Annotated in this window: 52 protein-coding genes and 1 pseudogene; 29 read left to right on the plus strand and 24 right to left on the minus strand. The window is 67.7% G+C overall.

The window, feature by feature from the left end; all coding sequences use genetic code 11:
* The 5 genes from LTI14_RS11515 to LTI14_RS11535 all read left to right on the plus strand — a co-directional run.
* On the plus strand, window positions 1-365 hold a 365-nt coding region (locus tag LTI14_RS11515), incomplete at its 5' end, for an ATP-binding protein (protein WP_342357760.1).
* The gene (locus LTI14_RS11520; protein ID WP_241476609.1) at window positions 362-1,009 is read left to right on the plus strand and encodes a response regulator; all 648 of its coding nucleotides are present in this window, start codon (window positions 362-364) and stop codon (window positions 1,007-1,009) included. The genes LTI14_RS11515 and LTI14_RS11520, both read left to right, overlap by 4 nt.
* Window positions 1,010-1,132: 123 nt before the next feature.
* Window positions 1,133-1,804: a BON domain-containing protein gene (locus LTI14_RS11525; protein ID WP_241471088.1), complete on the plus strand. Its 672-nt coding sequence runs from the start codon at window positions 1,133-1,135 to the stop codon at window positions 1,802-1,804.
* A 113-nt stretch (window positions 1,805-1,917) separates the two neighbouring features.
* Window positions 1,918-2,337: an Hsp20/alpha crystallin family protein gene (locus LTI14_RS11530; protein WP_241476611.1), complete on the plus strand. Its 420-nt coding sequence runs from the start codon at window positions 1,918-1,920 to the stop codon at window positions 2,335-2,337.
* Window positions 2,338-2,376: 39 nt separating this feature from the next.
* Window positions 2,377-2,595: a hypothetical protein gene (locus tag LTI14_RS11535; RefSeq protein ID WP_241476613.1), complete on the plus strand. Its 219-nt coding sequence runs from the start codon at window positions 2,377-2,379 to the stop codon at window positions 2,593-2,595.
* 55 nt (window positions 2,596-2,650) lie between these two features.
* On the opposite strand, the gene LTI14_RS11540 is transcribed toward LTI14_RS11535, so the two are convergent.
* Window positions 2,651-3,154, minus strand: coding sequence for a DUF2505 domain-containing protein (locus LTI14_RS11540; protein ID WP_241471090.1), 504 nt, complete (start codon window positions 3,152-3,154; stop codon window positions 2,651-2,653).
* 89 nt (window positions 3,155-3,243) lie between these two features.
* Here LTI14_RS11540 and LTI14_RS11545 point away from each other — a divergent pair, with 89 nt between their 5' ends.
* On the plus strand, window positions 3,244-4,389 hold the full coding sequence (locus tag LTI14_RS11545) for a calcium/sodium antiporter (RefSeq protein ID WP_255728162.1): 1,146 nt from the start codon (window positions 3,244-3,246) through the stop codon (window positions 4,387-4,389).
* Between the two features lie 115 nt (window positions 4,390-4,504).
* Window positions 4,505-8,134 (plus strand): transcription-repair coupling factor, encoded by a 3,630-nt coding sequence (mfd, locus tag LTI14_RS11550; protein ID WP_241476615.1) that lies wholly within the window; start codon window positions 4,505-4,507, stop codon window positions 8,132-8,134.
* On the opposite strand, the gene LTI14_RS11555 is transcribed toward mfd, so the two are convergent.
* From LTI14_RS11555 to LTI14_RS11575, 5 genes are all read right to left on the minus strand, one after another.
* The gene (locus LTI14_RS11555) at window positions 8,101-9,228 is read right to left on the minus strand and encodes an acyltransferase family protein (RefSeq protein WP_241466138.1); all 1,128 of its coding nucleotides are present in this window, start codon (window positions 9,226-9,228) and stop codon (window positions 8,101-8,103) included. The two genes, mfd and LTI14_RS11555, sit on opposite strands and share 34 nt — an antisense overlap.
* 23 nt (window positions 9,229-9,251) lie before the next feature.
* Window positions 9,252-9,572, minus strand: coding sequence for a hypothetical protein (locus LTI14_RS11560; RefSeq protein ID WP_241466139.1), 321 nt, complete (start codon window positions 9,570-9,572; stop codon window positions 9,252-9,254).
* Between the two features lie 42 nt (window positions 9,573-9,614).
* Window positions 9,615-10,319: a deoxyribose-phosphate aldolase gene (deoC, locus tag LTI14_RS11565; protein ID WP_241466141.1), complete on the minus strand. Its 705-nt coding sequence runs from the start codon at window positions 10,317-10,319 to the stop codon at window positions 9,615-9,617.
* 56 nt (window positions 10,320-10,375) lie between these two features.
* Entirely contained in the window at window positions 10,376-12,232 is a 1,857-nt protein-coding gene (locus LTI14_RS11570) for a phospho-sugar mutase (protein WP_241476617.1), read from the minus strand.
* Between the two features lie 100 nt (window positions 12,233-12,332).
* Window positions 12,333-13,160: a purine-nucleoside phosphorylase gene (locus LTI14_RS11575; protein ID WP_446740399.1), complete on the minus strand. Its 828-nt coding sequence runs from the start codon at window positions 13,158-13,160 to the stop codon at window positions 12,333-12,335.
* A 274-nt stretch (window positions 13,161-13,434) separates the two neighbouring features.
* On the opposite strand from LTI14_RS11575, the gene LTI14_RS11580 reads away from it, so the two are divergent.
* The 5 genes from LTI14_RS11580 to LTI14_RS11600 are packed head-to-tail and all read left to right on the plus strand — an operon-like array spanning window position 13,435 to window position 19,646.
* Window positions 13,435-14,889, plus strand: a complete 1,455-nt coding sequence (locus tag LTI14_RS11580; protein ID WP_241476665.1) for an NAD(P)H-quinone dehydrogenase — start codon at window positions 13,435-13,437, stop codon at window positions 14,887-14,889.
* Between the two features lie 5 nt (window positions 14,890-14,894).
* Window positions 14,895-16,607: a DUF885 domain-containing protein gene (locus tag LTI14_RS11585; RefSeq protein ID WP_241476618.1), complete on the plus strand. Its 1,713-nt coding sequence runs from the start codon at window positions 14,895-14,897 to the stop codon at window positions 16,605-16,607.
* Entirely contained in the window at window positions 16,604-17,260 is a 657-nt protein-coding gene (locus LTI14_RS11590; RefSeq protein WP_241466146.1) for a GNAT family N-acetyltransferase, read from the plus strand. Before LTI14_RS11585 ends, LTI14_RS11590 begins: the two co-directional genes overlap by 4 nt.
* 47 nt (window positions 17,261-17,307) lie before the next feature.
* Window positions 17,308-18,360 carry a hypothetical protein gene (locus LTI14_RS11595; RefSeq protein ID WP_241471145.1) on the plus strand — a complete coding sequence of 351 codons (1,053 nt, stop codon included), beginning with the start codon at window positions 17,308-17,310 and terminating at the stop codon, window positions 18,358-18,360.
* An 11-nt stretch (window positions 18,361-18,371) separates the two neighbouring features.
* Window positions 18,372-19,646 (plus strand): phosphotransferase, encoded by a 1,275-nt coding sequence (locus tag LTI14_RS11600; protein WP_241476620.1) that lies wholly within the window; start codon window positions 18,372-18,374, stop codon window positions 19,644-19,646.
* 10 nt (window positions 19,647-19,656) lie between these two features.
* Here the strand turns inward: LTI14_RS11600 and LTI14_RS11605 are convergent, their stop codons facing one another.
* Both LTI14_RS11605 and LTI14_RS11610 read right to left on the minus strand, forming a co-directional pair.
* Entirely contained in the window at window positions 19,657-20,115 is a 459-nt protein-coding gene (locus LTI14_RS11605) for a GyrI-like domain-containing protein (protein ID WP_241466152.1), read from the minus strand.
* Window positions 20,116-20,190: 75 nt separating this feature from the next.
* Complete coding sequence (locus LTI14_RS11610) at window positions 20,191-21,930, minus strand: hypothetical protein (RefSeq protein WP_241476622.1); 1,740 nt, start codon at window positions 21,928-21,930, stop codon at window positions 20,191-20,193.
* A 46-nt stretch (window positions 21,931-21,976) separates the two neighbouring features.
* On the opposite strand from LTI14_RS11610, the gene LTI14_RS11615 reads away from it, so the two are divergent.
* The 3 genes from LTI14_RS11615 to LTI14_RS11625 all read left to right on the plus strand — a co-directional run bounded on the left by LTI14_RS11615 (window position 21,977) and on the right by LTI14_RS11625 (window position 25,651).
* Entirely contained in the window at window positions 21,977-22,939 is a 963-nt protein-coding gene (locus LTI14_RS11615) for a glycine betaine ABC transporter substrate-binding protein (protein ID WP_241466156.1), read from the plus strand.
* Between the two features lie 115 nt (window positions 22,940-23,054).
* Window positions 23,055-24,293: a pyridoxal phosphate-dependent aminotransferase gene (locus LTI14_RS11620; protein WP_241466158.1), complete on the plus strand. Its 1,239-nt coding sequence runs from the start codon at window positions 23,055-23,057 to the stop codon at window positions 24,291-24,293.
* Between the two features lie 119 nt (window positions 24,294-24,412).
* Window positions 24,413-25,651: a pyridoxal phosphate-dependent aminotransferase gene (locus LTI14_RS11625; protein ID WP_241476666.1), complete on the plus strand. Its 1,239-nt coding sequence runs from the start codon at window positions 24,413-24,415 to the stop codon at window positions 25,649-25,651.
* 121 nt (window positions 25,652-25,772) lie between these two features.
* Here LTI14_RS11625 and LTI14_RS11630 read toward each other — a convergent pair whose 3' ends face one another.
* Both LTI14_RS11630 and xseA read right to left on the minus strand, forming a co-directional pair.
* The gene (locus LTI14_RS11630; RefSeq protein WP_241466160.1) at window positions 25,773-26,048 is read right to left on the minus strand and encodes an exodeoxyribonuclease VII small subunit; all 276 of its coding nucleotides are present in this window, start codon (window positions 26,046-26,048) and stop codon (window positions 25,773-25,775) included.
* Window positions 26,045-27,346 carry an exodeoxyribonuclease VII large subunit gene (gene xseA, locus LTI14_RS11635; protein ID WP_241476623.1) on the minus strand — a complete coding sequence of 434 codons (1,302 nt, stop codon included), beginning with the start codon at window positions 27,344-27,346 and terminating at the stop codon, window positions 26,045-26,047. The genes LTI14_RS11630 and xseA overlap by 4 nt, the downstream gene beginning before the upstream one ends.
* Window positions 27,347-27,441: 95 nt before the next feature.
* Here xseA and LTI14_RS11640 point away from each other — a divergent pair, with 95 nt between their 5' ends.
* The 5 genes from LTI14_RS11640 (at window position 27,442) to LTI14_RS11660 (ending at window position 33,537) form a co-directional block, all read left to right on the plus strand.
* A complete protein-coding gene (locus tag LTI14_RS11640; RefSeq protein WP_241476624.1) occupies window positions 27,442-28,374 on the plus strand; it encodes a hypothetical protein in 933 nt (310 codons plus the stop codon).
* A gap of 107 nt (window positions 28,375-28,481) precedes the next feature.
* A complete protein-coding gene (locus LTI14_RS11645) occupies window positions 28,482-29,606 on the plus strand; it encodes a 4-hydroxy-3-methylbut-2-enyl diphosphate reductase (protein ID WP_241466166.1) in 1,125 nt (374 codons plus the stop codon).
* 96 nt (window positions 29,607-29,702) lie between these two features.
* Entirely contained in the window at window positions 29,703-30,467 is a 765-nt protein-coding gene (locus LTI14_RS11650) for a sulfite exporter TauE/SafE family protein (protein ID WP_241466167.1), read from the plus strand.
* A gap of 28 nt (window positions 30,468-30,495) precedes the next feature.
* Complete coding sequence (locus tag LTI14_RS11655) at window positions 30,496-31,683, plus strand: MFS transporter (protein ID WP_241466169.1); 1,188 nt, start codon at window positions 30,496-30,498, stop codon at window positions 31,681-31,683.
* Between the two features lie 192 nt (window positions 31,684-31,875).
* The gene (locus LTI14_RS11660) at window positions 31,876-33,537 is read left to right on the plus strand and encodes an SLC13 family permease (protein WP_241466171.1); all 1,662 of its coding nucleotides are present in this window, start codon (window positions 31,876-31,878) and stop codon (window positions 33,535-33,537) included.
* Window positions 33,538-33,663: 126 nt separating this feature from the next.
* Here LTI14_RS11660 and rmuC read toward each other — a convergent pair whose 3' ends face one another.
* Window positions 33,664-34,881 carry a DNA recombination protein RmuC gene (rmuC, locus tag LTI14_RS11665; protein WP_241476625.1) on the minus strand — a complete coding sequence of 406 codons (1,218 nt, stop codon included), beginning with the start codon at window positions 34,879-34,881 and terminating at the stop codon, window positions 33,664-33,666.
* A 115-nt stretch (window positions 34,882-34,996) separates the two neighbouring features.
* Between rmuC and LTI14_RS11670 the strand changes: the two genes are divergently transcribed.
* On the plus strand, window positions 34,997-35,758 hold the full coding sequence (locus tag LTI14_RS11670; RefSeq protein ID WP_241466180.1) for a histidine phosphatase family protein: 762 nt from the start codon (window positions 34,997-34,999) through the stop codon (window positions 35,756-35,758).
* A 127-nt stretch (window positions 35,759-35,885) separates the two neighbouring features.
* Here LTI14_RS11670 and LTI14_RS11675 read toward each other — a convergent pair whose 3' ends face one another.
* From LTI14_RS11675 to betT, 3 genes are read right to left on the minus strand one after another with little or no spacing between them, the layout of a single operon-like run.
* Window positions 35,886-37,442, minus strand: a complete 1,557-nt coding sequence (locus LTI14_RS11675; protein ID WP_241466182.1) for a GMC family oxidoreductase — start codon at window positions 37,440-37,442, stop codon at window positions 35,886-35,888.
* 9 nt (window positions 37,443-37,451) lie between these two features.
* Window positions 37,452-38,945 carry an aldehyde dehydrogenase family protein gene (locus LTI14_RS11680; protein WP_241476627.1) on the minus strand — a complete coding sequence of 498 codons (1,494 nt, stop codon included), beginning with the start codon at window positions 38,943-38,945 and terminating at the stop codon, window positions 37,452-37,454.
* 9 nt (window positions 38,946-38,954) lie between these two features.
* Window positions 38,955-41,099, minus strand: a complete 2,145-nt coding sequence (betT, locus tag LTI14_RS11685) for a choline BCCT transporter BetT (RefSeq protein WP_241466186.1) — start codon at window positions 41,097-41,099, stop codon at window positions 38,955-38,957.
* Between the two features lie 255 nt (window positions 41,100-41,354).
* Here betT and ychF point away from each other — a divergent pair, with 255 nt between their 5' ends.
* Entirely contained in the window at window positions 41,355-42,440 is a 1,086-nt protein-coding gene (gene ychF, locus LTI14_RS11690; RefSeq protein ID WP_241466188.1) for a redox-regulated ATPase YchF, read from the plus strand.
* A gap of 298 nt (window positions 42,441-42,738) precedes the next feature.
* Here ychF and LTI14_RS11695 read toward each other — a convergent pair whose 3' ends face one another.
* The gene (locus LTI14_RS11695; protein WP_241476628.1) at window positions 42,739-43,971 is read right to left on the minus strand and encodes a saccharopine dehydrogenase family protein; all 1,233 of its coding nucleotides are present in this window, start codon (window positions 43,969-43,971) and stop codon (window positions 42,739-42,741) included.
* Between the two features lie 268 nt (window positions 43,972-44,239).
* Between LTI14_RS11695 and LTI14_RS11700 the strand changes: the two genes are divergently transcribed.
* Window positions 44,240-44,893: an SDR family NAD(P)-dependent oxidoreductase gene (locus tag LTI14_RS11700; RefSeq protein ID WP_241476629.1), complete on the plus strand. Its 654-nt coding sequence runs from the start codon at window positions 44,240-44,242 to the stop codon at window positions 44,891-44,893.
* 137 nt (window positions 44,894-45,030) lie between these two features.
* On the opposite strand, the gene LTI14_RS11705 is transcribed toward LTI14_RS11700, so the two are convergent.
* Genes LTI14_RS11705 through LTI14_RS11715 form a run of 3 tightly spaced genes read right to left on the minus strand, consistent with a single transcriptional unit; the run spans window position 45,031 to window position 47,069 of the window.
* On the minus strand, window positions 45,031-45,798 hold the full coding sequence (locus LTI14_RS11705; RefSeq protein ID WP_241466202.1) for an SCO1664 family protein: 768 nt from the start codon (window positions 45,796-45,798) through the stop codon (window positions 45,031-45,033).
* Window positions 45,798-46,352 carry a DUF3090 domain-containing protein gene (locus tag LTI14_RS11710; RefSeq protein ID WP_241466204.1) on the minus strand — a complete coding sequence of 185 codons (555 nt, stop codon included), beginning with the start codon at window positions 46,350-46,352 and terminating at the stop codon, window positions 45,798-45,800. Before LTI14_RS11710 ends, LTI14_RS11705 begins: the two co-directional genes overlap by 1 nt.
* 24 nt (window positions 46,353-46,376) lie before the next feature.
* The gene (locus LTI14_RS11715; RefSeq protein WP_241466206.1) at window positions 46,377-47,069 is read right to left on the minus strand and encodes a histidine phosphatase family protein; all 693 of its coding nucleotides are present in this window, start codon (window positions 47,067-47,069) and stop codon (window positions 46,377-46,379) included.
* Between the two features lie 239 nt (window positions 47,070-47,308).
* Here LTI14_RS11715 and LTI14_RS11720 point away from each other — a divergent pair, with 239 nt between their 5' ends.
* The 6 genes and pseudogenes from LTI14_RS11720 to LTI14_RS11745 all read left to right on the plus strand — a co-directional run bounded on the left by LTI14_RS11720 (window position 47,309) and on the right by LTI14_RS11745 (window position 51,206).
* Entirely contained in the window at window positions 47,309-47,848 is a 540-nt protein-coding gene (locus LTI14_RS11720; RefSeq protein WP_241466208.1) for a hypothetical protein, read from the plus strand.
* Window positions 47,845-48,513, plus strand: a complete 669-nt coding sequence (locus LTI14_RS11725) for a GNAT family N-acetyltransferase (RefSeq protein WP_241471106.1) — start codon at window positions 47,845-47,847, stop codon at window positions 48,511-48,513. Before LTI14_RS11720 ends, LTI14_RS11725 begins: the two co-directional genes overlap by 4 nt.
* A gap of 107 nt (window positions 48,514-48,620) precedes the next feature.
* Window positions 48,621-49,103 (plus strand): annotated as a pseudogene (locus LTI14_RS11730) (TetR family transcriptional regulator); the annotation flags it as partial.
* A 4-nt stretch (window positions 49,104-49,107) separates the two neighbouring features.
* Entirely contained in the window at window positions 49,108-49,308 is a 201-nt protein-coding gene (locus LTI14_RS11735) for a DUF3817 domain-containing protein (protein WP_241466214.1), read from the plus strand.
* 428 nt (window positions 49,309-49,736) lie between these two features.
* Complete coding sequence (heR, locus tag LTI14_RS11740) at window positions 49,737-50,510, plus strand: heliorhodopsin HeR (RefSeq protein ID WP_241476633.1); 774 nt, start codon at window positions 49,737-49,739, stop codon at window positions 50,508-50,510.
* Between the two features lie 96 nt (window positions 50,511-50,606).
* A complete protein-coding gene (locus tag LTI14_RS11745) occupies window positions 50,607-51,206 on the plus strand; it encodes a hypothetical protein (RefSeq protein WP_241471109.1) in 600 nt (199 codons plus the stop codon).
* Window positions 51,207-51,252: 46 nt separating this feature from the next.
* Here LTI14_RS11745 and LTI14_RS11750 read toward each other — a convergent pair whose 3' ends face one another.
* From LTI14_RS11750 to LTI14_RS11775, 6 genes are all read right to left on the minus strand, one after another.
* Entirely contained in the window at window positions 51,253-52,029 is a 777-nt protein-coding gene (locus LTI14_RS11750) for an alpha/beta fold hydrolase (RefSeq protein WP_241466220.1), read from the minus strand.
* A gap of 3 nt (window positions 52,030-52,032) precedes the next feature.
* A complete protein-coding gene (locus LTI14_RS11755) occupies window positions 52,033-52,536 on the minus strand; it encodes an SRPBCC family protein (protein WP_241471111.1) in 504 nt (167 codons plus the stop codon).
* A 31-nt stretch (window positions 52,537-52,567) separates the two neighbouring features.
* On the minus strand, window positions 52,568-53,674 hold the full coding sequence (locus LTI14_RS11760) for a N(5)-(carboxyethyl)ornithine synthase (protein WP_370642762.1): 1,107 nt from the start codon (window positions 53,672-53,674) through the stop codon (window positions 52,568-52,570).
* 190 nt (window positions 53,675-53,864) lie between these two features.
* Window positions 53,865-54,305, minus strand: a complete 441-nt coding sequence (gene arfB, locus LTI14_RS11765; RefSeq protein WP_241466226.1) for an alternative ribosome rescue aminoacyl-tRNA hydrolase ArfB — start codon at window positions 54,303-54,305, stop codon at window positions 53,865-53,867.
* A 48-nt stretch (window positions 54,306-54,353) separates the two neighbouring features.
* A complete protein-coding gene (locus LTI14_RS13280) occupies window positions 54,354-55,442 on the minus strand; it encodes a glycosyltransferase (RefSeq protein ID WP_241476635.1) in 1,089 nt (362 codons plus the stop codon).
* 129 nt (window positions 55,443-55,571) lie between these two features.
* Entirely contained in the window at window positions 55,572-56,330 is a 759-nt protein-coding gene (locus LTI14_RS11775) for a YqjF family protein (RefSeq protein ID WP_241476636.1), read from the minus strand.
* Window positions 56,331-56,464: the final 134 nt, after the last annotated feature.

The following is a 56,464-nucleotide window of genomic DNA, read 5'->3' on the forward strand; positions in this document are numbered from 1 at the left end:
CCGAGCTCTCGGCCGGGCTTGGCATGGCTCCGAAGGTGACCTTCACGGGTCAGATCGATGCGTTCATCAAGGGTGAGCTCGCAGATGATGTCGTCGCGGTCCTGCGTGAGACGGTCACCAACGTGACCCGCCATGCCAAGGCGACTGCGGTCTCGATCGAGGTCCAGGCAGACTCCGCCGGAGTCACAGTCACGGTCGGTGACGACGGGGTCGGCCTGGCTGCCGGTGACAAGACCGCGAGCGGCACGGCGAACCTGCGGGCCAGGGCGCGTGCTCGGGGTGGTGCCTTTGGGCTGACCCCGGGGGAGAACGGCGGGGTGCGGGCGCGCTGGCACGTCCCGGTCCATGGTCAGGACGTCCCATGATCAGGGTCTTCCTCGTTGATGATCATGAGATCGTCCGACGCGGCATTGCGCGGCTCGTCGACGTCGAACCAGAGCTGGAGGTCGTGGGCGAGTCCGCGACGGTGCGCGGGACGCTCGACCGGATTCAGGTCACGCATCCCGATGTGGTCGTGCTGGATCTGCACCTGCCCGACGGGACCGGGATCGATCTGTGTCGCAGCATCCGTTCCGCGCACCCGGCGATCCGCTGCCTGATCCTGACCGCCGATGATGACGAGAGCGCCCGCGTCGCCGCGGTCATCGCCGGCGCCTCGGGACATGTGCTCAAGAGCATCCGCGCAGGACGTCTGGTCGAGGCCATCCTGCGGATCGCCCGGGGTGAGAGTCTGATCCCCGAGAATCTGGCGGAGCGAGTGCACAGGGACCTCTCTGCCCAGGCGCTTCACGCCCGGCGGCCCCGCGTGAGCCTCACGCTGCGCGAGCAGCAGGTGCTGAAGCTGATCACCGAGGGACTGACGAACCGGCAGATCGGGCAGCGGCTGGGTCTCGCGGAGAAGACCGTGAAGAACTACGTCTCCGGGCTGCTGGCCAAGCTCGGCATGGAGCGCAGGACTCAGGTAGCCGCCTACGGCGCCGCCACCCAAGACAGTGATATCCACAGCTGACGCACCTGTCTGGCGCCCACCCGACGCCTCTGGTAGGACCTATGGCCCTACATGGGCCCGACCCTGATGCGAGAGGCTGGACCCAGCTCGCAGGACTGCGGGCAGGGAGAAGGGAATCCACCTGTGATCATCGCGACAAGAACCCGATCAGACAACAAGATCCACTCTCTGGTCCTCGCCGAACTCGAGTGGACGCCGGAGATCGACGCCTCAGAGGTCGAGGTCGAGGTCGAAGCCGGAGTCGTCACCTTGTCGGGTGAAGTGGGGGACTATTTCGAATACCTCGCCGCCTCGCGTGCCATGCGACGCGTGCACGGCATCGCTGGGGTTCTGAATCGGCTGACCGTGCTTCCTCGCTCGGCGAGATGGGTCACCGACACGGACATCGGCCGCGTCGCGGAACGTGTCCTGACCTGGTCCGCGAACATCCCAGGGACGGTGCGGTCGCGGGTCGAGGGCGGGTGCGTGACGCTCACCGGGCAGGTCGACTGGCACTTTCAGCGGGAAGCGGCCGAGCGGGCGGTGGAGAACATCCGGGGAGTGCACACGGTGCGCAACGAGGTCACGCTGATCCCCCGCCCCGTCTCCGAGGAAGCCGCCGAACGGATCAGGAGTGCCCTGTTCCGCGATCCCCAGGTCGACGCCGGCCGCATCAGCGTCTCAGTCGTGGGCAACACTGCGGTCCTCACTGGATACGTGAAGTCGCTGATGGAGAAGACCCAGGCAGGTGAGGCTGCCTGGTCCTCACCTGACGTCACCACGCTCGACAATCGCCTCGACGTGCGCCCCTACTGAGGCGCACGCACTGATCGAAGCACACTTCCGGTCCCGTGATGCGCTGGGCCCAGCTCGACGTTGCTTCGAAGTCCACCCGACCTGAATCACCAGTCCCACGAGAGGAAGGGACCATGACAGATCATGTTTCTCGCTTCGATTCGCTGGCAGGGTTGGTGAGTCTTCGCCACAACTTGTTCGACGAAGGGATGCGCGGAACGCCGAGCACCGACGTCTACACCAGGGATGAGAAGGAACTGGTCGTGGAGGCGCATCTGTCGAATTTCGCGGACACCGACATCACCGTCAGCGTCGACGATCGAACGCTCGTGATCCAGGCGGAGCGGCGCGAACGCGAGGAGGACAAGGGCAAGCGGTACCTGCTCCGCGAGAGCACCAGCAGCTTTCGGCGCAGCGTCGATCTACCGGAGCAGGCGAAGGACCGGCAGATCAGGGCGGTCTTCGACCACGGGGTTCTGACGGTGTCCGTTCCGCTGGAGGAATCGACCACGCTCAAGTGGATACCGATCGACAACGGACACTCGAACAACTGACTCCGGCAAGACCGGAGTCTGCAAAGACAAGGGGGCGTGATGTTCGACTGGCTCTATTTCTGGAACCTCATCTGGTCCTTCTTCACGCTGCTCTCGCTCGTCTTCGTTCCAGTCTTCATCGTGATGATCTACTTCGTCACGCGGACACCCAGGGCTCGGGCACCTAGGGCTCGTCCTGGGGCCTCGTCGAGGTTTGCCCGCTCGGACGGTGCGGTGCCCGGGCCCGTGGGTGAGAGTGACACGAAGAAGGCCGCGTGAGCTCCGGATCGTCCCCCAGGGCCACCCGGCCCTCGCCGAATGGTGCGCACGGGTGTCATCCGCGGCTGGAGATCCAGGCGCTGACCTCGCGGGCCTGCAGATCCACGAACTTGCGCATATAGGGCTCGGCGGCCGCCTTGATCTTCTTGCCGATGATCGGAATGTTGACGTTGACGTCGCCCCGGACCGTGGAGAGCGTCTCGGTGGCCCCGCGCACGTGCAGGTTCTGCGCGGACTGCGCCGAGACCGGAGCCGAGGCGATCTTCACCGCGGTGTCCGCGCGGCGTGACCCGGCCCCGTCGGGTGCGCCCCAGGAATGGGTGACGTGCACGGTGACCTCACCCTTGATGACCTTCTTGGCGATCTCCGGGAGCTTGTCCGCGGGCATGGACTGCTCGGTGACGATCTCGAAGGGACCGTCCAGCGGGCCGAGGACCTCGAAGCTCAGCAGCTTCGCGCCGACCTTCTTGGACAGGTGCTCATTGAATTCTCGGTCCGCGTAGGCCTCGATGATGTCCTGCGCGCTGTGCGGAATCATGAGCTCTGTTTCAAGTGCCACTGATGGTCTCCTCGTTGATGTCTTGGTGAAGGCATTCTGCGACGGCGGTCACGGAACCTACCCATTGTAAAGTTGTCCCAGTGACCATCATGACTCTTCTCCTGCTTCTCGGCGGTTTCGTCCTGCTCGTCGGCGGCGGCGAGGCACTGGTCCGAGGCGCCGCCTCCCTGGGTCGCACGGTGGGCCTGTCCTCGCTGATCATCGGACTCACCGTGGTGTCCTTCGCGACCTCAGCCCCGGAGCTGGCCGTCAGCACCGGCGCCGCGCTGAGCGGCTCACCCGGCCTGGCGGTGGGCAATGTGGTGGGCAGCAACATCGCCAACATCCTCTTCGTCATGGGCCTCACCGCGATCTTCGGCGCGCTGTTCGTGAAGATCCAGCTGATCAAGGCCGACATCCCGATCATGATCGGACTCTCGGTGCTCGCCCTGCTGATGGCGCTTGACGGCGGCTACAGCCTCCTCGACGGCATCGTGCTGCTGGGTCTGCTGCTGGCCTACCTGGTGGTCACCCTCGTGATGGCCCGTCGGCAGACGCGCCGGGAAGCCCGTGAGGAGGCGGAACGGCTCGATGTGGACACGGTTCTCGCCGGCGGCTCGGTGCGACTGACCAAGGGTCTGCGCACCTCGAAGCTGCGAGCCGTGCTGATCGACGTGCTCCTGGTGCTCGGCGGGGTGGCGCTGCTGGTCGTCGGTGCTCAGATGCTGGTCACCGCGTCCACCACCATTGCGATGGTGCTCGGGGTCAGTGATCTGATCATCGGTCTGACCATCGTGGCCATCGGCACCTCGCTGCCGGAACTCGCCACCAGCATCATCGCCGCCCTGCGCGGCGAGCGGGACATGGCGGTGGGCAACCTGGTGGGCAGCAACATCTTCAACATCGGCGCGGTCCTCGGGATCACCGCGATCATCGCCCCGGACGGCGTCGAGGTCGCCTCGGCCGCCGTCAACTTCGACCTGCCGGTGATGATCGCGGTCGCCCTGGTCCTGCTCCCGCTGGCGTTCACCGCCCAAGCAATCGGACGCTGGGAGGGACTGGTGCTGGTGGCGCTCTACAGCGCCTATGTCGTCTATCTGGTGCTCTACGCGGCTGGACATTCAGCGCTGCAGCCCTTCAGCTCGGCGATGCTCTGGTTCGTGCTGCCGATCACCGCGCTCTGGATCGCGGCTCTGGTCGGATACGAGGTCGGGGTGCTGCGCACCCGCCGGGCGGCCCGGGCCGGGGCGTCATAGCCGGATCAGCGAGTATCCTGTGTGAGGCCCGAAACTCACGATTCTCCCACCGCGCCGAAACACCACCGCGGATCTCCGGCATCGATCTGTATGCGAAACGAGGCGTCACTCTCCCATGGCTCTGTCAGGTCTGCGCACAGCGCTCACGGCGAACCCCTCCTATCGGCGCGTCGCCTCGGCCGCCGCCCATCCCGCGGGGGAACGCACCGACGAGCTGCAGATCTCCTCGACCACCGGACTTCGACCTGCGCTGATCGCAGAGATCGCGACCCAGCTGCGCGGCACGAGCCCCACCGGCACGCTGCTGGCCGTGACCGCCACCGACCGCGAGGCCGACGAGCTGGCCACCTCGCTCGCCGCATACGCCCCGGAGGCCGCGGTGGCGCACTTCCCCTCCTGGGAGACCCTGCCGCATGAGCGGCTCTCTCCACGCTCGGACACTGTGGGACGTCGGCTCGGGGTGCTGCGCCGACTCGCCCACCCGGACGAGGCCGGAGGCGTGCTCGACGTCGTCGTCGCTCCGGTCCGGGCCGTGGTGCAGCCGCTGGTCGCCGGGCTGGGGGATCTCGCACCGGTGCGGCTGAAGGTCGGCGAGTTCGCCGACTTCGACCAGACCGTCGCGCAGCTCGCCGATGCCGCCTATTCCCGGGTGGACATGGTCACCCGGCGCGGCGAGTTCGCCGTGCGCGGCGGCATCCTCGACATCTTCCCGCCCACCGAGCCGCACCCGGTGCGCATCGAGTTCTTCGGCGACGAGGTCGAGCAGATGCGCTGGTTCGCCGTGTCCGATCAGCGTTCGCTCGACACCGAGTCCACCGAACACCCGGAGGTGCTCGACGCCGCGCCCTGCCGCGAGCTGCTGATCACCGACGCCGTGATGGCCCGCGCCAAGGAGCTGATCATTCAGATGCCGCACGCGGCGGATCTGCTCACCAAGCTCGCCGAAGGCATCGCCGCCGAGGGCATGGAGTCCCTGGCCCCGGTCCTGGTGCCCGAGATGGTGCCCTTCGTGGACCAGCTGCCCGCCGGCTCGCTCACCGTGGTGATCGAGCCGGAGAAGACCCGTGGGCGCGCCCACGACCTGGCCGCCACCAACGAGGAGTTCCTCGCTGCCGCCTGGTCCGCCGCCCCAGACGGCGCGGCCGCACCGCTGGACATCAGCGGAGCGCAGATCGGCAGCGAACAGCAGGGCCTGTCCGCAGGCGGCTTCGCCAGCCTCGCCGAGACCCGCGAAGCCTCCATCGCCCACGGCGCCGGCTGGTGGTCGATGACCTCCCTGGGCCTCGATGAGGAGCTGGAGCAGGACGCCGACATCGTCTCGATCGCCTCCCGTGAGCCGATCGGCTACCGCGGCAGCGTCGAAGACGTGATGACCTTCCTCGCCGAGCGCGCCAAGGCGAACTGGTCCGTGGTGGTCACCACCGCCGCCTCCGGCTCCGCCCAGCGGGTCCATGAGCTGCTCACCGAACACGACGTTCCCTGCGTCCGGGTGGACACCCTCGAGGAGACCCCTGCCCCGGGCACGATCACGATCTCCACCGCCAACGTCTCTGAGGGCTTCGCAGTGGACCCGCTGCAGCTGGCGCTGCTGACCGAGTCCGAGATGCTCGGCCGCGCCATCCGGCAGGACTCCGGCTCCGCACGGAAGGTGCCGGCCCGGCGTCGTCGCCATGTGGTGGACCCGCTGGCGCTGAAGCCGGGGGACTATGTGGTCCACGAGCAGCACGGCATCGGCCAGTTCGTGGAGCTGATCCAGCGCAAGGTCGGCTCCCCGCAGGCCATCAAGGCCGGCACCGCGGGCATCCGGGAGTACCTGGTCCTGGAGTACGCCGCCTCCAAGCGCGGCGGCGCGAAGGACCGGCTGATGGTTCCCACCGACCAGCTGGATCAGGTCTCCCAGTACGTGGGCGGCGAGGCGCCGTCGCTGTCGAAGATGGGCGGCAGTGACTGGTCCCAGACCAAGCGCAAGGCCAAGAAGGCGGTGAAGGAGATCGCCGGGGAGCTGATCAGGCTCTATGCGGCACGCATGGCTTCGCGCGGGTTCTCCTTCGGCCCCGACACTCCGTGGCAGGGGGAGCTCGAGGACGCCTTCCCCTACGCCGAGACCCCGGACCAGCTCACCGCCACCGATGAGGTCAAGGCGGACATGCAGCGCGAGATCCCGATGGACCGGCTGATCTCCGGAGACGTCGGCTACGGCAAGACCGAGATCGCCATCCGCGCCGCCTTCAAGGCCGTGCAGGACGGCAAGCAGGTCGCCGTGCTGGTGCCCACCACGCTGCTGGTCTCCCAGCACTATGAGACCTTCACCGAGCGCTACGCCGGGTTCCCGGTGCGGGTGGCGCCGCTCTCACGGTTCCAGACCGCCAAGGAGTCCAAGGAGACGATGGCCGGTCTGCGCGAGGGCAGTGTGGACATCGTCATCGGGACCCACCGGCTGCTGTCCAAGGAGGTCGACTTCCACGACCTGGGCCTGGTGATCATCGATGAGGAGCAGCGCTTCGGCGTCGAGCACAAGGAACAGCTCAAGAAGATGCGCACCAATGTGGACGTGCTCGCCATGTCCGCCACCCCTATCCCGCGCACCCTGGAGATGTCCATGGCCGGGATCCGGGAGACCTCCACGCTGGCCACACCGCCGGAGGAGCGGCACCCGGTGCTCACCTACGTGGGCCCCTACACCGATAAGCAGGTCTCCGCCGCGATCCGCCGCGAGCTGATGCGCGAGGGACAGGTGTTCTTCGTGCACAACCGGGTCTCCTCGATCGACGCGACCGCCGCCCGGATCCGGGAGCTGGTCCCCGAGGCGCGGGTGGAGGTCGCCCACGGGCAGATGAGCGAGACCCGGCTCGAGCAGATCATCCAGGACTTCTGGGAGAAGCGCTTCGACGTGCTGGTCTCCACCACGATCATCGAGACCGGGCTGGACATCTCCAACGCCAACACCCTGATCGTGGATCGGGCCTCGACCTACGGGCTCTCCCAGCTGCATCAGCTGCGCGGACGCGTGGGACGTTCCCGGGAGCGCGCCTACGCCTACTTCCTCTACCCGGCCGAGAAGCCGCTGGGCGAGGTCGCCCTGGAGCGGCTGCGCGCGGTGGCGGCGAACAACGAGCTCGGCGCCGGCCTGCAGCTGGCCATGAAGGATCTGGAGATCCGCGGCGCCGGCAACATGCTCGGCGGGGAGCAGTCCGGGCACATCGCAGGGGTCGGCTTCGACCTGTACCTGCGCCTGGTCGGCGAGGCTGTGGCCGATTACCGCGGGGACACCGAGGAGACCTTCACCGAGGTCAAGATCGAGCTGCCGATCAACGCCCACCTCCCGCATGACTACGTCCCGGGGGAGCGGCTGCGCCTGGAGGGCTACCGCAAGCTCGCCGCCGCGGACACCCAGGAGAAGATCGCCGAGGTCATCACCGAATGGCAGGACCGCTACGGGGACCTGCCCGACCCGGTGACCAACATCGTGGAGGTGGCCCGGTTCCGCAACCGCGCCCGGGCAGCGGGGATCCACGACGTCGGCACCCAGGGTCAGTTCATCAGGTTCGGCCCGGTGACCGAGCTGGCGGAGTCCAAGGCGATGCGCCTGGAACGGATGTACCCGGGCAGCCAGCACAAGGTCACCATGAAGCAGGTGCTGATCCCGAAGCCGAAGACCCGCGGCGTCACCGGGGTGGAGCTCACCGATTCAGAGCTGCTGGCCTGGCTCAATCAGGTGTTCGAGGCGATCTTCCCGCCGGTCTGATCCGCCGCCGGTCGGCGCAGCGCGGAACGGGGCAGCCCGTTCAGCGGCAGCGACAGCGGGCTGCGGTTCACGAGCATGCCCAGGCCCCAGCACAGCAGCAGGGCCGCCAGGGTGCGCAGCGGCGGGTTCTCCAGCGCGAAGAGGCGCAGCAACAGGTACAGGATGATCGCGTGGGCGAAGACCACGAAGGTCGCGGTCTGCACCAGTTCCGAGATGACGACGCCGAGGATCCGCCCGCGCCGCGGCTGGGTCAGCACGGTCGAATCGTCACCGTCCGCAGAGCTCGTGCTGGTCCGTTGCGGGCGCGGCCCGCCGAGCAGCGCGTTGACGGCGCTGGAGAAGACCAGCACCAGGCCGATGCTGATCAGCACCGAGACGGCCGGCGAGAGCAGGAACGTCCCGAAGCCTGAGTACTTGATGTTCATCGTCCGGACGCCAGCGGCCACGGCGCCGAAGCCGACACTCAAGCAGAGCAGCCCGAGCCACGGCCTGGCCGGCAGGCTCAGTCCGCGCGGGGAGCGCATGAAGCGGCCGAACCAGTGCCCGGCCAGCATGAACGCCATGCAGGCCGGTGCCAGACCGATCCCCAAGGGGGTATAGCCCATGACAGATCCTGGGATCTGCGCCACCGCGAGGCCGCCGACCGCCACCGCGACGCCGACCCACCAGGGCTGGCTGAGCACCGCGCGCAGCAGCAGCGCGGCGAAGAAGAGCACGGAGATGAACCAGAAGACCAGGAAGGGCATGTTCGTCATGGCGCCGCCGAAGAGCGCCTGGGGAACGGTCATCGGGTCGAACGGCCACGGGGTGGGGACCATCGCCAGCACCGCGACGCTGAGCAGCACGAACCAGACCAGATAGGGCAGGGCCAGGCTGCGGCTGCGCGCGAGGAACTCCTCACGCACGGTCCGCGAGGTGGAGAAGAAGAACCCGGCCAGGAAGAAGAACAGCGGCATCCGCCAGATCTGCAGGTACTCCGCCCCCGGCATCCCGGCCCAGGCGTGGCCGAGGACCACGGCGGCCACCGAGATGACCCGCAGCAGGTCGATGCCGAGATTCCGGGCGCGCACAGGTCGCGGCGCCGGAGCGGTCATGTCAGCTGAAGGTCGAAGCGAGGTCAGCGGACGTGTGGCTCCGCCGCCGACTCTCGCGAAGAGCTGGCGCGGGAGGCCATGGCGTCGAGCGGCTCACCGTGCTCACCGTGGAGGTCCTGCTGCTCCAGGGAGTCCGAGCGGCCGATGACCTCCTTGGCGACGAGGAACGAGCCGCAGTACAGGACGATGAAGATCATCCCGGGCAGCCAGACCTGATCCAGATCCCAGAAGTACAACGCGACGATCGAGCCGACGAGCATGAAGAAGACGAAGAGGAACGCGACGAAGTTCCCTACAAAATTGCCCTGGCCCGAATAGGCCTTGACCTTACCGTTGCTGATCATGTGCTCCCCTTAGGATGCGGTGCGGTCTGCTGGACGCCCATCTCAGTAGCTCCCGGCAGCACCCGATGTGCTGGAATCTCTAGGCTCCACGATATCAAGAGAGGAGCTCGCTCCGATGCGTGTGGCGCCGGCGGACACCATCGCGACGGCGTCGTCATAGCTGCGCACTCCGCCGGAGGCCTTGATGCCCAGCCGGCCACCGACCAGGGAGTGCATCAGGGTGATGTCGGCGAGGGTGGCTCCGCCGCCGGCGAACCCGGTGGAGGTCTTCACGAAGTCAGCCCCGGCCGCTTCCGCGGCTCGGCATACCAGCTCCTTCGCTGACTCGCCGAGCAGCACCGTTTCCAGGATCACCTTGAGGATCGCGCCGCCTGCGTGGGCGGCGTCGGCCAGCGCACGGATCTGCGCCTCGACGTAGCTGTGGTCACCGGCATTCGCGGCGGCGATGTCCACCACCATGTCCACCTCCTGGGCGCCGAGCTGAACCGCCTCCACGGTCTCCGCCAGCTTCGACGCGGTGGTCGAGGCTCCCAGCGGGAAGCCGACCACGGTGCAGGTCTTGACCTCGGTGCCGGTGAGCTCCGCGGCGACCAGCGGCACCCAGCGCGGGTTGATGCAGACCGCGGCGAAGGAATGGGTGCGCGCCTCGGTGACGATCCGCCGGATGGTGGCCTCATCGGTGTCAGGCTTCAGGGCGGTGTGATCGATCAGCGGTGCCATCTCGGCGGGGGTGGGGGTATGTGACATGGGCGTGCTCCTGGAGGGTCAGTGGGAGGGGCAGGTGGGGCTGGACGGCGGGCTGGTCAGCCCAGCAGGGACTCCATCGAGGTGCGCAGCTGTTCCAGGCGCTTGGCCGCCTGGGCGCGGGCCGCGCCGATGGCCTCGGGGTCGGCGTTGATTCCGGGGGTGTCCGCCACGGCTTCGAGGTAGCACTTGACCTTCGGCTCGGTGCCGGAGGGCCGGACGATCACCCGGTCCCCAGCCTCGGTGAGGTAGATCAGAGCATCGGTCTTGGTCGCCTCGCTCAGCTCCGTGCCGGGCAGCGGATCCCGGGTCAGGTCCAGGGACTCGACCACGGGGGAGCCGGCGATCTCCACTGGAGCCTGTGCGCGCAGCGCCGCGGTGACCTTGCCCAGCTCGGAGAGGTCGTTGACCCGGATGGTGACCTGGCCGGTGACGAAGACTCCGGCCTCGGCGGCGATCTCGTCCAGGGCGGCGATCAGGCTGGTGCCGCGGGCCTTCAGCGAAGCGGTCATCTCCGCGAAGATCAGCGCGGCAGAGACGCCGTCCTTGTCCTTGACGTGTTCGGGGTCCACGTTGAAGCCGATGGCCTCCTCGTAGCCGAAGCTCATGTGCTGGACCCGGGCCAGCCATTTGAACCCGGTCAGCGTCGCGGCATGTTCGACGCCGCGGACCTCGCACAGCCGCGCGAGCAGCCGGGAGGAGACGATCGAGTTCGCCAGCACCGGGGCGCTGCCGTCGGCCTGGGGGCGCAGCGGTCCGCGTTCGAGCAGGTGGCGGCCCAGCAGGGCCCCGATCTCATCACCGGAGAGCTGGCGCCAGGCGCCGGCCGACTCGTCATAGACCGCCGCGGAGAGCCGATCAGCGTCGGGGTCATTGGCCAGCACCAGGTCTGCCTGCTCGGCCTCGGCGGCCTTCAGTGCGAGGTCCAGGGCGCCGGGCTCCTCAGGATTGGGGAAGTCGGCCGTGGGGAAGTCGGGATCCGGTTCGAACTGCTCGGCCACCGGGGTCACGGTGAACCCGCCGGCACGCAGCAGCGAGGTGACCATCTCCCCGCCGACGCCGTGCATCGCGGTGTAGACCACGTGCAGGTCGCGCTGCGGGTAGGTCTCCGGATCCAGCAGCTCCAGGGCCTCGCGCTCGTAGCTGCTGCGGGCCTCATCGGTGACGGGGTGCGGCTCAGCGTCGCCGGCGGAGGCGCCGGCGCCGTCAGCGGCCCCAGCGCCGACCTCCGCGGCGGGTGCGGGTGTGTCCGCCAGTTCGGCGATCCTTGCCGCGATGTCCTGATCCACCGGTGGCACGATCTGCGCACCGACCCCATGGCCGTGGGGTTCCAGGAAGCGGGAGAGCTCCCCGCCGAGGTAGACCTTGTACCCGTTGTCCTGGGGCGGATTGTGGCTCGCGGTGACCATCACACCGATCTCGGCGTCGAGCACCAGCACCTGGCGGGCCAGCAGCGGGGTGGGTCCCGGGCGGGTGAAGAGGTGGACCTCCCAGCCGGCGGCGGAGAAGATCTCGGCGGTGTCGGCGGCGAACTCGTCGGACTGGTGGCGGGCGTCGTAGCCGATCACGATCTTGCGCGCCCCGCTGCGCATCAGGTCCTGCGGGTTGTCCGCCTGCTGCTGGGCCTTGGCCAGCTGCTCCTCGGCGTAGCTGAGCATCCCCGCCGCCGTCTGGCGGACCACCAGGCGGTTCATCCGCAGCGGTCCCGGACCCAGCTCCGCGCGCAGCCCGGCGGTGCCGAAGGCGAGCCGACCGGCGAAGAGCCGTTGAAGCTCTGCGGTCGCCAAGGCGTCCGAGTCCTCGGCGCGCTGCAGCAGCTGCTGCAGCTTGGACCGGGTGCCGGCGTCCGGGTCCTGGTCGATCCAGCGGCGAACGGCAAAGATCAGCTTCTCGGTCATGGCGGTCTGCTCCCTCATCTCGGTCGGGGTATCGGGTCTGGGTCGGTCGGTCATCGGTGCAGGACAGAAGTGGAGAGCGACGGGCTCGGCGCGTGAGGCTCGTCAGAGGTCACGCTGATCAGGGCGCCAGGATGCGCCCGATGACCTCTGCCAGCAGGGCGGATATCCGCGGGGCGGCCTGGCGTCCGGCGTCGAGGACCTCGCTGTGGCTCAGCGGCTCCGGGGAGATGCCGGCGGCCTGGTTGGTGACCAGGGAGATGCCGAAGACCTCCATGCCGGCGGCGCGGGCGGCGATCGCCTCCAGCGCGGTGGACATCCCCACCAGATCGGCGCCCAGTGTTCCGGCCATCCTGACCTCGGCGGGAGTCTCGTAGTGCGGGCCGGGGAACTGCGCGTAGACACCCTCGGGCAGATCGGGATCGACTTCCCGAGCCGCTGCACGCAGCCGGCTGGAATAGAGGTCGGTCATGTCCACGAAGTGCGCGCCGCGCAGGGAGGAGGTGCCGGTGAGGTTGAGGTGATCGGAGATCAGCACCGGGGTGCCGGGCTTCCACTGCGGGTTCAGCCCGCCGCACCCGTTGGTCAGCACCATGGTCGCCGCACCCGCAGCGGCGGCGGTGCGCACCCCGTGGGCGACGGCGTCGACTCCGCGGCCCTCGTAGTAATGGGTGCGCGCGCCGATCACGAGCACATGCGCGCCCGAGGGGGTGCGCAGGACCTTCAGCGTGCCGCTGTGCCCGGAGACGCCCGAGGCATGGAAGCCGGGAACCTGTTCGGCGTCGACCTCCGCGATGAGCTCACCAAGCCTGGCGGCGGCCTCACCCCATCCAGAGCCCAGGGTGCAGGCCAGGTCGATCGAGTCGACGCCGGCCTGGTGCAGCAGCTCTCGCGCGGCCTCTTCGGCGCGCAGGTTCACCGGGGCGGTCGGGTCATCGGTTGAGGTCAGCTCCGCAGGCGCGCCGAGCGGGGCGCTGGTGGGGGCACTGTGCTGGGTCTGGACTCTGTCGTGGCTCACATGGGTCAATCTACAGTCTGGGTGGGACACAGCGGCAGGCTGACGCGACGGATCTGGCTCCACCGGCGCGCCGCAGCGGCTCTCGAATCGCCGCGAGCTGACGGACCGGTCAGGTCGAGTCTTCGAGCTTGCGATGTCACATCCCTGTGTGGCGTATGACATTGCTGTCTCAACTGGGCAGAATGGGGCGGTGACTCCAACTAATATGCAACGACGCTTCGCCCCTGACCGCATCGCCATCCTCGGCGGAGGCCCGGGAGGCTATGAAGCCGCTATGGTCGCCGCCGACGCCGGCGCGGAGGTCACCATCATCGAGGAGAAGGGCCTCGGCGGCTCCGCGGTGCTCACCGACGTGGTTCCGTCCAAGACGCTGATCGCCACCGCCGACGCGATGCGCCGGGTCAACATCTCCACCGCCTTCGGCGTGCGCTTCGGTGAACATGCCAGCGGCACCGAGGGTGCGGCCGGCGACGAGGCCAAAGAGGCAGAGGCCTGGGCCGACTTCTCCAAGGTCAACGAGCGCCTGCTCAAGCTCGCGCACAGCCAGTCCCGCGACATCCACGCCACTCTGGAGTCCTATGGGGTGAGGGTGATCATCGGGCGCGGCAAGCTCGTGCCGCCGCACAGCATCGAGGTCACCTCTGGGGAACATGCCGGTGACGTGGTCGTCGCCGACGCGATCATCGTGGCGACCGGAGCTCACCCGCGCGAACTCGGCTCCGCAAAGCCGGACGGCGAACGGATCCTCAACTGGACCCAGGCCTACAACCTCACCGAGGTCCCGGAACACATGATCGTCGTCGGCTCCGGCGTCACCGGCGCCGAGTTCGCCTCGGCCTACCGTCGGCTCGGCGCCGAGGTCACGCTGGTCTCCTCCCGCGACCAGGTCCTGCCCGGGGAGGACGCCGACGCCGCCACGGTGCTGGAGAACTCCTTCAAACGCGTCGGAGTCCACGTCGCGTCACGGACCCGCGCCGAGTCCGTGGAGCGCACCGAGGACGGGGTCGATGTCCGGCTCACCAGCGGTGAGGTGCTGCACGGCTCGCACTGCCTGATGGCGGTGGGCGGGATCCCGAACACCGCCGACCTCGGGCTCGAGGAGGCCGGGGTCGAGATCTCCGAATCCGGCCACGTCCAGGTGGACACCGTCTCGCGCACCACGGCCAACAACATCTACGCCGCAGGGGACTGCACCGGGGTGATGCCGCTGGCCTCCGTCGCGGCGATGCAGGGCCGTGTGGCCGTGGCCCATATGCAGGGCGAGAGCGTGAAGCCGCTGAAGCTCCACCAGGTCGCCTCAAACGTGTTCACCTCCCCGGAGATCGCCACGGTCGGGGTCACCCAGGAACAGGTCGACTCCGGAAAGTACCAGGCCGATGTGATCAAGCTCGACCTGGCCACCAACGCCCGGGCCAAGATGATGAACATCCGTGAAGGCTTCGTGAAGATCTTCTCGCGCAAGGGCTCCGGCACCGTGATCGGTGCCGTCGTCGTCGCCCCGCGCGCCTCCGAGCTGATCTTCCCGCTTGCTCTGGCCGTGACGCACAAGCTGCACGTCGACGACGTCGCCACCACCTTCACCGTCTACCCCTCGCTGACCGGCTCGATCTCCGAAGCCGCCCGCCGACTCCACCTTCACGTCACCGACCCGGAGGACTGACCCGCATGAGCAGCCCCACGCCCCCCGAACCGGTGAAGCCGGGAAGCGCGACGCCGCGCACCCCGACCGCGGTGGATGCCTTCGCCGAGGACTACTTCGAGCGGCTGCTCGCCCTGGACCCGGAGGAGGCCACGGTGCTGGGTCGCCCCGGCGTGGAGACCGAGTACGCCGACTACTCCCCGGCCGGACGCGAAGAAGTCGCGCAGCTGCAGCGCGAGACGCTGACCCGGCTGGCCGGGCTGACGCCAGCGGACCGCATCGACGAGGTGACCCTGCATGCGATGGCCGAGCGGATCGGGCTTGACGTCGCGCTGCACGATTCCGGGCGGACCGAGCTGAACAACCTGGCATCGGCACCGCAGGGAGTGCGGATGGTCCTTGAGCTGATGCCCGCGCAGACCGAGCAGGACTTCCTCCACATCGCCGGGCGGCTGCACAACCTGCCTGCCGCGCTCGAAGGCTACTGGGCCTCGCTCCAAGCCTCCGCCGAGCGAGGCCAGGTCCCCGCCGTACGCCAGGTCCAGGCGGTGGCGCAGCAGTGCCGCAGCTACGCCCGCGACGACGGCGCGCTCGCCGGCTACCTGCACAGCGGCCAGCAGGCCCAGGTCAGCGCGACCACGCAGGACGCCCTGGCCGCCGGCACCGCCGCCGCGCAGCAGGCCTACCGGCTGCTGGCGCGGCGCCTCGAGGAAAAGCTGCTGCCCCAGGCTCCGGCGGCCGACGCGGTGGGGATCGAGACGTACCGGCTGGCCAGCCGGTACTTCACCGGCACCGCGCTGGACCTCCAGGAGACCTACCGGTGGGGCCTGGAGGAGCTCGCCCGGCTCGTCGCCGCTCAGGAGGAGGTCGCCCAGCAGATCAGCCCCGGCGCCTCCGTGGAGGACGCCAAGGCGATCCTTGACGCGGATCCCACCCGACAGCTCTCCGGGACGGCTGCGCTGCAGGAATGGATGCAGCGGCTCTCGGACGAGGCGATGGCGGCCCTGAAGGACGTGCACTTCGACATTCCGTCCCCCATGGACGCCCTGGAATGCATGATCGCGCCGACCCAGGACGGCGGGGTCTACTACACCGGACCCAGTGACGACTTCTCCCGGCCGGGCCGGATGTGGTGGTCGGTGCCTGAAGCGGACGAGCGCTTCACCACCTGGGCGGAGACCACCACCGTCTACCACGAGGGGGTCCCGGGGCATCATCTGCAGATCGCCACCGCCACCCTGGTGAAGGACCGGCTGAACTCGTGGCGGCGCCACGGCAGCTTCGTCTCCGGCTTCGCCGAGGGGTGGGCGCTCTACGCAGAGCAGCTCATGGCCGAACTGGGATTCCTCGCAGACCCCGGAGACCTGATGGGGATGTATGACATGCAGCGGATGCGCGCGGCCCGCGTGGTCTTCGACATCGGGGTTCACTGCGGCTTCGACGCCCCAGCAGAATGGGGCGGGAAGCCCTGGACCCCTGAGCAGGGCAAGGAGTTTCTGCGCGCCCACCTTCCGATCTCGCCGGCGCAGCTGGACTTCGAGTTCACCCGCTATCTCGGCTGGCCCGGTCAGGCGCCGTCGTACAAGGTCGGACAGCGTGTCTTCGAGCAGATCCGCGCCGAGCGTGAGGCGGTCGCCCGGGCAGCCGAGGAGCCATTCGACCTGCGTGCCTTCCACACCGAGCTGCTGGGACTCGGCATGATCGGGCTGGACACGATGCGATTCGCGATGCGGCCATGAGACTGCGCCCCGGCCGGAACCGTGACTGGCCGGTGAGCCCTGCGGTGCAGACCTCCGCCGGGCGGGTGGAGCTGCGCCCCCTGCGGCCCGAGGATGAGCATCGCTTCATGGCGCTGCGCGTGCTCAACAGCGAGTGGCTGCAGCCCTGGGACGCCACCACCCCCGAGAATCCCGATCCCCGCGATTCCGCCGCCAGCTTCCGGCAGATGGCTCGCCACCTGACCCGCAGCGCCCGGACCGGCACGCACCTGCCCTGGCTGATCTGGTTCACCGCCGACGGCGGAGCGCCCCGGCTGGTCGGTCAGCTGACGGTGGGCCCGATCATCGCCGGCTCCGCGCAGACCACCTCCCTGGGCTACTGGCTCGACGAGGGACATGCCGGGCGGGGGATCACCCCGATGGCCGTGGCGCTCGCGGTCGACCACCTCTTCTTCGAACGCGGACTGCACCGGGTGGAGATCGCCGTTCGTCCAGAGAACGCAGCGAGTCTGCGGGTGGTGGAGAAGCTGGGATTCCGGGAGGAAGGAATGCGCCTGCGGTTCCTGCACATCCACGGGGCCTGGCGCGACCACAGGTGCTTCGCGCTGACCCGGGAAGAGATCGGCGACGGTCTTGTGGCGCGTTGCCGCGGATCACAATCCGGTGTCGGATAGGCTCACCCTGTACTTCATGAAGGGCAAGGGGGCCAGAGATGCTGGGCATGGAACACACCGAGAGCGGTTTCCTCTCCGCTGTGCAGGGCCTGCCCATCCCCTCCTCCGCGCTCATCGCCCTGATCGCCGTGCTCTTCCTGGGCGCCCTGGTCCTGCGCGGACGGCGCCAGGCCAGCAGCTTCACCGAGGCCGCGCCCACGGTTCAGGACGGCCCGACGATCACTCGGGAAACCTCCCTGCGGACGCTGCCGGCCTCCACCGAGCCGATGACCAGCACCACCGCCCACCCCGACACCCACCGAGGGGCGACAATGTCTTCCACCACTGAGTCCTCAGCCACCGCGTCTTCCACCACCGAGTCTTCCACCACCGAGTCTTCACGCTCGGCCTCCGGGTTCCAGCTGCACTGGGGTCGCACCCTGGTGGCGCTCCTCGGAGTGCTCGCTCTGCTCACCGCCGTCGTCACCGGGATCCTCGCGCCGCTCACCGCGGTGCCCGCAGCGCTGCCGCTCAGCGCCGCTGGCGTGTTCCTGCTCGCACTGGTGGCCATGAGGACCATGGCGGTGCTGCGCCGACGCAGCCGGCGTCGAGCGCGCGTGCAGTCCGCCATCGAAGAAGCGATGAATCCGCTGCAGTCCAGCCCCTGGGTGAATCCGGCCGACGCCGGGCTCTTCGACGCGCTGAGCGCCGACGACCGTGGCGCCGGGGGCCCGAACTCCTTGCAGCAGATCGACGAGGACGGACTTCCCGTGGGACTGGAACGCACCTTCGGGGCTGAGGTGCAGACCGCGGGCCCGGTCCTGGGCGATGCCGCTGAGCCGGTCGGCCCCTGGCAGCCGCGTTCCGTGCCGCGACCGAAATACCTGGACCTGGACAAGGCCGAGCGGATCGAGCCGGAGGCGCTCGCGGTGCAGACCCCCGTGCCGCGCAGCGACGTCAAGCTCACCCAGCGCCGCTTCCTGGACACGTCGGCCCCCGCTGAGCAGACCCCGGCGGCCCAGCAGAGCTCCACAGAGCAGAACCCCCCGGTGGACCAGATCAAGGCCCCGAAGCATGATTCGATGAACCTCGACGAAGTACTCAAGCGCCGGCGCGCCTGATGTCGCGAGGCATGACCCCAGCAGAGCTGGAGGCCAGGCAGCTGGCATTCATGGAGTCCTTCGACGCGCACCCGCCGATCGCGGAGGCGATTCAGCACACCGGCGTCTACGCCACCAGCGTGCACCTGGAATCGTTGCAGCACCGCCCGGGAGCGGGGGTGACCGGGGTCTACCGGGTGGCGACCGGACGCCCCGTGATGCCGCGCGGCGGACCTGCGGGGGCCTATACCGAGACCTCTGACCACGTGGACGAGCTCTATGTGGGCATGACCACCGAGCCGGTGCCCGCTGACGCTGACGGTGTCGTCCAGTCACACAGCCCCTATGGCCGGCTCTCGATCTGGCAGCACCCGCTGGACCCCTCGCTGCCAGGGCTGCGCATCGCGACCGACCCAGACTCGGTCCGCAATGTCTGGGGGGCAGGACGGGACCTGGTCAGCCTGGAGACCATCAGCTATCGGCCGCTGCGTCGGGCCGTGATCGCGGCGGAGTTCGACGACGGCACCCGGCTGTTCCTGAAGGTCCTGCGTGAGCGTCGCGCCCATCATCTGCACACCCGGCACCAGCTGCTGCTCGACGCCGGGATCCCCGCCGCCGTGCCGGTGCGTGAGCCGGTGCTCGACGTCGTCGCCCTGCAGGAAGGCTCGGGGGAGTCCCTGGCAGAGTATTTCCTCGCCGACGGCGCCGCCGCCGCCGCGCCGGAGCAGTTCATCGATCTGCTCGAGAAGCTGCCCGCGGAGGTCATGACGCTTCCGGCACGAGAGGCCTGGACCGATCGGCTCTCGGCATACGCCTCGGCGGCCTCCTCGGCTCTGCCCGAGGCGGAGGACCGGATCCGCGCACTGGTGGAACACATCAGCGCTGCGCTCCCGCTGACCGATCGTGGCCCGGTGGTGCCCACCCACGGTGACTTCTATGAGGCCAATCTGCTGATGGGCGGCGGAGAGGTCTCGGCGCTGTTGGACGTGGATTCTCTGGGGCCGGGTCACCGGGTGGATGATCTCGCCTGTTTCCTGGGCCACCTTGCGGTGCTGCCCGCCGTGGACCCGCGCTATGTCCACGTCCCTGCCGCGTTCGAGCGCTTCGCTTCCGGATTCGCCGCCACCGTCGATGCGCAGGGGCTTCGGGTGCGCACCGCCTCCGTGGCGCTGTCCCTGGTGGCCGGTGCGCGCGACACCCGTCGGCGGCAGTGGCAGGCGCAGGCCGAGCATCGGCTCAGCTGTGCGGAGGCCGTGGTCGGTCTGCGCCCCGCGGGCCCGGCGCTGCCGGAGTGGCCGAGGCTCTAGAACTGAACGATCACGCCGTCGGCCAGCAGATCTGGGTGTGCCACTTCTCAGGATCAGGCTCGGCCCCTGGATCCGTGAGGTAGCTCTCCCACATCATGTCGCCGGGCGTGACGTCGGCGTCGACGAAGTAGCGTTCCAGCTCGGAGTACGTGCGCTCCAACGTGTCGTATGACCCGATGTGGATCGCTTCGACCACACGGCCACCGGGGAGACTGCCCGGAGCGACGGGTCCGTCCGGTGTGATGGGCGAGTCGACGGGAAATCCTGCCTCGACATCCACCGTGTCTCCCGGGCGACCGTGATATCTGCCGAACGGGGCACCCGTGGGGCTGACGCCCTGGGCTTGCAGCACTCGCATCGTCTCTTCAAACGCCCGAGAGAAGAAGTCGGTCAGTCCCGTCATCGGCACCCGCTCCCTGATGCCGGCGGTGTGCTTCTCGGAGAGCTGGGTGAGTCTGATGTCTGTCATAGGGAGATGCTCGTCGGGGAGACGCGCCACGGGTAGAGCCGAAAGTCCCTGCCCAGGATCCGACGGCCGAGCAGATCAGCTGCGCATCCTGCGCTTCAACCGGGTGAGCTTGCGGCGCAGGTCCGCCGCGGCCTCGGCCTTGCCCTGCCGCATCAGCGCCTCGATCTGACCCTCCAGGGCATCGGCCATCAGCGCAGGGCTGGCCTCGCGCTCGTCGGTGGACATCCGGAAGATCGTCTCGGCCTCATCGGCCCGCCCCATCTCCAGCAGCACCTTGGCCGCGAAGACCTCTGCGTCCCCGGCCGCATCCTCGTCTCCGGCCTCGGCGAACAGGTCAGCGGCTTCCAAGCCGGCGGCCACCGCCTTGGTTCCTTCACCCAGCGCCGTCCATCCGCGTGCCAGTGAATCGGTGATGTCCGCGCGCTGCCAGGTGGTCCCGTGTTCTCTCGCCAGAGCCAGCGCGCGATCCAGATGATCGATTCCAGTCTGGTCCTCGGCGCGGGTGAGCAGGTGCCCCAGAGAGTGGAGCGCCTGCAGCAGCACCAGCGGGTCCAGGTCCTCGCTGTGCTCGACCAGCTCGAGTCCACGTTCGTAGTGGCCGCGGGCCACCTCGAGGCGGTCCAGGGAGGCGGCCAGCGCCCCCGCGGCAAGATGGGCGCGCGCTGCCTCATCGGTCTCCTGGACCTCGCTGAAGAGCTCTGCGGCCTCGTTCCAATGCGACATCGCCTCCAGCGGCCGCTTCAGATGGGTCACCGCGTGGCCGAGCCCCATCAGCGCCCGGGCCCGGGTGGACCGGTCCTCCGCGGAGCCGCCCAGCCGCACGGAGAGGGCATCGAGCACCTTCTCCGCCTCGGGATAGTCGTCCAGTTCCAGGAGCTGCTGGCCCAGCGCCAGGCTCAGCAGTCGCGATTCACGGAACTCTCCGAGCTCGGCCTGCTGCACCGCGACCCGCCAGGCCAGGACCGAAGCCTCACCGTCGTCTTCTTCTCCGGTGAGCCCAGCCAGCAGCGCGGCAGCTGAGGCGGCGCCCTTGCGCACCCTGGCCGCGGCGTAGAGCTCCACGGAGCGCAGCGCTGACTCGATGGCTTCGAGATTGCGGTCTTCGTGATGGTGGATCGTGGCCTGCAGCATCGCCATGGCGCCGTGCACTGCACGATTCGCCGGCGCGGCGAGGACCAGCCCAGCTGTGGTGAGCGCCTCGGCGATCTCACCGGAGAGCAGCAGGGTGTGCGCCAGGAACATTCTGGCGCCGGCCAGCGCCTCGGGCCGGTCGAGAGCGGTGAGGATCGCACAGGCCTCCTGCACCAGCGGCAGGGTGGGTTCGGGTCCTTCGTCCTGGAGCCTGCGCACGGCCAGGGAGGAGAGCACATCAGCGAGCTCCACGGTGACATTCCCGGACGCCTGGTCCTCCGCGCGCAGATCTTCGGCGACCCGGGACAGGATCTCACCCTCCACCCGGTCAGGTTCGCGCAGCAACATCGCGCCGAGGTCGTCTTCGACCCGGGCCTGCCGGAAGCGGCCCAGCTCGCGCAGCAGGCTCAGCCGCTGGGCGATGAAGGGAGCTGAAGCGGCGGAGTCCCCGCGCATCTCATGGACCCCAGCCAGGATGCGCAGCAGCATCAGCCGGTTCTCGGGATCCTCGCCGCCGGGAGAGCGCAGTCCGGCCTCAGCGGCCTCAGCGGCCGAGCGGAACCGCTCACCGTAGGCACCCTCGTATGCAAGGTCGAGCCAACCCGCGGCGTCGTCGGCGGGCACAGTCGTCCCACCGGCGGCCTCGAGGAGTGCCGTCAGACGCGGAATCAGCGGACTCGTCATCTGCACCAGAGTAACGCCGATCGAGTGCCGTCGTAGAATGGCGCCCATGACTTCTTCCCCTCCGGCGCCTCGGCGTGTCCGCCGCGTCACGGGGTTCACCGCGATCACCGCCGCTGGGGTCATGGCTCTGACGAGCTGTTCGTCGCCGCCCCCCACGGAGGAGCCCACCGGCCGCGCCGCCGAGGGGGCCTGGACCATCGCAGTCGGGGATCACCCGCTGGATCAGACCATCGCCAATGTCTACGCTCTGGCGCTGAACTCCCGGGACACTCCCGCCGTGGTGGAGACCTCCGATCGCCGCCCCGCTGATGTGGTCGCCGAAGGTGAGACCGATCTGGTCCTCGGGCGATCCCTGACCTTAGCCCGGCAGCTCGATCCCGAGGCGTTCGCCGAGCTGGAGCAGCCGAGCTCGGCCGAGCTGCTCGGCGTGATCGAAGACAGCCTCGATGATCAGGCCCAGCTGCTGGACCCGATCGCTGCGGTGCTCGGCAGCTCCCTGGTGATCACCTCGATCACCGCCGAGCTCAATGACATCGCCACCGAGGGGGAGGTGGATGATCCCGCCTTCGCCGATGCCTGTGACGAGCTGCGCATCGGGGTGCGTCCGGACCTGCCCGCCCCGGAGCCTCTTCTGGCCGAGGTCTATGACTGCGATCCCGCCGAGATCGTCGTCGCGGGGGAGAACGAACTGCTCAACGCGGTGATCACCGCCGAGCTCGACGCCGCGATCGTCACGACCTCGCACCCCGACATCCAGGAGCAGGGGCTCATCGCGCTCACCGATGCTGAGCGCGCCTTCCCGCAGGAGCAGTACGTTCCGGTGGTCTCCGCGGAGATCGCCGAGGAGGTCCCCGGGGTGGCGGTGGAGCTGGCTCAGGCGTTGAACGAGGACGCCCTGGTCACGCTGCGCCGACTCATCGACGGGGATCAGGGGCTGACCCCGCAGGAGGCCGCGGAGTACTGGTTGGTCCAGGAGGGCTTCGTCGCGGAGCCCGAGGACTGGGGCTGACGAGGCTCGTAGCTGAGGGCAGACCGCTGGGTTCGCGCAGCTGTGCGCAACTCGCCGAACGGGTCGAGGCTTGTAACGTCCCGACGCGGACCGTGTCATAGGGCACAATCTGTTCATGGAGGAATTCGAGGACTTCACTCAGGCCCAGAAGCTCCGCAACGTGCGGTACGACGTGCGCGGACCCATCGCAGTGGAAGCCGCGCGACTAGAGCGCGCGGGCCACCGGATCACCAAGCTGAACATCGGCAATATGGCGCCCTTCGGCTTTGACGCGCCGGACTCGATCCTGGTGGACATGATCAAGAACCTTCCCAGCTCCCAGGGCTACTCCGAGTCCCAGGGCATCTACTCGGCCCGCACCGCGGTGGCCCAGTACTACCAGTCCCGCGGCATGCGCGATGCCGAGGTGTCGGACGTGATCCTGGGCAACGGGGTCTCCGAGCTGATCACGATGGTGCTGCAGGCGCTGCTCAACCCCGGCGACGAGGTCCTCATCCCAGCGCCGGACTACCCGCTGTGGACCGCGATCACCACCTTGTGCAGCGGACGCGCCGTCCACTACGTCTGCGACGAGGAGAACCACTGGTGGCCGGACCCGGAAGAGGTCGAGTCCAAGGTCACCGACCGGACCAAGGCCCTGGTGCTGATCAACCCGAACAATCCGACCGGGGCGGTCTACCCGCGCGAGATCCTCGAAGCCATGGTGGACATCGCCCGGCGGCACAATCTCCTGCTGCTCTCCGATGAGATCTACGAGAAGATCACCTTCGACGACGCGGAGATGATCAACGCCTGCACCCTGGCCGACGATGTCTTCACGATCACCTTCTCCGGGCTGTCCAAGACCTGGCGCGTGGCAGGATTCCGCTCGGGCTGGCTCTACATGTCGGGACCCAAGCACCGGGCCAAGAACTACATCGAGGGCCTGAACCTGATGTCGAACCTGCGCATGTGCCCCAACGTCCCGGCCCAGCACGCGATCCAGACCGCGCTCGGCGGCTACCAGTCCGTGGAGGAGTTCATCCGTCCCGGCGGCAGGCTCTACGAGCAGCGCAATGTCGCGCACAAGCTGCTCGCAGAGATCGAAGGCGTCGACGTCCACCAGGCCGACGGCGCGCTCTACCTCTTCCCGCGGCTGGACCCCGAGATCTATCCGATCCAGAACGATGAGACCTTCGTGATGGAGCTGCTGCGCCAGCAGAAGATCCTGGTCTCCCACGGTCGGGCGTTCAACTGGATCGATGACAACCACTTCAGGCTGGTGTCGCTGCCTCCGGTGGAGGAGCTGGAAGAGGCCATCGCCGGGATTGCGGACTTCCTGGCCTCCTACCGAGACGCGTTCGCCCGCACCTGAGCGGCCCGCCGCGAAGAATCGAGCAGGTGACGAGCTGAGCCGGTGACACGCTCAGCATGTGAAACAGGGGGGCTCTTTCGCCCCGGAAGGTGCAGGATAGGACAGTGCGCAACTCCAGGATGCAGGAATTCGAAGACTTCACCCAGTCGCCCAAGCTTCAGGACGTCCGGTACGACGTGCGCGGACCCATCGCGCAGGAGGCCGCCCGGCTGGAGCGCGAAGGGCATGCGATCACCCGGCTGAACATCGGCAACCCCGCGCCCTTCGGCTTCGAGGCGCCGGACTCGATCCGGATGGCGATGATCAGCAACCTCCACGACGCGCAGGGCTACTCCGACTCCCAGGGCATCTACTCGGCCCGGATCGCGGTGGCGCAGTACTACCAGGCGCGCGGGATGACCGAGGCCGATCCCTCAGCCATCTACCTGGGCAACGGGGTCTCCGAGCTGATCTCGATGGTGCTCCAGGCGCTGCTCGCCCCCGGTGACGAGGTGCTCATCCCAGCTCCGGACTACCCGCTGTGGACCGGCGCCACGACGCTGGCCGGCGGCCGGGCTGTGCACTACATCTGCGACGAGGACAACAGCTGGTGGCCGGACCCGGAGGAGATCGAGTCCAAGGTCACCGCCCGCACCAAGGCCCTGGTCATCATCAACCCGAACAACCCGACCGGAGCGGTCTACCCGCGCGAGATCCTCGAAGCCATGGTGGACATCGCCCGGCGGCACAACCTGATGCTGCTCTCGGACGAGATCTACGAGAACATCACCTTCGACGACGCCGAGATGATCAACGCCTGCACGCTCTCCGACGACGTCTTCACGATCACCTTCTCCGGACTCTCGAAGACCTGGCGGGTCGCGGGCTTCCGCTCGGGCTGGATCTATGTCTCCGGCCCGACCCACCGTGCGAAGAACTACATGGAGGGGCTGACCCTCCTGATGAACATGCGCATGTGCGCCAATGTGCCGGCACAGCACGCGATCCAGGCGGCTCTGGGCGGGCATCAGTCCATCAAGGACCTGATCGACCCGGGCGGGCGGCTCTTCGAGCAGCGCGAGACCGCGTTCCGGCTGCTGCGTGAGATCGAGGGGGTGCAGGTGCACCAGGCCGACGGCGCGCTGTACCTCTTCCCGCGGCTGGACCCGGAGATCTATCCGATCGAGAACGACGAGAAGTTCGTCATCGAGCTGCTGCGTCAGCAGAAGATCCTGGTCTCCCACGGACGCGCCTTCAACTGGATCGATGACAACCACTTCCGACTGGTGACCCTGCCCGGGGTCGAAGACCTCGAGCACGCCATCGCCGGGATCGCGGAGTTCCTCGCGGACTACCGCGACGCCGCCGTCCGGGCCTGAGCAGTCGCCTCGGGCCGGCCTCGTTGGACGGTGAGACGGTGAGACGGTGCCGGCGGAGGCCTGCGCCGGCTGGGCTGCGGTCCATGGTGACCGGCCAGGCCCTCACCGGCCGCCCCGGAGCTCAGCTGTCCTCGGTCAGCTCCGCGCGGACTTCCTCCAGACGGGTCCTGGCGCCGTCGAGCCAGCGCTCGCACCGGTCGGCCAGGGCTTCACCGCGCTGCCACAGCGCCAGTGACTCCTCCAGCGGAGCGCCGCCGGTCTCGAGCTTGGTCACCACAGAGATGAGCTCCTCCCGGGCGCGCTCGTAGCTCATAGTCTCGATGTCCTCGGTCTGCGCGGTGCTGAACTCGGTGGACTTCGAGGTCGGTGCTCCTGTGGTGCTGCCGTCGTCGGTCATTGCGCTGCCTCTCGGTTCTGGATCTGTGCATCGTGTTCGGCCTGAGCGGCCCTGCGGTCTCTGGGGAAGATCTCCTCGGCGCGGGCGGTGAGTTCGCCGGAGGCGACCATGATGCTCAGCCGATCCCCGACGGCCACGGTGCCGGCGTCGCGCAGGACGTCCCAGCCTGCGCCGCCCTGGGTCTGCACCACGGCGTAGCCGCGGTCAAGGGTGGACTGCGGGGAGAGCGACCGGACCCGAGCCCGGGTCTGTGCGACCCAGTCGGTGTCGCGGCGCAACGCGGTCTCCATGCCGAAGAGCGAGCGACGCCGCAGCATCAGCAGCTCTTGGGCGCGCCCGGTGATCATGTCCTGGGGCTGGGCGAGCACCGGCCGGGATCGCAGCGCCTGAAGCCATTCGGTCTCGCGACCGATGAGCCGTTGGACGCCGGCTGACATGCGTTCGCGGGCGTGGGTGAGCTGATCGCGCTCCTGGGCCTCATCGACCACCAGCAGCTTCGCGGCGCCGGTGGGGGTGGAGGCGCGCATATCGGCGACCTCATCGAGCAGCGGGCGGTCCGCCTCGTGTCCGATGGCGGAGACGACCGGTGTGTGGGCCGCCGCCACGGCGCGGATCAGGCGTTCGTCGGAGAAGGGCAGCACCACCTCCTCCAGGGCGCCGCCGCCGCGGGCGATCACGATCACCTCCACCGCTGGGTCGGCGTCGAGTTCGGCCAGGGCCGCCGCGACCTCCTGGGGCGCGCCGGGTCCCTGGGTCGCGACCTCACGGATCTCGAACTGCGCGGCGGCCCAGCGGGCGTGGGTGTTGCGCAGGATGTCCTTCTTCGCGTCGGAGTTCCGGCCGGTGATCAGCCCGATCCGCAGCGGCAGCACCGGCAGCGGCTTCTTCCGATCCAACCGGAAGAGGCCCTCGGCGGCGAGGCGCTGCCTGAGCTGCTCGATCCGGGCCAGCAGGTCACCCAGTCCCACCGGCTTCATCTGCTGGGCCACCAGCGAGAGCCGCCCGGACTTCTCATAGAGGTTCGGCTTGACCAGGGCCACCACCCGAGAGCCGGGCTGGACGGTCCCGCTGAGGTTGCCGGCGACGGTGCGCCAGGCCACCGTGGAGAACGAGACCTCCTGCTCCAGGTCCCGCAGGGTCATCCAGGCGTTGCCGTTGCGCAGGTTGAACTCCACCAGCTGGCCTTCGACCCAGGTCGGCGGTGCCGCCTCGATATGGGCCTTGAGCTTGCCGGAATAGGTGCTCAGCGCCCACGGCGTCTCCGCCGAGGTGTCCTGCGCCTGTGCCGGCTCGCTCATGTTCTGCCTTCGATCATCGACGGTCTCCCCGGAAGGTTCGCTATGGTGCTTACAGCCTATGCCACCCCCTTGACATGGTTGAAGGAGTTATCCACATGCGCCAGGTGCTCAGTGTCATCTCGCTGCTGCTGGCCGCGGTGCTGGCCGGCTCGGCGCTGGCGGGGTTCCAGGCCAACCAGCTCCTGCGCGAGGACGAGCCCATTCGGCAGATCGCCGGCGAGCTCCCGCAGCAGGAGGGGTTCAGCGAGCTGGTCTCCGAGACGCTGCTGGATCAGATGGAGTCTGAGCTGCCCGGAGGGCTGGCGAATCTGCTCGGTGACCGGGCAGACTCCGCCGTGGACTCCATCGTGGCCTCCATGCTGGAGAACGAGGAGATCGACGCCGCCTGGGACGAGACCCTGCAGGGCACCCGGGTGGACTACGCCGCGCAGCTGGAGACCATGTTCGATCAGGGCACCACAGGGCAGTCCAGCGACCTGGACCTCGCCGTGGATCTGAGCCCGATGGCGGAGGCCATGACCGGGCCGCTGCGCGAGGGTCTGGACTCGGCCCTGGGCTGGCTGCCTTTCCTGGACACCGCCAGCTTCGAGTTCCTCGCCCCCGAGGTGGTGGTGGACATCGAAGCCACCACCGGAGAGGGCGCCGATCCCTACACCTGGGCGCTGCTGGCCGAGGTCAGCAGACATTGGCTGGTGCTCGCGGTCCTGGCCGGGGTGATGGTCGCGGTGGGCCTTCTGCTGGGACCGGGCCGCAGCCGATGGGTGGCGCTGGCCCTCGGCGGCCTGCTCGGGGTGGGCCTGGGGCTCGGGATCGCGCTCACCGTCGCGGCAGCGGAGTTCGGCGCAGTGACCGATGCGGCCACCCAGTCCCTGGTGGACCACCTCGAGGTGCAGATCACCGCATGGGCCCAGCCGGCCTGGTGGGTCTTCAGCGGCGCGGCGGGCGCCGCCGTCGTCGTCGGACTGCTCGGCAGTGTGGCCGCGCGGAGCAGCCGAAGGGTGACCTCGCCGCGAGGCCTCGATCGGTGACCTTGGCCGGCGGCTTGATCCGGTGACCCGAACTGGGGCTTCACCCGGTGACTTCAACCAGGGACATGGTGTGACGGCCCCAGCCACCCGCCGGTAGACTCAGCCCCATGACTTCCACCGCCACCGCTCCCGACGCTTCGGCCCGGCGACAGCACATCGCTGTCCCCATGCCGATGGTGCCCCGCCGGCGCCGCAGCCCCGAGGAAGTGGCCGCAGAGTCCACCTTCACCGGTCCGCGCAAGGTGCTGCTCGCGGCGCCGCGCGGCTATTGCGCCGGGGTTGACCGCGCCGTCGTCGCCGTGGAGAAGGCGCTGGAGACCTACGGTGCTCCGGTCTACGTGCGCAAAGAGATCGTGCACAACCGACACGTCGTGGAGACCCTGCAGGAGAAGGGCGTCATCTTCGTCGAGGAGGCCGATGAGGTCCCCGAGGGTGCGCTGCTCGTCTTCTCGGCCCACGGAGTCTCCCCGGCGGTCAAAGACCTGGCCGACAGTCGGAATCTGCAGACCATCGACGCGACCTGCCCGCTGGTCACCAAGGTTCACCGCGAGGCCGTGCGCTTCGCCAGGGACGACTACGAGATCCTGCTGATCGGCCACGAGGGCCACGAAGAGGTCGAGGGCACCTACGGCGAGGCGCCGGACAACACCACGATCGTCAACGGTCCCTGGGAGGTCGATGACCTCCAGGTGCGCAACCCTGATCAGCTGATCTGGCTCTCACAGACCACGCTCTCGGTGGACGAGACCATGGAGACCGTGCAGAAGCTGCGCGAGCGCTTCCCGAAGCTGCAGGATCCGCCCTCAGACGACATCTGCTACGCCACCTCCAACCGACAGGCCGCGATCAAGAAGGTCGCTCCGCAGTCGGATCTGGTGATCGTGGTGGGCTCCGAGAACTCCTCGAACTCCGTGCGGCTCAAAGAGGTCGCCAAGGAGTACGGCGCCGCCCGCGCCGAGCGCGTGGACTACGCCAACCAGGTCGATGAGGCCTGGTTCCAGGAGGCCGCGACGATCGGGGTGACCTCCGGAGCCTCGGTCCCCGAGGTCCTGGTCGACGACGTCCTTCGGCTGCTCGCCGACTACGGCTACGGCAAGGTCGAAGAGGTCATCACCGCCGAAGAGGACATCGTGTTCTCGCTGCCCAAGGAGATCCGCAAGGCGCTCACCCAGGCCGGCCACGACGACGTCGGCACCGGTGGCCGCAAGCGCAGCGCCTGCTCCACCTCCTGAGCCCCCAAGAGCCTCCGAGTTCCAGTTCTGGGCCCTGTTCGTGGGGGAGCGGTGCGCCCGGTCCGGGCATGACCTGGGCTGACATACGATGAGGAGATGACGGTGCTGGGCATGACTGCGGTGATCGCGGCCGCGGTGTTGATCGGCACCATCCTCCAACGGGTCTCCGGCACCGGTGTGGGCCTGGTGGTCGCCCCGGTGCTCTCCATCCTTCTCGGCCCCGCCTTCGGGGTGCTGGTGACCAATATGACCACCTTCGTCTCCGGCGGCCTGATCATGATCGCGGTCTGGTCCCATGTCAGCTGGCGGCGCTTCTGGCTGATCATGCCCGCCTCGGTGCTGGGCGCGATTCCCGGGGCCTGGGTCGTCGGGCAGCTCAGCGCAGGCTGGCTGTCGATCATCGTCGGCGCCATCGTGGTCTTCGCGCTGCTGGTGACCTTCGCGCTGCCGAAGCTGCCGCATCTGCCCGGCCGCGGCGCCGGACTCTTCGCAGGGCTGCTGGGCGGATTCTTCAACACCACCTCTGGCGTCGCCGGGCCGGTGATGGTCATCTACTCCCGGGTCTCGCGCTGGGACCATCGCAGCTTCGCGGCCACGTTGCAACCGATCTTCATGACCATGGGTGCGGTCTCGGTGATCACGAAGCTGCTGATGGGCTCGGTGGAGGTCAACGGTCAGGCCGGGCCTCCGCTGGGATGGCTGTTCCCGGTGATCGTGGTGACCGTGATCGTGGGAATCCTGCTCGGCACGCAGCTGGCCAAACGCGTGTCCATTCCCACCGCGCGGACGCTCGCGATGACGCTGGCCGGACTCGGAGGAGCGGGCGCGATCATCCGCGGCACCATGGACGTCCTGGCATGACGGGTGCGCACACCACAGGGGCGCTCCCATGACCGCGCAGAGCGCACACAGCCGCCGACTGCTCATCGCGCTGTTCTTCATCGGGGTGGCGACCTTCGCCCAGCTCTACTCGCCCCAGGGCCTGCTGCCGCTGATCGCGACGGAGCAGGAGGTCTCCGCCGACCGAGCGGCGCTGATGATCTCCACCGCCACCCTCGGGCTCGCCCTCGGCGTGATCCCCTGGTCCTATATCGGGGACGCCCACGGGCGGAAGAAGGCCATGATCTGGGCGATCAGCCTCGCCTGCTTCTTCGGGATCCTTGCGGTGCTCATGCCCGTCCTCTTCGTGAGCCAGGGCTTCGAGCTCACCCTGCTGATGCGCTTCATCGAGGGGTTCATGCTCGGCGGGGTGCCGGCACTGGCCGTGGCGTACCTCAACGAGGAGGTCAGTCCCAAGATCGCGGTGGCCGCGGCGGGCACGTATATCTCGGGGACCTCGCTGGGCGGTCTGACCGGTCGCATCGTGGCGGCCCCAGTGGGGGAGCAGCTCGGCTGGAAGATCGGGATGCTCACCGTGACGCTGATCGCCGTGGCCTGCGTGGTGGTGTTCCTGCGGCTGGCGCCCATCGCGCAGAACTTCACCCCGCGCCGGGTCCGGCTGCGCGAGATCGTGCCGGCGCTGACCGGGAACCTGCGCTCAGCCACCCTCTGGACCCTGTACCTGCAGGGCTTCCTCACCATGGGCGGCTTCGTGGCCATGTACAACTTCCTGGGCTTCCACCTCTCCGCTCCGCCGTATTCGATCCCGTTGTGGATCGTCTCCTTCGTCTTCCTCGCCTACCTGGCCGGCACCTGGTCCTCCCCGCGGGCCGGACGGCTGGCCGCGCGATACTCGCGCAAACCGGTGCTGATCGCAGGGAACCTGATCATGATCCTGGGCGTCGGACTGACCCTGGTGCCGCATCTGGCGGTGATCATCCTGGGCACCGTGGTGCTCACCGCAGGGTTCTTCGCCGCCCACGCCGTCGCCTCGGGCTGGGTCGGTGCGGCCGCCACGGCCGGTCGTGCCCAGTCGGCCTCGCTGTATAACCTGGGCTACTACGGCGGCTCCTCGATCTTCGGCTACCTCGGCGGAACCGCGCTGAACGCCGCGGGCTGGTCCGGGACGGTCCTGATGGTGCTCGGACTCGCCGGGCTCGCGACCGTGCTGGCCGTCGTGGTCCTGCCCAGGGACTGAGCGCCCCACACCTGAGCGCCCCACACCTGGGCGCCCAGGCACACCACGGCGCCCAGTTCGAGCAGGGTGACCACAGCTCGCTCGTCATCATTTCGGTTCAAGGTCGCAACTTATCCTGAGTCCCCGTAGACTCTGTGAGCCCTGTCACCAGATAGAGCGCACCCCAGCACCCCACCAGCAGGAGTACCGGCAATGACGACGCCTCCGCGTTCACGTGTCTCAGGCGACCACCTGAAGAAATACGACCCCCGCACGCAGTCGGAGGCCGAGTCCGAAGAGCTCTCAGTCGGTGCTCGCGCCGAGGGCCTCGAACGCCCGGCTCTGCTGCGCCGGATGATCGGCCTCATCGGCGGCGTCGTCCTGGCGCTCCTGGTCTACACCGTGATGCCCGGGGACATGGAGGTCTGGCCCCGGCTGACCGCCGCCACCGCGGTGCTGATGGCAGTGTGGTGGATGACCGAGGCCATCCCGATCCCGGCCACGGCGCTGCTGCCGCTGATCATCTTCCCGCTGCTGGTCCCCGCGGGGGACTTCGGCAGCGCCGAGGAGGCGGTGGGCGGGGTCTCCGTCGACGACGTGGGCGCCAGCTACGGAAACAACATCATCTTCCTGTTCATGGGCGGCTTCATGCTCGCCCTGGCCATGCAGCGCTGGAACCTGCACCGCAGGATCGCGCTGATGACCCTGCGCGCCATGGGCTCCAAGCCGGTGAACCTGATCGCCGGATTCATGATCGCCACCGGCTTCCTCTCCATGTGGGTCTCCAACACCGCCACCGCGGTGATGATGCTGCCCATCGGCGTCTCGGTGCTGATGCTGGTCAGCAAGATCATGAAGGGCGAGGACCCGGCCACGGCCAAGCACGCCGACGAGGAAGAGACGAACCAGGCGCTGAAGTCGAACTTCGGCACCGCCCTGATGCTCGGCATCGCCTACGCCGCATCCATCGGCTCCCTGGGCACCATCATCGGCACCCCGCCCAACGCGCTGCTGGCCGGTCACATGTCGGCCAACCACGACCTGACCATCGGCTTCGGCCAGTGGATGCTCGTGGGTGTGCCGATCTCGATCATCATGCTGGTCATCGCCTGGGTCCTGCTGACCCGGGTGCTCTTCCGCCCCGAGATCGACGACATCCCCGGCGGCGGTGACCTGATCCGTGACGAGCTGCGCAAGCTCGGTCCGATGTCCGCCGCCGAGGTGCGCGTGCTGGTCATCTTCGTGCTCGCCGCGGCCTCCTGGGTCTTCATCCCGCTGATCTCCACCAACCTGCTCGGCATGGAGGATCCGTTCATCTCCGATGCGGGCATCGCCATGGTCGTGGGTCTGCTGCTGTTCCTGCTCCCCGGCGGCGCCGCCAAGGGTGTGCGCCTGCTGGACTGGGAGTACGCCGCGAAGCTGCCCTGGGGCGTGCTGCTGCTCTTCGGCGGAGGCCTGGCCCTCTCGGCTCAGTTCGGCAACTCCGGGCTCTCCGTCTGGCTCGGCACGCAGGTCGAGGGCCTCGCCGGGATCCCGGTCTGGGTCCTGGTCCTGGTCGCGGCCTTGGGCATCCTGGTGCTCACCGAGATGACCTCGAACACGGCGACGGCGGCCACCTTCCTTCCGGTCGCCTCCGGCGTGGCGATGGGCACCGGTGTCGACCCGTTGATCCTCGCAGCCCCGGTGGCGCTGGCCGCGACCTGCGCCTTCATGCTGCCGGTGGCCACACCTCCGAACGCGATCGCCTACGGCTCCGGCTATGTGACCATCGGGCAGATGATCAAGGGCGGCGTCTGGCTCAACGTGGCCGGCGTCGTCATCATCACCGCGGTCTGCATGACCATCCTGGTCTGGGTCTTCGGCCTGACCCTGTAGCACCGAGGAGCTCCCACATGCCCGTCCTCTCGAGGAGCAGGGCACTTCACAACAGCGAAGTCAGGGGCAGTGAACCGCAGCGTCAGCGCGGATCGCTGCCCCTGACTCTTCACTGTCCTTGACTTTTCACTGCCCCTGATTGCGCTCAGACTCCAGCCGGGGACCCAGCGGGTTGACCTCGGTGCTCACCGTGGTGGTGCTCAGCGTCTCGCCGAGGTCCTCCAGCAGACCCTCCGCGGAGGTGGCGGTGGGCTCACCGACCTCCAGCCGGCTCATCGCCTCCACCTTGGGCAGCACCTGACGCTCGATGTTGCCGATCAGCGAGTTGTACGCCGTCACCGCCTGGCGCAGCCGGTCCCCGGTGCGGGCCAGATGTTCGCTCATCTTGGCCAGCCGGCGGTAGAGGTCGCGGGAATGATCCACGACCTCGCGGATGTTCTGCGCCAGCCGCTCCTGCCGCCAGGCCGCGGAGACGGCCTTGAGCGAGGCCAGCAGCGAGGCCGGGGAGACCAGGGTGACGCCCTTGGAGAGCGCGTCATCGAGCAGCATCGGGTCCGCCTCCATCGCCGCCGAGAGCAGAGACTCGGCAGGGACGAAGCAGAAGACCACATCGGGGGAGAGGTCCACCGCCTCCCAGTAGCGCTTCTTCGCCAGCTCATCCACCCGGGCACGCAGCGCCTTGGCCTGCGCCTTGGGGTCCGTGGCGTTCAAGGGGGCCTTCGCGTCCAGGACCAGCTGGCGTCCACCGGGCAGGTGCACCACCATGTCTGGGATCAGCAGCTGCCCGTCGGTCCCGCGTCCGCTGTGCTGCTCGGTGAAGTCCACATGGGGGAGCATCCCGGCGGACTCCACCACCCGGCGCAGCTGCACCTCGCCCCAGTGTCCGCGCGCCGAGGTCGAATGCAGGCTCCCGAGCAGCGCCTGGGTGGATTCGATGATCCGCGCATCGGTCTCTGCGGCGGAGGTCAGCTGCTGGGAGAGTCGGGAGTGCTGGGCGGCCCGCTCGGTCTCGAGCTCCTGGACCCGGCGGTGCATCTCGGTGACGCCCTGACGCACCGGGTGCAGCATCTCCACCAGCGTCTCGCGCTCCCTGGCCGCCTCGGAATCCTCCTCGCGCCGCCGCTCGAGCTCCCAGAGCCGGCCTTCTGCGGTGGCCAGCTCCTGCTGCGCCGACACGAGCTGGGCCTGGGCGTCGACGAGGTCCGTCTGTGCGCCGTGCAGCTGACCGCGCAGCGCGGCGGCGTCCTCGGTGCCGCGGCGCAGCAGATAGAGCACCAGCCAGCTGCCCAGGACGCCGAGCAGAACACCGAGCAGGACAGCGGCGAAGAAGTACAGATTGGTCATGACACCCAGCATGTCACCGGGCACTGACATAGTGTGGCGCGAGAGAGCCTGAGGTTGAACCTCCCCCGAGAATCCGAACGCGATAACCCAGACGCGAGAAAGCCCGAGGAGATCCATGATTCGCATCCTGCTGGTCCGCCATGGCGAGACCGAGTGGAACAAGGCGCACCGGCTGCAGGGCCATTCGGACATCGAGCTGTCCGACTCCGGGGCGCTGCAGGCGCGCACCACCGGCGCCTTCATCCGCGCGCAGCACCCCGCACAGGCTCATGTCTCCAGCCTGGTCCGCACCCAGCAGACCTTCGCCGAGTTCGGCCTGGATCTGACCCCGCGCATCTGGGACGAGCTGCGCGAGCAGAACCTGGGCGAGTGGGAGGGCGCCTATGCCGCGCAGATCCGGGACGCCGAGCCGGAGAACTTCGAGGGCTGGCGCGCCGGCAGCTACACCCCCGCCGATGGGGAGACCCACCAGGCGCTGCAGACCCGGATGACCGGAGCGTTCGCGGACATCGTGCGCGCCACCGCGGAGACCGCACCCACGTCCTCGGCGGATCTGAGCTTTGAGGTGCGCACCGCCGTCCTCGTCTCCCATGGTGCTGCGCTGCGGGTGCTCTTCGAAGGCCTGGGGCTCATCGACCGGACCCAGTTCATCCCGCTGACCCCGGCCTCGGTCACGGTGCTCGACATCCCGCTCACCAAGGGCCCGGTCTCCTCCTCGCTGCCGAACTCGGGTCTCGATGAGGACCACGACGACGACGCCGAGGCCCGCGCGATCCGGGCGCTCACCGACGCCCAGATCGCCGATCACGCCAGGCTGCGGCTGATCAACCTCTCCCCGGAGCTGCTGAACCCGGGTGAGAAGACGACCGCGATCTGAGCGGCAACACCGCCTGACACAGACGAGTGGGCGATCTGAGGGATTCTTTCGCCCCTGAAGGCAGGAAGACTCACTCAGATCGCCCACTCGATGCGGGGTGTCCCGGGAGGCCGGGCCGGTGCAAGACCTAGACGTTGGCCGCCTTGATCAGGTCCGCGCAGCGCTCACCGATCATCATGGTGGTGATGTTCGGGTTCACCGTGGTCAGCTCCGGCATCACCGAGGCATCGGCCACGCGCAGACCCTGCACGCCCTTGACCCGCAGCTGAGAGTCCACCGGTGACATCGCATCGTCATCGGCGCCCATCCGCACGGATCCGGCCGGATGATAGACGGTGTTGTGCGTGCGGGTCACATAGTCCGCCAGCTCCTCGTCGGTCTGCGTGTCAGGACCCGGGAAGAGCTCCTGCCCGGCCCAGTCCGCCATGGCGGGCTGCGCGGCGATCTGGCGGGCCAGCTTGATGCCCTCCACCGCCACGCGCATGTCATGGCCCTCGGCGTCGGTGAAGTAGCGCGGATCCACCTTGGGCTTGTCCCGATAGTCCTTGGAGCGCAGCCGCACCGTCCCGCGCGATTTCGCGTGGGTGACGTTCGGGGTCAGGCAGAAGGTGTTGTCCGCGGTCGGGTAGCCCTGGCGCAGAGTGTGCATGTCGAAGGGCACCGAGCCGTAGTGCATCATCAGGTCCGGGCGGTCCAGACCCTCACGGGTGGGCGCGAAGATCCCGATCTCCCACCACTGGTAGGAGTCCTCCACCATGGGCTGCCTGGCCTCCCAGGCGATGACCGCCTCGGGGTGGTCCTGCAGGTGCTCGCCCACGCCGGGGGAGTCCACGCGGGGGTTGATGCCGAATTCGGCCAGGTGCTGCGCCGGGCCGATCCCGGAGAGCATCAGCAGCTTCGGCGAGTCGATCGCGCCCGCGGAGAGCACGATCTCCTTGGTCGCGCTGATCCGGTGCGCCCGGCCGAACGCGTTGTTGACCGCGTCCACGCCGACCGCACGGTCGCCCTCGAAGACGATCTCGCGCACCCAGGTGTCGGTCAGCACGCTCAAGTTCGCCCGCTCCAGGATCGGGTGCAGGTAGGAGACCGACGACGACGCCCGGGTCCCGTCCTGGCGTCGGTTCACCTGGAAGAAGTTCGCACCCTTGAGCACGGTCTCCCCGGAGTTGAACTGTACCCGCGGGATGCCCTGTTCCTCACAGGCGTCCAGCAGCGCCACGCCACAGGGGTCATTCGGCGGGATGGTCATCAGATTCACGGGGCCGCTGCGGCCGTGGTGGTCGCCGGGGGCGTCATTGGTCTCCAGCCGCTTGAACAGCGGGTAGGTGGACTCGGCGTTCCAGCCGGTGGCCCCCATCGCCTCCCATTCGTCCATGTCCTCGCGCAGCGCCCAGAAGGCGATGCAGGAGTTGTGCGAGGAGCAGCCGCCGAGCACCTTGGCGCGGGCGTGGCGCATGAAGGAGTTGCCGTTCTCCTGGGCCTCGATGGGGTAGTCCCAGTCGAAGCCTGATTCCAACAGCTCCATCCAGCGGTTGAGCTGCAGGATCTCTGGCTTATCTGCATCGGTGGGGCCTGCCTCCAGCAGGGCCACCGTGACGTTCGGGTCCTCGGACAGGCGGGCGGCGACGGCGGCGCCGCCGGATCCGCCGCCGATCACGACGTAGTCGAAAGTGGTGTTCTCCACAGGGTCTCCTTAGTTCTCCGGCATGCTGAACCAGCCGGTGACGGCGGGCTCGGTGTTCTCGTAGATGTGCTTGGACTCGCGGTACTCGTCCAGGCCCATATGACCCAGCTCGCGGCCGACGCCGGACTGTTTGAAGCCGCCCCACTCCGCCTGCGGCAGGTAGGGGTGGTAGTCGTTGATCCAGATGGTGCCGTGGCGCAGCCGTGAGGACACCCGGTGGGCGGTGCCGCGGTCGGATGTCCAGACCGCTCCGGCGAGGCCGTAGATGGTGTCGTTGGCGGTCTCGATGGCCTCGGCCTCGGTGGTGAAGGTCTCCACGGTGATGACCGGGCCGAAGCCCTCCTCTTTCACGACGGACATGCCGCGCTTGACGTCGTCGAGCACGGTGGGGGCGTAGAAGTACCCGTTGCGGTGCTCCTCGCCGCCGAAGTGGTGTCCGGTGCGCAGCGTGGCGCCCTCTTCGATGCCGCGCTGGGTGTAGTCGTACACCTTCTGGCGGTGCTCGGCGGAGATCAGCGGTCCGGTCTCGGCGGTCTCTTCGAAGGGCCCGCCCATCCGGATGTTCTCGGCGCGGCGGACCAGCTCGGTGACGAACTTTTCCTTGATCGACTCCTCGATGATCAGCCGGGTGCCTGCGGAGCAGACCAGGCCGGAGTCCACGAAGCCGGCGTTGAGCGCGTTGTCCACCGCGGCGTCGAAGTCGGCGTCGGCGAAGACCACATTGGGGTTCTTCCCGCCCAGCTCCAGGGCGACCTTCTTCACCGTCTCCGCAGCAGTCGCGGCGATCTTGCGTCCGGTGACCACACCTCCGGTGAAGGAGACCATGTCCACATCAGGGTGGGAGGCCAGCGGCGCACCGGCGGTGGCGCCGGCCCCGGTGATCAGGTTCGCCACACCGGCGGGCAGACCGAGGGAGTCATAGACGTCCATGATCAGCATGCCGGTGTGCGGGGTCAGCTCCGCGGGCTTGAGGATGAAGCTGTTGCCCGCGGCCAGGGCGGGCGCCATCTTCCAGGCGGCCTGCAGCAGCGGGTAGTTCCACGGGGTGATCATCGCGCAGACTCCGACCGGCTCGTAGACGACCCGGGAGAGCACCGTCGGGTCCCCGGCGTCGACCAGGCGACCTGACTCGGCATCGGCGAGCTTCCCGAAGTGCCGGTAGCAGGCGATGATGTCGTCCATGTCGATCTGCGCCTCGACGAACCGCTTGCCGGTGTCCAGCGCCTCGGCGCGAGCGAACTCGTCCTTGCGCGCCTCGATGGCGTCTGCCACGGCCAGGACGAAGGCGCCGCGCTCGGCGGCGGGGGTGTCGGCCCAGACGTGGGAGTCGAAGGCCTTGCGGGCTGCGGCGATCGCGGCGAGGGTGTCGGCCTCACCAGCTTCGGAGACGACACCCACTTCGGAGCCGTCTGCGGGGCAGTGGATGGTGCGCGTCTCGCCGGACTGGGCCGGAACCCATTGCCCGTCGATGAACAACGTTGAGACCTGCTCTGCTCTACTCATATGTGTTCCTCAGCTTCCGGTGGTGCGGTCGTGGTCCCAGTCATCTGGGATGTTGCTGCCGGTGTGCAGCGATGAGGACTGCCCGCCTTCTTCGCTCATGGTCAGGAAGGCGAGGTGGCGCTCGTAGGAGTCCAGGACATCGGCGATGACCTGGTCCCGGGTGTATCCCATCAGGTCATGGCCTTCCGAGCCCGTGGCAGAGAACGTCTCCACGCGGTAGTAGGTCTCCTCGGTCGGGCGCACGCTGCGCGCGAAGCTCGGCACCGAGTAGGCGATCGGGTAGACCTGGTACTTGAACTCGGTCTGCTCGCCGAAGTAGACGTGCAGATCGATGTGCGGAATCTGGGTTTCCGGAACCAGGCCCCGTTCGCAGCTGATGTCTGCGCCCTGGTCGCGCAGCTCCTCGGCGACGTCTTCCACCGCCGGGGCGGCCACGGTGTCGATGAACTCGGTGGCCTGCTTCGCGGTGGGGAAGTGCATCCCCCGGGCGAGACGACGGCGCCAGCTCAGGCCGCTGCGCTCGCCGGCGTCCTGGCTGCGCTCCGAGACCATCCAGGGCAGGGTGGCCTCACGCGATTCACGGTTGTAGCGCTCCATCTGCAGCGCTCGCCAGATGCCCATCATCAGCACATACATGACCACCGAGAACGGCAGCCCGATGATCACCGTGGCCATCTGCAAGGTGTAGACCCCGTCGAGCATCAGCACCGCCAGAGTCAGGGCACCGGTGGCCAGAGCCCAGAACACGCGGAGCCACGGGGCGCCGTCGTCGGAGTGGCTCAGCGGTTTCGAGGTGAAGTTCGCCATCACCAGGGCGCCGGAGTCGGCGGAGGTGATGTAGAACAGCAGACCGGTGATCACCGAGAGACCGATGGTGAAGGTCGCGCCGGGGTACTGCTCCAGGAGCAGGTAGTAGCTGGACTCGGGGGCCTCGACGGCGGCGGTGATGAACTCGGTGTTGCCGCTGAGGAACTCCCAGATCGCGCCGTTGCCGAAGATCGAGATCCACAGCAGGATGAACCCGAACGGGATGATCAGGGTGCCGATGATGAACTGGCGCAGGGTGCGGCCGCGGGAGATGCGGGCCAGGAAGAGCCCGACGAAGGGGGCCCAGGCGATCCACCATGCCCAGAAGAACAGCGTCCACCATTCGAGCCACTCACCTTCCGGCGGGTCATAGGCGAAGGTGTTCAGCAGCATCGAGGGGAAGAACGCGGCGAAGTCGCCGATGTTCTTCACCAGGGCGTTGAGCAGGTAGGTGGTCTGACCCGCGATCAGCACGTAGATCAGCAGGATGACGGCGAAGATGACATTGAGCTCGGAGAGCCGGCGGATGCCGCGATCCACGCCGGAGACGCTGGAGAAGATCACGACGATGACCGAGAGGACGATCAACCCGATCTGCGCACCGGTGCCCTGCTCGATGCCGAACAGCCACTCGAGGCCGTAGTTCAAGAAGACCACGCCGATGCCGAGGCTGGTGGCGATGCCGAAGATGGTGCCCACGACGGCCGCGATCTCGATGCCGTCGCCGGTGACGCCCTGGGCGCGCTTGCCGATGATCGGGTAGAGCGCGCTGCGGATGCTCAGCGGCAGGTGGTAGCGGTAGGCGAAGAGACCGAAGGCCATGCCCATCAGCGCGTACATCGCCCAGCCGGGGATGCCGTAGTGGAACAGCGTCCACAGCACGGCCATCTCGGTGGCCGCGGAGGAGCCCACCTCCACGCCGGGGGCTGTGGTGAGGTTCGTGGCAGGTCCGGAGATCGCGAAGAACATCAGGTCCACGCCGATGCCGGCAGCGAAGAGCATCGCTGTCCAGGTGAAGAGGTTGTACTTCGGTGTGGAGTGGTCGGGTCCCATCTTGGTCCGGCCCACGCGGGAGAAGGCGACGATGAGGACGAAGACCACCACGATGCCTGCGGTGAGGATGTAGTACCAGCCGAGGTTCGCGCCGATCCAGAGGAAGACGGATTCGAGCGTGGTGTAGGCGGCGCCTGGTGCGAGCCAGGCCCACAAGGTGAAGGCGATGATGATCGCCGCTGAGCCGAGGAAGACCGGCAGATTTACTTTCGAGTGTGCAGGAGCACCTTTCGAGCCGTCCCCCTGGACATCGCTCGGGACGTCACTCGGGACGTCTTGCGTGGCCGATGCCATGAAATTATGTTCCTTCCAGTGCTGAGTCAGTGCGCTTGTGTATCAGTAGGTTCGAGTGATTGAGCCTCAGGCATCTTAGACACGGGTGAGTCGCGTCCGGGGCACCAGGGGGCGGTGGATGTGACCCGAATCTCCTGAATCTGTCGAGACTCGGTCCACATAGTGAACGGAGTCTCAGTCTATGGCGCGCTGGTCGGAGCCGGGAAGGCCCTGGAAGTCGCCGCAGGGGCTGTCCGGACGGTAGGTTAGGTGACCGTGGCTTTGACTATCGGAATCGTAGGACTACCCAATGTGGGCAAGTCGACCCTGTTCAACGCGCTGACTCGTCAGTCGATCTTGGCGGCGAACTATCCGTTCGCCACCATCGAGCCCAATGTGGGCATCGTGAATCTGCCTGACGAGCGGCTGGACGCGCTGGCGAAGATCTTCGGTTCGCAGAAGATCCTTCCCGCGACCGTCTCCTTCGTCGACATCGCCGGGATCGTCAAGGGCGCCTCCGAGGGGGAGGGGCTGGGCAACCAGTTCCTCGCCACGATTCGTGAGGCCCATGCGATCGCCCAGGTGGTCCGGGTGTTCGAGGACGAGAACGTCATCCACGTGGACGGCAAGGTGGATCCCACCTCAGATATGGAGACGATCAACACCGAGCTGATCCTCGCAGATCTCCAGACCATGGAGAACGCGATCCCGAAGCTGGAGAAGCAGGTCAAGGGGCGCAAGGCCGAGCAGGCCACCCTGGATGCCTACCTGGTTGCGCAGAAGACCCTGGAGCGTGGCGACACCATCTTCAGCTCCATCACCAAGGACAAGCTGGAGATGGAGCACCTGGCCCAGCTGAACCTGCTCACCGCCAAGCCCTTCATCTACGTGTTCAACGCCGATGAAGGCGTGCTGAACTCCGCCGAGAAGCAGGCCGAGCTCGCCGCCCTGGTGGCCCCTGCCGATGCGGTGTTCCTCGATGCCAAGCTCGAGGCCGACCTCGTCGAGCTCTCCGAGGAGGAGGCCCGCGAGATGCTCGAGCTCAACGGCCAGGACGAGTCCGGCATGGATCAGCTGGCACGCGTCGGCTTCGCCACGCTCGGGCTGCAGACCTACCTCACCGCCGGTCCGAAAGAGACCCGCGCCTGGACGGTCAACAAGGGAGCGACGGCGCCCGAGGCGGCCGGCGTCATCCACACCGACTTCCAGCGCGGCTTCATCAAGGCCGAGATCGTGAACTTCGATGACCTGGTGGCTGCGGGGTCGATGGCGGAGGCCAAGTCCGCCGGCAAGGTCCGGATCGAAGGCAAGGAATACATCATGAAGGACGGCGACGTGGTGGAGTTCAGGTTCAATGTTTAGCATCAGCTCCTGACCACAGACTTCATCTCTTTCCGATCGTTCTCGTCGTGGTCAGGTTTGGCCACTGAATCCGCGTCGTTAGAGAGTTCACTCACGCCATCGAGCTGCGACTTGCCCTTGGAGGACAGCGGAAGGTTCAAGTAGGGGGCCGGTGACTGGTTTCAGGGTCCACGCAAAATTCCTGCTTTTCGAGCTCATTCGCTTGTCTGCCTGAGGACACGGCTTGCTTTCCGTCCTGCTGAGCGGGCCTCCAACTTTTCTCTAGACGTTAAGCACGCCCAGTGCCTCACTTCCGGCGTTAGGTGAGGGACGTGATTTCATAGGTATGACCTGCCTCGCGCAGCCGCTCAACCAGAATGTTGCCGAGGGCGGTCGCCGGGGTCAGCGATCCTGTGGCGGGCGGCAGACGGTCGCCGTCGAGGGCAAGTGAGAGCGCTGTCTCTCCGGCCATCACGGCGGTGGCGGCGTATCCCGGATCGCCGGGCCCGGCTGCGATGGCACGATAGCGCTGGCCGCTCTCCGTGGAAGCAGTCACCTGGGAACGGAACCAGCCTGAGCGCCGCGCGGCCTCGCTCGGGCCCGCACCGGGCGACGGAAGGACACGGTCCAGTAATTTCCTCGTCAAGGGTAGGGCCAGTGCGGCTCCGAACAGCCGCAGGCCAAGCGCCGTCGCCCCGGCGGTGACGGCGCCGACAGGCCCTCGCCCCATACCCATCACTTCGCCGTACCGCAGGGACCGACCGTAGGCCCAACCCTGGAGGGCATTGCTGCGACGTACGATCCGCGTATTCGCCGACGCCATGATGAAGGGCGCGGCCCACGGGCCGTCATCCGAACGGCTGATCCACCCCAGATCCGGAGGTTGCCGGGTCGCGGGCTCCGCCGTCCGGTCTGGACTGAGGGAGTAGGGATCGCCCGCGAGCGATCGCAGCACAGGGTCCGTCCTCATACCGTCGAGCTGACCACGCATGGACTCGATGGTGCCGCCGCTGAAGCCGCCCTTCGCCCGGGCGACGAGCTGCACCTCGGTCAGTCCGCCCGCGCCATCAGCCTGCGCGGCCTGGTGCAGGAGGAGCACCGCGAGGTCCGACGGGACGGAGTCATAGCCGCACGCATGGACGATCCGTGCACCTGTACTCCTCGCAAGGGCATCCCAACGGTCGATAGCTTCACGGACGAAGGACACCTCGCCCGTCAGGTCCCCGTAGTGGGTGCCGGCGCGGGCACACGCCTCGACAACCGACAGTCCATATTTCGCGTAGGGACCCACCGTGGTGAAGAGAACTCTGGTGCCCGTGGCCATGGCCGCGAGCGAGTCGGGGCGCCCCGTATCGGCCTCAATGATGGCCCAGTCATGAGCGGCGACGGGCGGTCTGGACCGTACGGCTTCGAGCTTTGCCCTCGACCTCCCCGCGAGTCCCACTCGCAGGTCCGGTGGAGCGTGGTGCGCAAGGTATCCAGCAACCAGTTCCCCGACAAAGCCGGTCGCACCAAAGAGGACGAGGTCGTGGTCGCGCGTTGTGGACTCCATGCCGGCAGTCTTCCACAGCAGACCGGCACCGGCACCGGAAAGTGAATCCCTCTCCTAGCGCTGAAGCGCTCCGTCACCCCAGAACCAGATCACAGATCATCATTAGTTCGCGGGGCGTGGTGCCCTGCCCAGTCCTCTAACCGCAGAGGTTATCCGTGACGCGACGTGGTGGAGTTCAGGTTTAACGTGTAGCTCAATGAATTTCGAGACGGCCCCAGCGAACCGACTAGGGCTGGGCTACCTGCCGCACGTGATCTAGGGTCTATCCATGACGAATCTTCAGGGTGCGGTTGTTCTGGTAGTCGGCGCCACCGGCGGGCTCGGCTCGCGGATCGCCGATCGGCTGGAGAGCAACGGCGCCATTGTTTCCCGGTCGTCGAAGTCTGCTGGGCACGATCTGCGAGAACTCTCGGTGATTCGGGAGGTGCTGGATGCCACGATTGCACAGCACGGGCGCCTCGACGGGCTGGTGGTTGCGTCCGGGGTCGTCGCCTTCGGCGCCGCTTCGGAGATTGAACCTGCCACGGTGGATGAGCTGTTCGCTGTGAACACGACCGGTGCGATCCAGCTCATCACCCAGAGCCAGTCCTACCTCGCGGCCTCGGCACAGGACGGCCGGGAGCCCTTCGTGGTGACACTGAGCGGCGTCGTCGCTGAGACACCGGTCGCCGGACTGGCAGCATATTCGGCGTCGAAAGCTGGGCTCGCGGCCTTCGTCGTCGCAGCGGCGCGCGAGTATCGTCGCGCGGGCATCCGACTCCTGGATGCCCGCCCTGGCCACACCGGCACCTCGCTGTCCGAGCACCCGATCGCCGGGTCAGCGCCGCGATTCGGAGCGCCGCTGGATCCAGACCGCGTTGCAGCGCGGATCATCACTGCGATCGTCAATGGCGAGAAGGATCTGCCCAGCACCGCCTTCTAGGCGCGGCCGAGATGATGAGACTGGGCGTCGTATGCGAAAGGCCCGACTCGAGAGTGCGAGCCTGGCCTTACGAATACAGCGCCAGAGATTCGGATGGACTCCGAAGTGGGTTCATTGCTGAGGGCCGGGCGACTTCCTCAGAACAGTGGCCAGGGAACCGCCGACATCTCACCGGCGGGAGCCGGAAACCGCCCCGTCAGGCGCAACCTGGAGCAGCGCGCAGCGAGCGCTGCGACTTCTTCGGCACTGAGCAGGTCCGCCAGGTTTCGGCCCAGGTCACCGTGCAGTCCTTCGCTGACCCGATCGATGCCCTCGCGCTCCTCGGCGGTCAGAGCGTCTCCCAGCCATCCCCAGAGGACCGTGCGCAGCTTGTGGTCACGGTGGAAGGTGAGCCCATGGTCCACGCCGTGCCGGTGGCCGTCCGTCATCGCAAGAATGTGGTCGCCTTTGCGGTCGGCGTTGTTGACGACCAGGTCGAACACGGCCATGTGCCGCAGCGCTGGCGAGTCTTCGTGAATGAGCGTGATCATCCGCCCGTTTTCGTCTCGCCCCTCGAGAACGTGTTTCCAGCCCGCCTTCGGCACGTGGTCCGTCGCGACCAGATCGACGGCGCTGTGATCGGGGTCTTGCTCCTGCCAGAGCTGTACCATTCCTTCGCCCAAGGGACCATCGCGCAGCCAGGTGTGCGGGACCACGCCCCAGCCGAGGGCCTGCGAGACGAGGTAGGCGGCGATCTCCCGGTGCGCCAGGGTTCCGTCGGGAAAGTCCCACAGCGGGCTTTCGCCGGCTATCGGCTTATAGACCACGGTCACGTCGCCGATGCTGCCCAGGAACGTCGCATTGGAAGCCGTCCTGATGCGCCCGGTGAGCGTCAGCTCCGCAGTCACCAGGTCCGTCGCCGCCATCAGCCCTCGGCAACGGTGCAGGTATGTCCCTCGGCGTCCACGGGGTAACCACAGAGCGGGCACGCCGGGCGCCCGGCGCCCACGACCTCGAGGGTGCGCTTTGCGAATGCACGGGCGGTGCCGACCGGCAGTCGCACCAGCAGCATCTCGGTCACCTGAGCGTCGTCTTGGTCAGGCGAATCACCATATCCATCAACATCGGCGTCCGTGATGGGGTGGGCCTCGATCACGATCTGGGCCGTGGTCGGGTCCCAGCCCAGGCTCATGGCACCGGTGCGGAAATCCTCCTCAACAGCCTCGAGCTGGTCGTTGTCGACAAGTTCAACGGGAGTGCTCGTGGGAACGCTGTAGCGGTTGCCCTCGACGGTGATGAGCTGGTCGAGGATCTCATCGATCTTCTCCGCGAGCAGAGCCGACTGCTGCTTCTCGAGCGCGATGCTCACCAGCTGCTTCCCTGAGCGCACCTGCAGGTAAAACGTGCGCGCCCCCGGAGGGCCGATGGTGCCGACGACGGCCCGATCGGGCCAGTCGAACTCGTGAACACGTGTAGGCATGTCAGTATTCTAGGCGTTCTAGATTCACGGCGTCTTGTGCCCTGCGCCGCCGCCCACCGGCGCATCCCCGGAGTGGATGCCCTTCGACAGCCACGAAAGATCACCCGCGTCGGTGTTGGTCGCGTGGACGCTCGGTCGGCCAGCGCCGTAGCGCACGATCGACACGGATGCGGGGCCCACGTTGATGCGCTGGAACAGGTCAAGGTGCATGCCGAGCGCGTCGGCGAGGATCGACTTGATGATGTCACCGTGGCTGACCGCTGCCCACACGGCCTCGGGTCCATGCTCGGCTTCGAGGGCTGCATCGTGGCGGCGAATCGCTGCCACCGACCGAGCCTGCATCGCGGCCATCGATTCACCGTCGGGAAAGACGACGGCGGATGGCTGCGACTGCACCAGCGGCCACAGATCCTCGGTCGCGAGATCGGTGAGCATGCGGCCCTGCCACTGGCCGTAATCGCATTCGGTGAGATCGGGGTCGACCGGCGCGTATGGCGTGCCCGCCTGGCGATCGAGGATGTGCTGGGCGGTCTGTTGACAACGCTCAAGGGGGCTCGACACCACCGCGACCAGAGGAACGGCCGCGAGCCGGTCTCCGGTGTGAGCCGCTTGGTCGCGCCCGAACTGGTCCAGGCTGACGCCGACGGCCCTGCCGGCCAGCAGCCCAGTGGCATTTGCTATGGAGCGGCCGTGCCGCACGAGAATCACTGTCGCCATCCAGTCAGCCTAACCACCCGGGCGACGTAACGCGGTGGAGGTTCCAGTGCCGGTGGGGCCAAGTCAGACTTTCAGGACCACGAGATTGCGTGAGTGAGGCCCCGGCCTGCAATCACCCAAACCAGGGCGGGCACTCCATTCCGTCTAGCCCTCGCTCTCGCACTCCGGCACGCACGCACGATCCGGCCCATCAGATGTGCACTCTCGACGCCATACCGACCAGTCGGTACTGTCGCCTCATGGGTACTCTCCGCATACCCTCCTCGCTTCACGATGTCTTCGGCGCGCACCAGTCGGCCGCGTCAATCACGCTCGTGCTGCTCGCCGTGCCGATTGCCGTGCTCGCCGTGCTGCCGGCCTTGCTCACCGTCGAGCTCTGGCGAGCCGTGCTGGCCGCGCTGCTCGTCGCCGACATCGCGGCAGGAGTTGTCGCCAACTTCACGCGAGGCACGAACGACCACTATGCGGTGAGCGCCAAGCGCCGAGCGGTCTTCATCGCGGTGCATGTACACCTGCCCATCGTCGCCTTGCTTCTCGGGCTGCCCTTGTTCCCTGCGCTCATCGGGTGGGCACTCACGATCGCGGCAGGCACCGCCGTCGTGTTGCTGCAGGGCTCGCCCGTGCAGCGACCTGCGGCCGGGTTGGGCATAGTCATCGTGCTCGGCGCGACTGCCCTGGTTGCCGAGACGACGTCCGTGCTGCTGTTCATCACGGCGCTGTTCGCGATCAAGGTCGTGCTGTCGTTCGCCGTCGACCACAGCGGGGCGACGGGGCCGTGACCCTGGCAGACGTCACGCTGCGCCCCGCTGAATGCCGGGATCGCGATGGTGCGGCCCGCATGTTGGCGCAAGCCTTCGTGCACGATCCCCTCATCGCCGCCGCGACCAGCACCACGCAGCACCCGCAGGCCGCTCGCGAGGCAGTGTTCCGCGCCTCCATCGTCGGTACCCTGAACGCCGGCGGCGAGCTCGTTCTCGCCGAGCGCGCGGGCACCATCATCGGCGCGGCCCTCATCGCCGACCCGCAGAGCGGCACCCTGGCGAGAACACTGCGGGCCAGGGTCGCACGGATGATCTCGGGCGCACGCTTTCTCATGCTCGCCCGCCACCTCGCGCCGGGGGCCTTGACGCTCCTCAACGACGCCGACCTCGCCTCGCGCAGGCTGGCGCCTCCTCACCCCCACCACGTGCTCGTCGCCGTGGGAGTCACCGAATCCGCTCGAGGTCTCGGGGTCGGTCGACTACTGGTCGACCACACGCTGCAGCGTGCGCGCCAAGACTCCCGGTCGTGGGGGGTCAGGCTCGAGACTGAGAGCCCCGGCAACGCCGAACTCTATGCCCGCTGGGGCTTCACCCTGCTCGGCGTCGTTCCCGTTGCGCAGTGCGAGGTGCACGTCATGGCGCAGGCCGGCACGCCCGACGGGGAGAACGACGAGGTGCCGTGATGTCAGACGCCAGAGCGAGTATCGTCGACGCAGCGTTTCGGTTGTTTCTCGAGAACGGCTACGACGGCGCGAGCCTGGCGCGTATTCTCGCTGAGGTGCCCTACTAGAAGGGGGCCCTATACCACCACTTCGAGAGCAAGGAGGCTCTGCTCGAGGCCGTGATCGAACGGTTCTTCACTGACTCGCTCACCGACCCGCAGCAGCCTCGACCCACGACCCCGGTCGCCCTCACTCACCGGCTCGTCGACGATTACGTCGACTCGATCGAGAGCATCGCGCAGTTCGCACCCCCACTCTCGTACTACGCCTTCCTCATCGCCGTTGCGCCTCGCGTGCAGCCTGCGCTAGAGGCCGCTGCCGACCACATCGAAGCCGAACTCACCGCATCTCTGGCGTCGGTCGTGCCCGGCGAGAACCCCGCCGCCGCCCGAACGCTGGCCGGCGACGTCATGGCGCTCGTCGAAGGCGCGGGCCTTCTCACGGTGCTGCAGCATCGCGTGCCCGACCGGGCCCAGTTGCACGCTCGCGTCGACCGTCTTCTGCGCGCCCACTTCGCTGCACGAGGCCTCGCTGTGGAGGTGATCTCATGAACTCATGACACCGAAGAAGCTCTCCCGTGTCGTCGCCATTTCCGAAGCGATCACCTGGACCCTGCTCTTCGCCGGCCTCATCATTCGCGCTACGACGGGTTTCGCACCGGTAGTGACGATCAGCGGCCGCATCCACGGCTTCGTCACTCTCGCCCACAGCGCCACTGCGGTGCTCACCGCCGTCAACCAGGCTCTTCGTACTTGACCGGGCAGCTCGCTTCTCCGGGCTGTCTCCCGGCGGTGTTGGCGGGTGCAGGCCAGGTCGTGGAGCTTGATGCCGGCGGGCGAGCGGTCCGCAGATAGTCACAAGAAGTCCGGCCGAGACCGACGATCGCCGATGACGCCCAACGGCGCCGAAAATGCGTTTCCGCAGGTTGGACCGCATTCCTCGGTGTCGGCCAACGGTGACCACCAACAGCCGAAACCCCGCCTGATCGTTCCGCTTCAACGTCTGTTCGTGTGACTTCCTGGTGGGGGAATCAGCGGCGATCGCCGCAGGCGGGACCGGGCTGGACGGTGAGGATCGCTGGCTCGGCGTCTCCAGCGACCGACGGGGCTGCCTTCCAGTCCCTGGACGGCTAACCTGGCCGCTCACTACTCTAGGAGGAAGAGTGAGCCGACGATCGGAGCGCCGTGACTACGACTGAGATCGACGCAGGCCGCTACACCGGCCTGCGCAGGTACAACATCATTGCCGCAGTCGTTCACGCGGCCCAAGCCGTGGCGGTGGTTCTGCTCGCCACCGACTTCACCCTTCCGGTCACGGGCAGTTACCCCGCCGGTCCACCCGGCACCCCTCCAGGTGAGGCGGTCACCCTGTGGGACCTGCCGATTCCCTTGGCGATTGCGGCGTTCTTGTTCCTGTCCGCTCTGTTCCACGCCATCGTGGCCTCGCCGCCGTTCTTCGGTCGCTACCGCGCGGGGCTGGCGAACGGGCACAATTACTTCCGCTGGGTGGAGTACTCGCTGTCCAGCTCGCTGATGATCGTGATCATCGCCCAGCTGGTCGGCATCTTCGATGTTGTCGCGCTGCTGGCGCTGTTCGGCGTCAACGCCTCGATGATCCTCTTCGGCTGGCTCCAGGAGCGCTACCACGAGCCCGGCGACGGCGGATGGCTGCCGTTCGTCTTCGGGTGCATCGCCGGGATCGTGCCCTGGGTCGGCATCGCGATCTACACCCTGGCTCCTGGCTCAACCACAGGGGCCGAGCCGCCCGGATTCGTCTATGCGATCATCGTCTCGCTGTTCCTGTTCTTCAACGTGTTCGCCGTGGTGCAGTGGCTCCAGTACCGCCCGGTCGGACGGTTCCGCGACTACCTGCTGGGGGAGCGGCTCTACATCACGCTCAGCCTCACGGCCAAGTCCGCGCTGGCGTGGCAGATCTTCGCCGGCACCCTCGCCGCCTGAGCCCACTTGCTGGTCCTGTGGCAGCGCCGCGAGCACGCCGCGCCGCCGCAACCCTCCTGCTGTCACCCTGAGCCTGGCCGATGATGGGGGTATCAGATGACTGCTCGGGTCGAGTCCCTCAGGCGCAGCTGGGCAGAATTCGTCGGGCCAGAGGCCACCCGCGCAAACAACACGCTAGCGGTCAGTTCCGGGATCATCGGCCTCTTCTACTCCTACCGGTCAGCGAAGCGCGCTGGCGCGGGACGGTTCTCCCAGGCGGCATTGGGCGCCCTGGCTCTGGATCTGTTCGGCGGCGCCTACGTCAACAACACCCGGGCGTGCGTCCGCTGGTATGAACGCGCCGGGCAGGGGGCACGCGAGCACTGCGCGTTCGCTGCCCTTCATGTACACCCGTTGATCGTGGGCGCCGTGGATCAGCGCATCGGGGAGCGGAGCAACGGTGTGAGCTGGGCGTCTGCTCACTACGGCTACATGATGCTAGCCACAGCGATCACCCGCAGCTGTCCGTCTCGGCGACGGAGTCTCGGGGCGATCCTCACAGTGGGTGGTCTGCTTCTTGATCACGCGTTGCGAAGGTCGGCGGTCGCCCCGTGGTTCGCGTGGACCTACTATCCGAAGCTGCTCTTGGGACACGCCGCGGGTTCCCTCTGGCCCGACGAAGACCTCGGCGTCGAGCACTTCGACTCCTACGTCTAACCGGCTCCGTGGACCGACTGCCGCAGAGCGGGGGATTCAACCTGTGTCAGACCCGTTCCGCAGGCTCCCAGGTCCCCGTATCGGCGAATTCGCGAATGAGCCTGCTGAACAGATCCGGGTCCTCGATGTTCCAAGGGTGGTGCATCTTCGGAGCGATCCACGTCTGCAGCTGTGGAAGCGACTGACGCAGAACCGGGAAGCCATCGCGCACCGAACGCTGTTCCTTCTCTCCGGCAATCGCCAGGACTGGCCCTGAGTAATGGAACCGACTTGCGGGCATGCACCCTGCGGCGACTTCCCGGTAGGTCAGCCGGTTCGTCTCCGCGGAGACCCGCACGGCGGAATCCACGAACAACTCCCTGCTGTCGGGCGGGACCCCGAAGGCCATCGCCTGGGCGTTCCAGTACCAGCGTCTGCGCAGGAGCGGAATCTGCGGGGGGATCAGGAGGCGTTCGATCCTGGTCAGTCCGGCGACTGGAGCTCCGGTGACCACGGTGCTGCGTACAAGCTCCGGGTGGCGATGCAGCAGGCGCACGACCACGAGACCGCCGAGTGACAGTCCCACCACATGGGCGCGGCCATCAAGTGCGTGCGCGCGGATGACCCCGGCGACGTCGTCGGCGGCTCCGGCCAGCCCTGGCCACGGCTCCCGATAGCGCTCGCCGAGGCCTGGCAGGTCCGGGGTGAGGAGGTGGCGGTCGGGGAGACGCTCCACCTGGGGTGCCCACATCCAGCTCCCGGTGCTGTTTCCGGGGAGGAAGATGATGGTCTCACCATCCTGTGGCCCGTGCTCCAGCGGCCATTGATGGGAATCCGCTGTCAAGGCTCAGCTCTCCAGTGCCTCGTAAGGCGCCGAAAGCCTGGGGTAGTAGTCATTCCACTCCACACCCGCGGGATCCGCTCCACCCAGGACCGCCGAGAGTCGGTCGAGGTAGTACTCCCACCCGGGGCCGATGCTGCCCAGCGGGTCATCGCCGATCCGCTGGGCGAAGAGCAGGGTGGTGATGCCGTCCTGGTGGCTCAGCTCGAAGCGCAGGTGCCAGACAGCCGGTCCGACGCTGGTCTGCACGGTAAGGCTGCGCGGTGGGCTGCATTCCAGGATTTCGCACTCCTCCGGCGGAGCGTCCTCGCCCTCCGCGGTCATCAAGAAGGTGACCTTCCCGCTGGCGGGATCTCCCTCCCAGCGCCCGATCCAATTCACGAGCTGCGCGGAGTCCGTCATCGCCGCCCAGATGGTCTCGAGCGGCTCCGCGAAACGGCGCTGAAGCTGGAGCTCCCTGCCGTGAGGCCCGACGCCGAGGGTCCCCGTCGCTGCTGGTCCTGTGGTCATCTGAGGGTCACCTTCTCTAGGCGGTCCGGCCCTATGCAGTCCGCGTGTGCGGATATGCCGGCTCACGATGCTGGAAGCTCAGGATGTTCGGGTTCTGGATCACGCCCTCGTTGATCTCGATCGCGCGGGAGATGATCGGACTCGTCGCCCAGGTGGCCTGGCCTTCCATCACGGTGCGCAGGAACGGCAGGATCGCCGCGCTGACCTCCCAGGTGGCTGAGTTCCACAGGTATGACGGGCTGTGGTCGACGGCGTAGTAGTTGACCCCTCGTCCAACGGTGAACATCGGATCGTCGAACGTCGTGGTCTGCGCCCACTCGAAGCCCATCCCCGGGTCACACGACACGTCGATGATCAGGCTGCCTCCAGAGAAGAGCTCCAGGTCCTGGGTCCGCAGATACGTCAGCGGCGCGGTGACGTCTTGGAGCGTGCAGTTGACGACGATGTCATGCGATGCCAGGAACTCGGGCAGCGGAACATCCCCGGCTGAGGTGAGGACCTCGCTCAGAGGTGACGTGCCCGACGCCGTCTTGAGCTGGGTGATCTGGGCGGTGTGGATCGGCGAGCCGACCGCAGTCGCACCGCGCTGGGTCAGGACCTGGATGTCATGGATTCCCTGCGCCTTGAGCGCCGTCACCGCACCTCGGGCCGTGGCTCCGAAGCCGATCACCACCGCACTGAGCCGGGGACCGTAGTCCCCGGTCGAGCCGGTCAGGCTCAGTGCGTGAAGCACGGAGCAGTAGCCGGCAAGCTCGTTGTTCTTGTGGAACACGTGCAGATTGAAATCACCCCGAGGGGTCCAATGGTTCATCGCCTCGAAGGCGATCAGCGTGAGCCGGTTGTCGATCGCAGTCTGCGTCAATCCGGCATCCTGGACGCAGTGCGGCCAGCCCCACAGGATGCCGCCTTCGGGAACCGCCGCCACGTCTGCCGCCTGCGGTTTGGGCAGGAGCAGGACATCAGCAGATGCAATGACCTCCGCACGTTCAGCGACCCTGCCCACGCGGGACTCCACGTAATCGGGTGCCAACTGGAAGTCAGACCCGTAGCCCCGCTCGACGATCATCCGGGCGCGCAGGTCCGGGTCGATCTGGTCCAGGTGGTGGGGGTGAATCGGCAGGCGCCGTTCGTTCTCCATCGAAGAGTTCGCGAGCACCCCGAGACTCAGCAATTCGCGGCTCGGGGAGGACGCCTCCGAGGTCTCGGCGGAGGCAGCGGTGGAAGAGGAAGTGGTGCTTGACATCGGTATTCCCGTCTTGAGGGAGCCCTGGTCGGCTCCTTCCCCGACTGTACGCCGATCTCCCACAGCGGATCACGAGTTGCTGACCTCAGTCGCGACCAGGTCGGCGCCGGTTCGCCTTGATCTCTGAGCGTTCACGCTTGCCTGCGAGCCGACGCCGGTGCGACCCCCGCGTGCGCCGCGTGGGACGTCGGATGATCGGGGGAGCGATGGCCTCACGGAGCAGCTCGGAGAGGCGTTCACGTGCCGCGGTCCGATTGCGCCGCTGGGAGCGGTGCTCGGCGGCGCTGATGGTGAGCACCGTGCCGGCCAGCCGGGCAGCCAGCCGATCCAGGGCAAGTCTGCGCTGGACCTCGGTGAGCGACGTCGTCGTTGCCAGGTCGAGGCTGAGCTGGACGCGGGAGTCGGTGGTGTTGACGCCCTGACCGCCGGGCCCGGAGGCGTGGGAGAACTGCTCGTGCAGCTCACCTGCCGGGATGAGCAGGCCATGGGGTGCCCCGGGCCCCGGGGGTACGCGCAGATTCTCCACGCCTTCCAGTCTGCCGCACCGCGGCCGAGGGCCCACGCGCAGGTCGGCTCAGGCCAGTCCTTCGATGATCCGCAGCGCGCTGCCGGTGCCGTCCTCGTGCGCCATCGTGTCTGCGGCCGCGCGGACCCTAGGGCGGAAGTCTTCAGCGGCACCCAGTGCTGCGCTCAGTCGATCTGCGGTGAGCTTGCGCTGCGGGATCGGATCGGCTGCGAGACCCTTCTCGCGCAGCCGCGCGGCCCAGAACGGCTGATCGGCGATGAACGGAACCAGCACCGACACAGCCCCGGCCGCCGTCGCCGCATGGACGGTGCCGATGCCGCCGTGATGCACCGCGGCCGCGGCTTCCGGCAGCACAGCGGCGTGGGCCACGGCATCGGTGACCAGGATGTCGTCGTCGCGCAGCTCAGAAGGTACCTCGAGGCCGCCGAGCCCGGTCGCCAACAGCCCACGGAATCCCGCGGCGCGGATCCCGCCGATGACCTCCCGTGCCCGAGCATGTGGGTTCCCGGCCGCCATCGAGCCGAATCCGGCGTAGACGAAGTTGCCCTCGGCCATGAACTCGGCCACCTCCGGAGACACAATCTCTGGACCATCCAGCTTCCACGGCCCGGTCATGTGCACCGTGTCGTCCCAGTTGGCGGGACGGTGGAGCAGCGCGGGACTGATCGGCATCAGCGTGGAGGCGGGCGGTGTGGGGCTCCTGGTGAAGCTGCCGACCATGCGCGACACGTCCTTCAGATCCCTGCGGAACATCGCCTCGCCTGCGCTGGCGAGACGGTAGGTGGAGCGGTTGAACCGGCCGAGATCTCGAGTGATGGTTCCAGCGGCGGGGAACGCGCTGGTGGGTGTCAACGCGGGCACTATCTCGACTCGAATGTGGGGGATCGAGAGTGCGTCCGCGACCAGCCCGGCAGAGAGGATCTTCGGGTGCGCCACGAGGACATCGGGCTCGAAGTCCAAGGCGGCCCTGGCGGACTCGATGATCACCGCCCGCATGAGCGGTTGGATGATCGAACGATAGGAGCGAAGCGCGGCGGCCGCTGAGACCCCCTGCTGGGTGATCATGGCCGTGTAGTCCACGCTCATGCTCACGACATCGAGCCCATTGAGGTCGACTCCTGAGTTATCGGGAACCACCAAACGCACCTCATGGCCCGCGCTCACGGCGCGCCTGGTCAGCGCCGCGAACGGTTCGACGTCGCCGCGCGAGCCAGCGGCAGCCAGAAGCAGTCGCGTCGCATCCACCCACCCTCTGGTCTGGCCGATCTAGCCCAGCCGCTGACCCCGCTGCGGCGGAGCAAAGACCGTGGTCACCGCCGGAGCGTAGAGCACCGAATCGGGTGCCCGCGCGCTGAGCCCGGGGAAGCCCGCCGCGGCCAGCAGCCCGTCCTCGAGGTGGACCAGCTCCGCGTGCTGCAACGGCCACGGCTCATGGCTGTTCCTGCAATAGATGGTGCGCCCCAGATGCCGCTCATGGAAGCCCCAGCGGGCGGTCAGAAATTCCGCCACCGGGTCCTGAGCCAGCTCAGCGTCGGCCGCGGGGTCAGGAATCGGACGAACCCGCAGCGTGGAGGCGGCGTCGCGCTGGCCATGCCGGCGCGTCGTGTACTCGACCTCGCCGTCGGAGGCCTGGATCTTCATCGACGCCCACTGATACCGCAGCCCGAACGCCGCCCGCGCGACCAGCACCGGGATCAGGTGGGAGGCTTCCAGGCTGCGGAAGACCACTCCGCGGCGACCGTGCTCGTCGATGGAGTAGAGCCGCACATTGACCTCCGGAAAGTCACCGAGCCACGGAATGCTCGGCCCGCCGAAGAAGGAGCTCTTCGACATCTGGAACCCGATGAGCCCCACCCAGGAGCTGCCATCCAGCACGTCCGGGGAACAGCCTTCAGGCATATACGGCGCGACGGCGCCGGGGTCGACCCGCCAATGCACGAAGGACACTTCGCTCCACCGCTGCCTCAGCACGGCGGGGCCGCCCAGCGGTGGAGCCTCTCGAGAGAGTGCGTTGAAAGCCATCATGAAACCTCATCATCGGCGCAGGGAGGTCGATGCTCGAAAGAGCAGCGGCAGTTCATCAGCATCTTATCCAGCGTGGATCTGCTCAGGGCACGGTGCCGCGCGTCCGGGACTCATACGGCGTAGATTTATCCAGT

The organism is Nesterenkonia sp. YGD6 (assembly GCF_022565895.1).
In the GTDB taxonomy this organism is placed as follows: domain Bacteria; phylum Actinomycetota; class Actinomycetes; order Actinomycetales; family Micrococcaceae; genus Nesterenkonia.

Excerpts from the sequence above, each read along its gene's own strand:
- LTI14_RS11585 (WP_241476618.1), top strand. The coding sequence starts at position 14,895 with ATGAGCAGCCCCACGCCCCCCGAACCGGTGAAGCCGGGAAGCGCGACG.
- LTI14_RS11670 (WP_241466180.1), top strand. The coding sequence starts at position 34,997 with ATGATTCGCATCCTGCTGGTCCGCCATGGCGAGACCGAGTGGAACAAG.
- LTI14_RS11630 (WP_241466160.1), bottom strand. The coding sequence starts at position 26,048 with ATGACCGACGACGGCAGCACCACAGGAGCACCGACCTCGAAGTCCACC.
- LTI14_RS11580 (WP_241476665.1), top strand. The coding sequence starts at position 13,435 with ATGCAACGACGCTTCGCCCCTGACCGCATCGCCATCCTCGGCGGAGGC.
- LTI14_RS11620 (WP_241466158.1), top strand. The coding sequence starts at position 23,055 with ATGGAGGAATTCGAGGACTTCACTCAGGCCCAGAAGCTCCGCAACGTG.
- LTI14_RS11545 (WP_255728162.1), top strand. The coding sequence starts at position 3,244 with ATGACTCTTCTCCTGCTTCTCGGCGGTTTCGTCCTGCTCGTCGGCGGC.
- LTI14_RS11680 (WP_241476627.1), bottom strand. The coding sequence starts at position 38,945 with ATGAGTAGAGCAGAGCAGGTCTCAACGTTGTTCATCGACGGGCAATGG.
- LTI14_RS11710 (WP_241466204.1), bottom strand. The coding sequence starts at position 46,352 with ATGCCTACACGTGTTCACGAGTTCGACTGGCCCGATCGGGCCGTCGTC.
- LTI14_RS11695 (WP_241476628.1), bottom strand. The coding sequence starts at position 43,971 with ATGGAGTCCACAACGCGCGACCACGACCTCGTCCTCTTTGGTGCGACC.
- LTI14_RS11655 (WP_241466169.1), top strand. The coding sequence starts at position 30,496 with ATGACCGCGCAGAGCGCACACAGCCGCCGACTGCTCATCGCGCTGTTC.
- LTI14_RS11555 (WP_241466138.1), bottom strand. The coding sequence starts at position 9,228 with ATGACCGCTCCGGCGCCGCGACCTGTGCGCGCCCGGAATCTCGGCATC.
- LTI14_RS11650 (WP_241466167.1), top strand. The coding sequence starts at position 29,703 with ATGACGGTGCTGGGCATGACTGCGGTGATCGCGGCCGCGGTGTTGATC.
- LTI14_RS11775 (WP_241476636.1), bottom strand. The coding sequence starts at position 56,330 with ATGATGGCTTTCAACGCACTCTCTCGAGAGGCTCCACCGCTGGGCGGC.
- LTI14_RS11715 (WP_241466206.1), bottom strand. The coding sequence starts at position 47,069 with ATGGCGACAGTGATTCTCGTGCGGCACGGCCGCTCCATAGCAAATGCC.
- LTI14_RS11640 (WP_241476624.1), top strand. The coding sequence starts at position 27,442 with ATGCGCCAGGTGCTCAGTGTCATCTCGCTGCTGCTGGCCGCGGTGCTG.
- LTI14_RS11700 (WP_241476629.1), top strand. The coding sequence starts at position 44,240 with ATGACGAATCTTCAGGGTGCGGTTGTTCTGGTAGTCGGCGCCACCGGC.
- LTI14_RS11755 (WP_241471111.1), bottom strand. The coding sequence starts at position 52,536 with ATGACCACAGGACCAGCAGCGACGGGGACCCTCGGCGTCGGGCCTCAC.
- deoC (WP_241466141.1), bottom strand. The coding sequence starts at position 10,319 with ATGTCACATACCCCCACCCCCGCCGAGATGGCACCGCTGATCGATCAC.
- LTI14_RS11530 (WP_241476611.1), top strand. The coding sequence starts at position 1,918 with ATGACAGATCATGTTTCTCGCTTCGATTCGCTGGCAGGGTTGGTGAGT.
- LTI14_RS11660 (WP_241466171.1), top strand. The coding sequence starts at position 31,876 with ATGACGACGCCTCCGCGTTCACGTGTCTCAGGCGACCACCTGAAGAAA.
- LTI14_RS11610 (WP_241476622.1), bottom strand. The coding sequence starts at position 21,930 with ATGACGAGTCCGCTGATTCCGCGTCTGACGGCACTCCTCGAGGCCGCC.
- rmuC (WP_241476625.1), bottom strand. The coding sequence starts at position 34,881 with ATGACCAATCTGTACTTCTTCGCCGCTGTCCTGCTCGGTGTTCTGCTC.
- LTI14_RS11720 (WP_241466208.1), top strand. The coding sequence starts at position 47,309 with ATGGGTACTCTCCGCATACCCTCCTCGCTTCACGATGTCTTCGGCGCG.
- LTI14_RS11600 (WP_241476620.1), top strand. The coding sequence starts at position 18,372 with ATGACCCCAGCAGAGCTGGAGGCCAGGCAGCTGGCATTCATGGAGTCC.
- LTI14_RS11560 (WP_241466139.1), bottom strand. The coding sequence starts at position 9,572 with ATGATCAGCAACGGTAAGGTCAAGGCCTATTCGGGCCAGGGCAATTTT.
- LTI14_RS11605 (WP_241466152.1), bottom strand. The coding sequence starts at position 20,115 with ATGACAGACATCAGACTCACCCAGCTCTCCGAGAAGCACACCGCCGGC.
- LTI14_RS11625 (WP_241476666.1), top strand. The coding sequence starts at position 24,413 with ATGCAGGAATTCGAAGACTTCACCCAGTCGCCCAAGCTTCAGGACGTC.
- LTI14_RS11735 (WP_241466214.1), top strand. The coding sequence starts at position 49,108 with ATGACACCGAAGAAGCTCTCCCGTGTCGTCGCCATTTCCGAAGCGATC.
- mfd (WP_241476615.1), top strand. The coding sequence starts at position 4,505 with ATGGCTCTGTCAGGTCTGCGCACAGCGCTCACGGCGAACCCCTCCTAT.
- LTI14_RS11705 (WP_241466202.1), bottom strand. The coding sequence starts at position 45,798 with ATGGCGGCGACGGACCTGGTGACTGCGGAGCTGACGCTCACCGGGCGC.
- betT (WP_241466186.1), bottom strand. The coding sequence starts at position 41,099 with ATGGCATCGGCCACGCAAGACGTCCCGAGTGACGTCCCGAGCGATGTC.
- LTI14_RS11590 (WP_241466146.1), top strand. The coding sequence starts at position 16,604 with ATGAGACTGCGCCCCGGCCGGAACCGTGACTGGCCGGTGAGCCCTGCG.
- LTI14_RS11570 (WP_241476617.1), bottom strand. The coding sequence starts at position 12,232 with ATGAGGGAGCAGACCGCCATGACCGAGAAGCTGATCTTTGCCGTTCGC.
- LTI14_RS11745 (WP_241471109.1), top strand. The coding sequence starts at position 50,607 with ATGACTGCTCGGGTCGAGTCCCTCAGGCGCAGCTGGGCAGAATTCGTC.
- LTI14_RS11615 (WP_241466156.1), top strand. The coding sequence starts at position 21,977 with ATGACTTCTTCCCCTCCGGCGCCTCGGCGTGTCCGCCGCGTCACGGGG.
- LTI14_RS11760 (WP_370642762.1), bottom strand. The coding sequence starts at position 53,674 with ATGGAGAACGAACGGCGCCTGCCGATTCACCCCCACCACCTGGACCAG.
- LTI14_RS11645 (WP_241466166.1), top strand. The coding sequence starts at position 28,482 with ATGACTTCCACCGCCACCGCTCCCGACGCTTCGGCCCGGCGACAGCAC.
- LTI14_RS11595 (WP_241471145.1), top strand. The coding sequence starts at position 17,308 with ATGGAACACACCGAGAGCGGTTTCCTCTCCGCTGTGCAGGGCCTGCCC.
- LTI14_RS11535 (WP_241476613.1), top strand. The coding sequence starts at position 2,377 with ATGTTCGACTGGCTCTATTTCTGGAACCTCATCTGGTCCTTCTTCACG.
- xseA (WP_241476623.1), bottom strand. The coding sequence starts at position 27,346 with ATGAGCGAGCCGGCACAGGCGCAGGACACCTCGGCGGAGACGCCGTGG.
- LTI14_RS11520 (WP_241476609.1), top strand. The coding sequence starts at position 362 with ATGATCAGGGTCTTCCTCGTTGATGATCATGAGATCGTCCGACGCGGC.